This is a genomic window from Altererythrobacter chaiwopuensis, from assembly GCF_054957755.1.
Window position 1 is genome coordinate 949,843 of the sequence record NZ_JBTXJG010000001.1, and the last position, 53,795, is coordinate 1,003,637.

The window sequence follows — 53,795 nt, forward strand, 5'->3', positions numbered from 1 at the left end:
GCTAGGGAATGCGGTTGGTTTCGTATCGCGTCCCGTCCTTGCGGGCATAGCCATCCGGGTCGAACACCATGTCGATATCGGGATATTCGCCCGAATCGGCATCGGGGTCACCGCCGCTGATGGCGACGAATATGCAGTCTTCCGTTGAACGGTTCTGGAGATGATGGCCATTGGCTTCGCCCGCAGCCCAAGCCAGAATGTCGCCCGCGCGCACCGTGGTTTCGCCGTCGTCCTCGACCAGCACCGCCTCGCCCGTCAGTATGATCACCAGTTCGTCCTCACCGCGATGCCAATGGCGCTGCGACGACCAACCGCCCGGTTTGAGCACGACATGGCTGGCGCCGAGCAGGGTAAGCCCGGCGACAGGTGCGAGGCGGCGATACCATCGGCCTTGCACCGGCTCATCATAAGGTGACGGATAGCCGGTCACATTGGTTTGCGGGATGGCATCAATATCAAGCTTGGGCATTCGCGAAAACTCCTGCTAATCGCGGCATAATGAACTTCGCTGCTGAGCTCGCCAAGCGTTTGATCGCCGCCCCCAGTGTTACGCCTGCCACCGGCGAGGTGTTCGATGTGCTTGAAGGCATGCTTGCGCCGCTAGGCTTTGCGGTCCACCGCTTCACGCGCGGCGAGGGCGAAGAAGGCAGTGATGAGGCACCGGTAGAGAACCTGTTTGCCATTCGCAAGGGACCGGAGGGCTCACGGCACTTCGCATTCGCGGGCCATCTTGATGTCGTTCCTCCGGGCGAGGGCTGGGCCAGCGCGCCGTTTGAGCCAGAGGTGCGGCCAAGTCCGGGAGGCGAGCTGCTCTACGGGCGCGGCGCGGTGGACATGAAAGGCGCGATCGCGGCGATGGTCGACGCGGCATCACATGTGCCCGTTGATGCTGGCACGATCAGCTTTATCATCACCGGCGATGAGGAGGGGCCGGCCTTGCATGGCACGCGCGCGCTGATCGATTACATGCGCGAGCACTGCCACCAGCCAGATCTGTGCCTGGTGGGCGAGCCTACCAGCGTTCACCGGCTGGGCGACATGATGAAGATCGGGCGGCGCGGGTCGGTCAATGTCTGGCTGGAGGTCGAGGGGACGCAGGGCCATGTCGCCTATCCGCATCTGGCGGACAATCCGCTGCCGCGCATGGTGGCGATGCTGAGTGAACTCAACAATCTCCACCTTGATGACGGCACCGAATGGTTCCAGCCTTCGAACCTCGAGATCACCGAGATCGACATTGCCAACCGTGCACACAATGTGATTCCCGCCAAAGCCAAGGCGCGTATTTCGATTCGTTTCAACGATCGCCATTCGGGCGCCTCGCTTGCACGGCAGGTGATCGAAATTGCCGAGAGGCACGGCGGCAGCGCGCGCCCGGTGATTTCGGGTGAACCCTTCCTTACACCGCCCGGCAGGTTCTCGCAGATCATTGCCGATGCAGTGAAAGCGGAAACTGGGCTCGATCCCGAGGCATCGACAAGCGGCGGCACGTCCGATGCGCGCTTCCTGCGCGCGGTGTGTCCGGTGATCGAATTCGGCCTATGCAACGCGACGATGCATAAGCGCGATGAAGCGGTTGTGGTGGCCGATCTCGATACGTTGAGCCGCATTTATGCGCGCGTGGCCAAGGCTGCGCTCGCTGCATGAATTTATCTTGTCATTGCGAGGAGGCCCGAACTTGTTTCGGGGCGACGCGGCAATCCACAGCTGTTCTGCGTGACGCCCCTGGATTGCTTCGCTACGCTCGCAATGACGATAGAGTGTGAGGGGACGCTGACGTGAAGACATGGTTCAGAATTCCACTGTGGCAGCGCGTGATCGCCGCGCTGGTGCTGGGCGTTGCGCTCGGTCTGGTCTGGGGGCCCGAAGCGGAAAGCATCAAGTGGATCGGCGATTTCTTCATCAAGTCGATCAAGATGCTGGTTGTCCCGCTGATATTCTTCAGCCTGGTGGCCGGAGTGGCGGCGATCGGAGATCTCAGGAAACTGGGCGCCGTGGGCGGACGGGCAATGCTGTTATTCGTCGTGACCGGCCAGATCGCCGTGTGGCTTGGCCTTGGGCTTGGCACCGCTGCGGTCAATCTCGGCCTGTTCCCGAGCAAGGAAGAACTCGGCACACCCAATGTGCCCACGCCCGAACCCAACCCGACCACTGCAGTCGACATGATTCTCTCGATCGTGCCGGAAAGCCCGGTCCAGGTGATGGCCGACGTCGCGGTGCTGCCGCTGATCGTCTTCTCTCTGCTGATTGGGATCGGCATCCTGATGGCCAGGGAAGAGGGCGAACCGGTTCAGAAGATCTTCGATAGCGGCTCGGTCATCATGCAGAAGGTGACGATGATCGTGATGGAGCTGACCCCGTTCGGCGTATTCGCGCTGATGGCATGGGTGGCAGGTACGCTGGGGGTCGAAGCGCTCAAGGCGCTGAGCTGGCTGGTGGTGCTCAACTATACCGGCTGCCTGTTGATCATCCTTTTGATGTACAGTTCGATGATCAAATTTCTGGCGAAACTGCCGGTGGTCGATTTCTTCCGGGGCATAGTCGATGCGATTGCGGTCAGTTATTCGACTGCGTCTTCAAATGCGACGCTGCCGGTGACCCTTCGCTGCGCCGAGCGGAACCTCGGCATTCCCAATTCGATTGCGGCGTTTGTGATCTCGCTTGGGGCGACGATCAACATGAATGGCACGGCGATGTATCTGGGCCTCGCCACACTGTTCGGGGCGAGCATTTTCGGGGTCGATCTGACATGGGGCCAGTATTTCCTGATCTCGATCCTGGCGACGTTGGGGGCAGTGGGCGCTGCGGGCATTCCTGGCGCGGGGCTCATCATGATGGCGCTGGTGTTCGGCGCGGTGGGCGTGCCGCTGGAAACCATCGCTTTCGTTGCAGGGGTGGACCGCATCATGGACATGATGCGCACTACGACCAATGTCAGCGGTGACGCGGCCGTGGCGACGACCGTGGCGAGCATGCTGGGCGAAATCGACCGGGCCGAGATGATCAGCGCGGATGATGTTTAAATGAGGAAAGTGGTCGAGACAGCATGTTGACGAATTGACATGTTCTCTTTATGTTTCTCAAATAATGAAGAATCATTTTATGGGAAACTACAATGGCCGTGAAGCATACACCGACTAACGAAGTTCATAGTGGGGTGAAGGGTGGTATCACTGGTTGTGGCTTTGACACGACAGAGCATCCCGACCACTGGGTGAATTCGCACGAGAGAATAACTTGCGATAAGAACGGCTGTAAAAACTGACAGAAAACTCCCCATCTTTCGCGCCATGACGTCGAAGGCTTTACATCGACTGATGCGTTGCGTCTTGTCGATCGGTGGTTTTGATGGAGAATCAGCCCGTGAGGTTAAACTATCATCTGAGTGGAAGCACCCTCTTCAGCGTTGAGTCGGATTTTGTTCCGCCGGTCGGCAGTAGGGTGATGATTACGACCGAGGGCTACAAAAAGGGCCTTTTCTCCGGTTCCCTCATTGAATTTACGGTTGGAGAGATAGAACCAATCCACATTGACTACGATGAGAGTGGAACTGCTACGGTACACATCAGTGTTGACGCCTATGATGTGCTGAAAGAAGGGCCGCGAATAGACTAGCGAAATCCTTACCGCCCCTTTGGCTTCTCGAGCACCTTCTTCCCGTAACTGCACAAATCCGCCATGCAGCACCGCCAGCATTCGGGCGTTTGCGCCTTGCACAAATAGCGCCCGTGTGGTGCGCCAGGCGGAAGAGCAACGTCCGGGCCGAGATGATCAGCGCGGATGATGTTTAGAGCCCTGACGCTGGTGACAGGTTCCTGCGGGCCTTGATCCTAGCTGCCATCATCCTGATCGACATATTCGACTGGGATAAATTTCCCCAGCCCGCAGCCCGCCCCGCGGCGCAGGTCGCCGCCGAAATTCTCGAGCACATAGATGATATCGGTGCTGCATAACTGGGTCAGCGATGTCTCGTAAGTGAAGGCTTCTTCAAATCCCAGCCGCGGGCAGGTGTTCGGCAGGGTGTTGCGATAAACCCTGTTGCCGTTCATCTCGAAGTCGATCGTGCGATCGTCGTGCACTCGCGAATTGCGGATCTGGCTTAGCGGAATGCAGCTTTGTGCCTCGCCAACTACCCGCACTGGCGGCCCGTCGCTGACGAATTCTTCGTCGGTTTCAATCGGGGCGCAGCCAAGCGCCAGCAATGGCAGGCTTGCAGTCAAGATTGATCGAAGCATCTAAGGCACTCCTTTCCCAAGCGCGCCAAAGATTCAGGCGCGTTTGGCTTTGTTGGTTCCCCTGTCGGGTCTTTCTAACACTTTTTCGCGAAAACTGCACAAATCCGCCACCTTGCAGCGCCAGCACTCGGGCGTGCGCGCCTTGCAGACATAGCGGCCATGCAGGATCAGCCAGTGATGCGCGCCCAGCCGGAAGGGGGCGGGCACGCGCTTTTCCAGCTTGGCCTCGACCGCTTCGGGCGTCTTGCCCTTGGCGAGGCCGGTGCGGTTGCCGACGCGCAGGATGTGGGTGTCGACCGCGAAAGTTTCCTCGCCGAACCAGCAATTGAGCACGACATTGGCGGTCTTGCGGCCCACGCCGGGCAGCGCGGTCAGCGCCTCGCGGGTGCCGGGCACCTCGCCGCCGTGGCGCTCGACCAGCAACCTCGACAGTGCGATCACGTTCTTCGCCTTGGAGTTGAACAGGCCGATGGTCTTGATGTGGTCGCGAAGGCCTTCCTCGCCCAGATCGAGCATCGCTTGCGGCGTCTTGACACGCGCGAACAGCGCGCGCGTTGCCTTGTTCACCCCCACATCGGTTGCCTGCGCGGATAGCACCACCGCGACCAGCAGCTGATAGCAATTGCCATATTCAAGCTCGGTCTCGGGCGCGGGGTTATCCTCGGCCAGCCGCCGGAAAAATTCGAAAATCTGGTCGCGGGTCATGGCATTAGCCCGTCAATCCCGAACCCAGCATGGCTACCATAAAGCCCAGCACGGCGCCTATCGCCGGCAACCAATCGCCCGGCTCTTTTGCTTCAGGTGCGATATCTTCGAATACGAGGTAGAGGATGCCGCCGCCGAAGAAGGTCATGAGCGTGCCAAGCGCGGCATCGTCGATCGAGAATGCGAGATAGCCCAGATAGGCCGCTGCCGGGCCAACCAGGACACACAGCGACATCAACTGCAGGATATGCTTGCGGATGAATCCGGTGTGGCTCCGGCGCACTTCACGATAGGCATTGAAGCCCTCTGGCATGTTCTGCGCCGCCATCACCACGGTTAGAAATAGCGCCATCGGGAAATTCTGGGTGATCACTGCGCCAACTACAATGGCCTCTGGAATGAAGTCGAGGTTGAGAGCGACCAGCTGGCTTGCTGCCGTTCCGGAGCGTTGCAGCGCGCGGTCAACCAGCAGCGCTGTGGCTCCCCCTCCAAGAAAGGTCAGACATGCCAGCCATAGCGGCTGCGATTCGGTGCCGTGCGGAACCAGCAGCAAACCGACAGCCCCGATCAATGCGCCGCCGCCGAATGCGATGATGCCGTTCTTCCATCTTGTCGTGAGAACGCCGCCGGCCAATTCGTCAAAATGCGCGAGCACCGCACCGGCGAAGGCGCTCAGCCCCGCAAGCCCTGCAAGTATCAGCGCCCAAATGAGTGATTGATCCATGCGACCTATCCTATGCGTCGGAATGGACGGAATGCGCGGATCAAAGCCTCAACACGTCCTGCATGGTGTAACGCCCTGGCGCCTTGCCGATCAGCCATTCGGCAGCCCTGACCGCGCCGCGCGCGAAGATCATGCGGTTTTCGGCCGAGTGCGACAGCGTGATCCGCTCTTCATTGCCCGCCAGGATGACGCTGTGCTCACCCGCCACGGTGCCGCCGCGCAGGCTCGCAAAGCCGATCGCGCCCGGTCTGCGCGCGCCGGTCTTCCCGTCACGCCCGCTTTCGGTGTTCGCTCCAAGTTCGATCCCGCGCCCTTCGGCGGCGGCTTCGCCAAGCAACAGCGCGGTGCCAGACGGCGCATCCACCTTCATCCGGTGGTGCATCTCGACGATTTCGATGTCCCAATCGGGGCCCAGCTTGCTGGCCGCCTCGCGCACCAGATGCGCCAGCAGCGTCACGCCCAGCGATGTATTACCGGTCTGCAATATTGGTATAGCGTGCGCGGCATCGTCGATCATGCGGTGGTGTTCTTCGGCAAGCCCGGTTGTGCCGATCACAAGCGGCACGCCCGCCACGCGCGCCGCATCGAGATTGGCCTTGAGCGCACCAGGTGCGGAAAAATCCACCAGTACACGGCAGCGCGTTGCCAGCGGGCCGGGCTGCTCGCCCGCATCGACCCCGCCCGAAACCTCATGACCGGCTTCGGCAATCGCCTTCATCAGCGCCTGGCCCATCCGGCCTTTGTGTCCGATTATTCCGAATTGCGCCATATCTGTCCCCGTTCAGGCTGAACTTGTCGAAGCCCTGCACTTTCTTCAAGTAGAAGAACAGCCTTTCGACAGGCTCAAGGTGAACGGAAGCGAGGAAATGCCCCAGAACATCGTCATTCTCACCGGCGCGGGGATCAGCGCGGAAAGCGGAATCGATACTTTTCGTGACGCGGGCGGGCTGTGGGAGCGGCACCGGGTAGAGGACGTCGCCACGCCCGAAGGCTTCGCGCGCGATCCAGACCTTGTGCTGGGCTTTTACGACATGCGGCGCGAGGCATTGCGCAGCAAGCAACCCAATGCGGCGCACCAGGCACTGGCGCGGCTCAATGCCGCATGGGGCGGTGAGTTGCTGATCGTGACGCAGAATGTCGATGATTTGCACGAGCGTGCTGGCGCCAGCCGCGTGCTGCACATGCATGGCGAGCTGAAAAGCGCGCTGTGCACCTCATGCGAAATGCGTTCGCCGTGGGACGCGCCGCTAAGTGACTGCCCCCCTTGCCCGGTGTGCCAGGCGCGCACCCTGCGTCCCGATGTCGTATGGTTCGGCGAGATGCCTTACCAGATGGACCGGATCTATGGCGCGCTGCGCGACGCGGATCTGTTTGTCAGCATCGGCACCTCTGGCGCAGTCTATCCGGCAGCGGGCCTCGTGCGCGATGCGCGCGACCTTGGTGTGCACACACTTGAACTGAATCTTGAGCGCAGCGAAGGTTCGCACTGGTTCCACGAATCGCGCCAGGGCAAGGCGGGGGAACTGGTGCCACAGTGGGTGGATGAGATGCTAGGGGGTTAGCGGGCGCATCCCTTGCACGCCGGGTCTTTGGCGATGGTGAGTGCGCGCATGCCCGGCTGCATCCCGTCGAGCAGGTGCAGCCTGCCCCATTGCGGATCGCCAAAGGCGCTTACCCCGCTCAGCAGCAGGCGCACCGCCTGCATGGCGGCGAAGGTGCCCACCCATCCCGCCATCGCGCCCAGCATTCCGTCTTCGGCGCAGGTGTCGCAATCCTCGGCATCGAAAGCATCGCCCACGAAGCAGCGATAGCAGGGCTGATCGGGCAAATGCCCGGCAAAGGCCCCCACCTGCCCCTGGAACCGGCCAACTGCGGCTGACAGCAGCGGCACGCCTGACGCTACGCAGGCATCCGATACCGCCAGGCGGGTGGCGAAATTGTCCGTCCCGTCGAACACAAGATCGGCATCCTTGATCAAGGCGGGAGCATTTTCCACCGTGATCCGGGCGTCGCTGATTTCGACCTGCAATGCCTCGTCGAAATTGGCCAGCCAGCGCCGCGCAGAGGTCGCCTTGCCATGCCCCACGTCACGTTGGGTGAAAATTGTCTGACGCTGCAGATTGCTGGCGTCGACCACGTCGTTATCGACCAGCGTAAGGCGCCCGATGCCCGCAGCGGCGAGATATTGTAGCGCGGGCGAACCGATCCCGCCCAGGCCAATTACGGCAATATGCTTTTCGCTCAGTGCAACCTGCCCCGCGCCGCCGATTTCCGGCAGCACGATGTGGCGGGCAAAACGGTCAAGCCGGGCAGGGGATAATGTCATGGAACAGCTGTTTACAACCTGTGCACAGCCTGTCGACAGGGCTGTGCATAGCCCTGTCGATCACCGTGTTCATCGCTTGTGGAAATTATGTGTGAATTAACTTTCCAGCTGCCGCAGCAGGCTGCGCACATCGCCGTCCATATCGGCATCGCGTTTTCTGAGATCTTCGATCAGCCGCACGGCGTGGATAACTGTCGAGTGGTCCCGCCCGCCAAACTTGCGCCCGATTTCAGGGTAGCTGCGCGGGGTCAGCACCTTGGCCAGATACATCGCCACCTGACGCGGGCGCACCACGGCGCGCGCGCGGCGTTTTGACGACATTTCGCTGCGATCAATCCGGTAGAATTGGCACACGGTGCGCTGGATCTCGTCAATCGTGATCCGGCGGCGGTTGGCCGAGAGAATATCGGTCAGCTGCTCTTCAGCGAGCTGAAGCGAAACCTCTTGCCCGGTCAGCTGGGCATAAGCGATCAGCTTGTTGAGACCGCCCACCAGCTCGCGCACATTGCGGGTAATCGTGCGGGCAAGGAAATCGATCACATCATCGGGCACATCGAGCGGGGCAAAGCGAGTCAGCTTCGATTCGAGGATCGACCGACGCAGTTCGATGTCGGCGGGCTGGATGTCAGCCACCAGCCCCATCGACAACCGGCTGAGCAGGCGCGGCTCGACCCCGTCGAGCGCTTGCGGCGCGCGGTCGGCGGCGAACACCAGCCGCTTGCCTTCGGCCAGCAGCGCGTCAATCGTGTAAAGCAGCTCTTCCTGCGCGCTCGCCTTGCCAATGATGAACTGGATGTCATCGACCAGCAGCAAATCGAAACTGCGCAAACGGGCCTTGAATTCGATCATCTGGTTGGCTTTGAGCGCCTGGACGAATTCGACCATGAAACGTTCTGCGCTGCAGTAGAAGATGCGTGCACGCGGATGCGCCGAAAGATAGGTATGGCCGATCGCGTGGAGCAGGTGGGTCTTGCCCTGGCCGGTTGCCGCCTTGAGGTAGAGCGGCGAAAACTGTGGCTGTTCGGTGGCTGCCATGCGCTCTGCCGCGTTTTTGGCAAGCACATTGGCTTCGCCGGTTACAAAGGCGGCAAAGGTAAGCGAGGGGTCAAGCCCCACCGAACTGGTGAAGCCTGCATCCCCGATCGTGCCGGCGGCTACCGTTATCGCGCTGCCATCGCCGCCGTCATTGGCCGGGCGGCGACCACTGCCGAGCATCAGTTCAGGCAGTTGGCGGCGTCCCGGATGGACCGAGATGCGCACCTTGCGCACTTCGCTGCGCATGATCTTCCAGGCCAGCTGCAGCCGGTCATGGAACCGGTCGTTGACCCAATTGGCGGAAAATTCGGTTGGCAGATACAGATCCAGGGTGCCGGAATCCTTGCAGATACCGCCAAGCTGAATCGGTTTGATCCACTGGCTGTGGAGCTGGTGGCCCAGATCCTTGCGCAGGCCCTGGCTGATATCGGCCCAGTCGGCGGCGAGATTTACGGCTTCGGCGTCTTCCATCAGATCTTCGTCGATTGCCCGCTTTGCTGCTCGCGCCTTGTCATGATTCTGGACCATTCCCCAAAAAATCCTATCTCGACCCCGGTCACGCGCCGGAGTGATTTATTCGAACCAACGATAGGCAAAGCTTCGCCACCGCGCGAAATCGTGATTCCGCGCTTCCCCCCATCGCTTCAGCTTGTAAAAACCCGGACTGTCCCGCCCCAAGCACCAACGTTTTATCTACGCCTTTTTATTTCACGCAAGGGGGATGGGTGTAAAAAATCAGAAATATTTTGATTGACTCGCCTTAAACCCGCAGACTTGCGTTGAAGTGATTGAATTGGCTTCAAAATACCACTCAAGCCAATGCGAATCGCGGGAAAACCTAGGGTTTCGTGCCGAACCCTATGCTTCAGGGATAAAACAAAAGGGCCGCGCCCAAACAGGGCCGGCCCTTATGTGCTGGAGTGCGCCATGCGGCAGCGGCGCGAAGCCGCTGAAACGCGAATCAGAGCGAAGCGACTCGCTTCGTCAGGCGCGACATCTTGCGGGCAACGGTGTTCTTGTGGAGCACGCCGCGGGCCACGCCGCGAGCGAGTTCAGGCTGCGCAGCCTTGAGCGCGTCAGCAGCGGCGGCCTTGTCACCGGTTTCGCATGCGGCTTCGACCCTTTTCACGAAGCTGCGAATGCGGCTCATGCGTGCACCGTTGATTTCGGCGCGGCGGTTGTTGCGGCGGATGCGCTTTTTGGCTTGCGGCGTATTGGCCATGTCTGTCCTTGTCTCTCGACCGCCCTGTGCGGCCGGATAAATCACTATTTAGGTTGCACGAAAAACGGCGATTCCTCGCCGCAAAGCGCGCCACATAGTCGCGACTCGCCAAATCGTCAAGGAAAGGCTCACCTCTGGCACGTCGCGCAAAACCAGCTGCTGCGCCCGCCCTGCGCGAAGCGACGGATTACTCCCCCATCATCACGGTGGCAGGCTTCGCCTTCTCGGCCATAAACATCGAACGAGCAAGCGAAATAGCCCAGCGCGCCATCGGGCGCGGCATAGTCACGCAGGGTGGAACCGCCGTCGCGGATCGATTGCTCGAGCACTAGGCGGATCGCGGGCACCAGCCGTTCAAGCTGCGGACGCGTGACCTTGCCGCCTGCCTTGCGTGGGTGGATGCCCGCACGCCACAGCGCCTCGCAGACATAGATATTGCCGAGCCCGGCGACGATGCGTTGGTCGAGCAGGCACAGCTTGATTGCCTGCTTGCGCCCGATGAGCGCGGATTTGAGATAGGTCGCGCTGAATTCATCACCCAGCGGCTCCGGCCCCAGCGCGGCAAAGGGCGCCCAGCAGTCGAGTTCGCCAGTCTCGACCAGATCGACCGAGCCGAACCGGCGCGGATCGCATAGCGCAAAGCGGTTGTGCGCGGTTTCAAGCACCAGATGGTCATGCCGGTCCGCATCGGCGGGATCGATCCGCCACCTCCCACTCATACCCAGATGGAACACCATGGTCTGGTCGCGGTCGGTGTGGATCAGGCCATATTTGGCGCGGCGCCCCAGCCCCGTCACTTGCGCGCCGGTGAGCACCTGCACCAGATCGGGCGGGAAGGGGCGGCGCAAATCGGCCCGGTTTACGCGCACGCGGGTGATCCGTTCCCCGTCAAGGAACCGCGCGAGCCCGCGAACCGTTGTCTCAACTTCTGGAAGTTCTGGCATGGTTTCTTCTGATTGACGGAACCGGCTGGCGCTCAGCCCAACAAGGACGTTCCTTTAACACCCTTTGCCACGCCCGCAATTCATCCTAAGGCGCCTCGCGATGACGGATAAAGTTTCCTTTGGCTATGAAGATGTAGCCCCCGAAGAAAAGACCCGCCGCGTGGGCGCGGTGTTTTCCAATGTCGCGCGCAAATATGACGTGATGAACGATGCCATGTCGGGCGGGATGCACCGGCTGTGGAAGGATCGTTTCGTGCGCCGGGTAAAGCCGCAGCCGCATGAGGCGATCCTGGATATGGCCGGCGGCACGGGCGACATCGCCTTCCGCCTGGCAGCGCGTGGGGCCGAAGTGGTGGTGGCTGACATCAACCAGGACATGCTCGATGTAGGGATCGAGCGCGCCATGGAACGCGGGATAGATGGCCTGTCATGGTCATGCCAGAATGCTGAAACGCTCACATACCCGTCAAACACCTTTGATGCCTACACCATTGCTTTCGGGATCAGGAACGTCACCGATATTCCCAAGGCGCTGCGCGAGGCGCACCGGGTGCTGAGGCCCGGCGGGCGCTTTTTCTGCCTCGAATTCTCGACCACCGAATGGCCCGGCTTCAAGGAAATCTATGACGTTTATTCGCACAGGCTGGTGCCCGCGATCGGCAAGGCGATTGCCGATGACGAGGATTCCTATCGCTACCTGATAGAATCGATCCGCCGCTTTCCCGATATGCCGAGCTTTGAACGGATGATCCGCGAGGCAGGCTTTGTGAACACGCGGGTCGAACCGATCATGGGCGGGCTGGTCGCGATCCATTCGGGTTGGAAGATTTAGGTTGCCACGTCCGGCCACGCATATCTGGCGGCTGCTCAAATGGGGCCGTACGCTGGCGCGGCATGGTGCGCTGCGCGGGATCGAACGCGATCCCAACACCCCGCTACCGGTCAAGCGGCTGGCGCGTATCGCCCGACTGGGCACTTTCCAGCCAGCGGTTCCCGATTATGCCGGTGCGTTCACGGATATCGGCCCTGCCGCGATCAAGCTGGGCCAGACGCTGGCAACGCGGCCAGATCTGGTCGGGGTTGAGGCCGCGCACAATCTGCTGACCTTGCAGGATAGCCTGCCGCCGGTGCCCTTTGCCGAGATCGAGGCATCGATTACCGCGACTTTCGACAAGCCACTGAGCGAACTGTTCCAGCATATCGATCCGGTTCCGGTTGGTGCAGCCTCGATCGCGCAGGTCCACCGCGCGGTGACGAGCGACGGGCGCCAGGTGGCGGTGAAGGTGCTGCGGCCCGGCATCCGCGAACGCTTTGCGAGCGACATTGGCACCTATGAATGGGCCGCTGCGCATCTTGAGGCGCTGGGCAGCGACGAGGCACGCCGGCTCCGCCCGCGGCTGACCATCGCCAATTTCAAGCGCTGGACCAATCGCGAGCTGGACTTGCGGCGCGAGGCGGCATCGGCCTCTGAACTGGCAGATTCGATGAAGGGTTTTGCCGGCTACCGCATTCCGGAGGTCGACTGGGATCGAACCAATGGCCGGGTGATGACGATCGAATGGGTCGACGGAATCAAGATCAGCAAGGTCGACGAGCTCAGGGCCAAGGGACATGACCTGCCCGAACTGGCCAATCGGCTGGTGCTCGCTTTCCTGACGCAAGCGATCTCGGGCGGTTATTTCCACGCCGATATGCACCAGGGCAATCTGTTCGTGGAGGATGATGGCACGATCGCAGCGATCGATTTCGGCATTATGGGGCGGATCGATCGGCGTGCGCGGGTGTGGCTGGCAGAAATCCTCTATGGCCTCACCACCGGCAATTACCGCCGCGTGGCGGAAATCCATTTCGAGGCGCAATATGTGCCGAGCTATCACTCGGTCGATGAATTCGCGACCGCGCTGCGAGCCGTGGGCGAGCCGATGCGCGGCAAACCGGTGAGCGAACTCAGCGTGGGCCAGATGCTCGACGGCTTGTTTGCGATCACCCGCGATTTCGACATGCAGACCCAGCCGCATTTGCTGCTGTTACAGAAGACCATGGTGATGGTCGAAGGCATTGCGACCCAGCTCAACCCCCAGATCAACATGTGGGACACGTCTGCGCCCTATGTGCGCAGCTGGGTGCGTGACGAGTTGGGCCCCGAGGCGGCCTTGGCCGATGCGATTCGGGAGAATGTTTCGACCTTGCTGCACCTGCCTGGACTTGTCCGGCGGCTGGAAGAGAAATTCCCGCCCAGGGGCGGCGCGCCCGAACCGCCGCCATTGCCTGACGTCGAACTGATCGTTGGCCCTGGCACAGGAAAACAGCGCAGCTGGCCAGGCTATTTGCTTGCTGCGGCGCTGGGCGCAGCGGCGCTCTACGGCGCCCTGGCGCTGGGCTGGATCGGCTAGTCTTCGCCTTCGAAAGCATGGTGCGGCAACATGCGGCTGCCGATCAGCGCGATGACCACGATGACCGCTTCGATCAGCATCGGCTGCCAGAACCCCTGATAGGGGCCGTCGGTCATCAGCGTCACGATCCGCCCGATCAGCGCGATTGCCATCAGCGCGGCTGAAACCAGCAAGGGATCGCCCTTGCGCGACCAGCCGCCCCAGATCAGACATCCGCCAGCGACCACGAAAAACGCGGTCATATCGGCCCTGATCGTGGCCAGGCCCATTACGCCCTGCGGGGCAAGGCCGAAGCCGGCTGCCGAGCCGACCGGGGTCAGCAGGAAGCCAATTCCCATCGCTACGAAGAACAGACCGCCAACGAAAAGCAGCGCGCGTAACACCAAAATCATGGAAATATCCCCTCAGACCTCGCAGCGATGTTAGCTGCATGTTAGGAAAGCGCTAGGTAAAACTTAACCACTATGTCGCAGGGTTGGCCTTGCAGGGTTGGCTGGGGCTGGCTGTGCGGCTAAGCGTGACGCGGATCAACCAAGGGGGAGCTCAACGCAATTATGAGTGTGTCGCTGGGCGCTGACACGGGAATTCGCTCGTGAGCGGTGCTGGACCGAAAATTCTGCTCGTCGTGGGCGGCGGTATCGCTGCCTATAAATCGTGCGAGCTGGTCCGCCTCATCCGCAAGGGTGGGGGCGATGTCACTTGCGTGCTGACCGCAGGCGGCCAGCAGTTCGTCACACCCATGGCGCTGGCAGCGCTGAGCGAGAACCAGGTCCATACCACCTTGTGGGATCTCAAGAACGAAGCCGAGATGGGCCATATCCAGCTCAGCCGGGAGGCGGACCTGGTGGTGGTGTGCCCGGCAACGGCTGACCTGATGGCCAAGATGGCGGCGGGGATTGCCGATGATCTGGCCACCACGCTGATCCTGGCGACCGATAAACCGGTGATCGCGGTCCCGGCGATGAACGTGCGCATGTGGGAACATGACGCGACGCAGCGCAATCTTGCCTGGCTGCGGGAAGCGGGCGTGACAGTGCTAGATCCGGATCAGGGCGCGATGGCCTGCGGAGAATTCGGCTATGGCCGCCTGCCAGAGCCGGAAGTGATCTGGGCCGAAATTGCGGGCCGCTTCGGAATCGAAGTTGAAGTGCCTGTGCGGGCCGCGCCGGTCGCCGCTCCGGCAATTGGGCCGGACGAAGAAGCCGAATCAGAAGATGTCGTTGAAGCGATCGAGCCTGAGGTTGCGCCCAAGGGCGGCGGGCTGGGCGGATTGCTGGCTTCGATCATCCCGCGCTCGACTGCCAAGCGCACTGCCGAGGATATCGAGGCTGAATTCCTTGCCGAAGAGGAAGCCGCGATGCTGGCGGCCGAAGCCGAGAATGATGAGGCTTTGCCCGCAGGCGAAGAGGCGGGCGAAGGCGAGTTGCCGGTTGAAGGCGGCCCGATTCTGGCCAAGAAGGGCGGGGCAAGTTCCGCCCCGCCAACCGATCCCGAAGCGATGAACCATACCGTCAAGGAGGGGGCCGCAGAGCCTGAACCCTTGGAAGGCGAAATGCCCGCACCGGCACCTGAAGCCAGAGATGTCGAGGCCGCCGAGGAAGACGCGCTGGGCGGCGGTGAATTTAAGGTCGCAGCCGGGCATCGCCCGCTCAAAGGCAAGCATGTGCTGGTCACCGCCGGGCCGACATGGGAAGCGATCGATCCGGTCCGCTACATTGCCAACCGGTCCTCTGGCAAACAGGGCTTTACCATTGCCGCAGCCGCCGCTGCGCTGGGAGCCAAGGTCACACTGGTGTCCGGTCCGGTCTCGCTCAAGACGCCCGAAGGGGTTAAGCGGGTCGATGTCGAAAGCGCGATGCAGATGTCGGAGGCGGTCAAGCAGGCCATGCCGGCAGATGTCGCGGTGATGGTGGCTGCGGTCGCTGACTGGCGCCCCAAGGATTTCAAACCCGAAAAGATGAAAAAGCGGGGCTCTGCTCCGCCTGCGCTGGTGCTGACCGAGAACCCCGATATTCTCACCAACGTCGCAGCAGCAACTGACCGGCCCAAGCTGGTGATCGGCTTTGCCGCCGAGACCGAGGATGTGATCGACAACGCCAAGAAGAAGCGCAAGCGCAAGGCGGCTGACTGGATCATTGCCAATGATGTTTCTGGCCCCAAGGGCGAGAGCGTGATGGGCGGGGACACCAACCGGGTGCACATCATCAATGATGCGGGCGTCGAGAGCCTGGAAGAAATGCCCAAGCTCGAAGTGGCGTTGGCGCTGGTGCAGCGGATGGCAGAGGCGCTGGCAGAAAAGGAAGCCAATGGCTGATCAGGTTGCGGTGCAGGTCAAACGCCTGCCCAATGGCGTGGGTCTGGAATTGCCGCGTTACGCCACCGACGGGGCAGCCGGGATGGACGTGGTTTCCGCCGAAACCGTCACGCTTGCCCCTGGTGCGCGGTATGCCGTGGCGACCGGGCTGGCGCTGGCGATCCCTCAGGGTTACGAGATCCAGGTTCGTCCGCGCAGCGGCCTTGCGCTGAAACACGGCATCACCGTACCCAACACGCCGGGCACGATCGACAGCGATTATCGCGGCGAGCTCAAAATCATCCTGATCAACCATGGCCCCGAACCGTTCCCGATTGCACGCGGAGACCGCGTGGCGCAGCTGGTGCTGGCGCCGGTTATTCAGGCGGCCTGGGACGAAGTCGAGGAACTGAGCGAAACCGCGCGCGGCACCGGCGGCTTTGGCTCAACCGGTGGGCACGTGAAGCTGGTCTGATCGTCTACCGGCAGTTGATCAGTTATCGAGCCGGCGGACCTTGTTCTCTTCGGGCTTGATCGTAATCCGCAGTGTCTCGCCCGAATTTCCGGGGAAATCGACGAACATCGCCTCGACCAGATTGGGCACAAGATATTGCAGGCGGTTCGAGGAAGAGACCGCCTGCGCCTTGCCTTCGAACAGCCGTTCGCCAGTTCCCGTATCGTCGATCTTCAAGTCGATCCCGCTGGTATAGACGGTGTAGCTGCGTACATCCGGACCGCCGAACCACGGATCGTAGAAGCCATAACCCCAGGCGCCGTATGGGCGATGGAACCCGCTGCGGTAATAGCCGCGATACCACGGGCTCCAGAACGGATCATACGCACCCGCCCCGGTCGAGCGCACCTTTTCGCGGCCGTTGTCGACGCCATAGTCAAAGCGCACAAGCAGGCCGGCATTTTCTGGATTGGACTGGGTATAGCCCAGCCGTTCCATCTGGGCTTCGACCATATCGGCATAGAGCGCGAATTCGAGCCCACCGGCAAGCGCCGGATCGTCTGCCACTACGGCAAAAGTCTCGCCTGCGGGTGCGGGCAATGTTGCCTGGAAGCGCGACACATCGGCTTTGAAGCCGGGTGAAGCGCAGGCCGCCAGCCCTGCCAGCAAGATGGGCACGGACGCAATCCTGAGCGCGCGGGCGCTGAAACGGCTTGTCTTGGTCATATCGCCACCTTCAATCTGGTTTGCGCCGAAAGGACGCTCATATTGCTGCGCCTCGACGACGCAAGCTGTCATTTAAGTGCTGCGAAGTAAACCAAAAGGGGTGAACGGGAATTGAATGCATTTGCCCCGTGCAATTCTACCCTCCCCCTCAGCCGCGTGCGCGCACCAGCCCCAGCGCCTTGTAGGCGGCATCGAGAGTGGGGGTGCCCAGCTCGCGGGCGCACGCCGCGCCGCGTGCCAGAATCGCGTCGAGCGTTTCGCGGTCATCCTTGAGCTCTCGAAATCGTGCGCCGATCGGCGCCAGAGTTTCGACCAGCAATTCGCCCAGGGCGGGCTTGAACACGCCGAATCCCTGCCCGCCGAATTCACTCAGCACGGCATCCGTGCCTTGGCCTGAAAGCGCGCCATAGATCCCGACCAGGTTCAATGCTTCGGGCCGCCCTTCCAGCCCCTTGACCTCGCTCGGCAGCGGTTCAGGATCGGTTTTGGCCTTCTTGACCTTCTTCATGATCTCGTCGGCATCGTCAGCCAGATTGATGCGGCTCATGTCGCTGGGATCGGATTTGCTCATCTTGGCGCTGCCATCGCGCAGGCTCATGATCCGTGCCGCTTCAGGCGGGATGATCGGATCGGGCAGGGTGAACACGGGCGCCTCATCGGAAGCGAAATCATTGTTGAATTTCTGCGCGATGTCGCGTGCCAGCTCCAGGTGCTGCTTCTGGTCCTCACCTACCGGCACATGCGTCGCCTGGTACAGCAGCACGTCCGCGGCTTGCAGCACCGGATAGGCGAAGAGTGCAACCGAGGCTCCTTCACGGTTCTTGCCCGCCTTGTCCTTCCACTGCGTCATCCGGTTCAGCCAGCCCATCCGCGCCGTGCCGCCTAGCAACCATTGCAGTTCGGCATGCGCGGGCACCTGCGCCTGGTTGAACAGGATCGCCTTGTCGGTATCGAGACCGCAGGCGACCAGCGTGGCAACCAGCTCAAGGGTGGAGGAATGCAGTTCCCGCGGATCATGCTGCATCGAAATGGCGTGCAGATCGGCAATGAAGATCAGGCACTCGCCGCCTGCTGCCACGGCATCGTCCTGCAGCTTCACGTAATTGCGGATCGCACCGAGGTAATTGCCGAGGTGGGGCTTGCCGGTGGGCTGGATGCCGGAAACAACGCGCATGGAATATTCTCTGAAATGGTATTTAGGCCTGGCGGCGCATTAGGCGCTGGACCGCCGCCTTGTCGAGCACCCCAAGCAACACGGCGAAAATCGCATAAGTGGCGATGCCGATAAGCATCAGCGCCATGATCGACAGCCCGCGTTCGATTGTCGAGCCGCTGAAATAGGGGTCGCCATAGATCATCGCCAGCCACAGCGCCGCACCCATCGGCAGGGCGGCAAGAGTGATGCGCGCCAGCCGGCCCGTGACGCGTGCGGTCAAACGGAAAAACCCGCGCCGCACCAATATGCCATAAAGCAGTGCGGTATTGACCCAGGCCCCCGCTGCGCCCGCCACGGCGAGCGAAAGTACGCCGATGCGCGGCACGAAATAGAGATTGAGCGCCACCGCAACCGTCAGGCTGATCGCGGCGGTGATGACCGGGGTGCGGGTATCCTTGCGGGCGAAGAAATTGGGCGTCAGCACCTTGACCAGCACATAGGCCGGCAGGCCAATGACCAGGCCGGAAACCAGCATCCCCGTGATCGCGGCATCTTCAGGCGTGAATGCTCCGGCCTGCATGAACACCCGCACGAAGGCGCTCCCGGTCACGAACAGCGCCACGGCGGCAGGCACGGTGAGCAGCATCGACAGTTCGATCGCGTTGGATTGCAGGCGCTGCGCTTCCTCGCCCTCCTCACGCGCGATGAAGCGGCTCAGCGCGGGCAGTATAGCGGTGCCCAGCGCAATCCCGATGATTCCCAGCGGCAACTGGTTCCAGCGGTCGGCCATGGCCATATAGGTCAGGCTGCCATCGGGCAGCACGCGGATGAAGGCCAGATCGATGAAGCGGCTGATCTGGTAAACGCCGGCGCCGAACACGGCGGGCACGATCAGGACGAACATTTCCTTCACCTGCCGGGTGAGGCGCGGGCGGCGCAGCGGGATCGAAAAGCCCGCCCGGCGCATCCAGTAGCCGAGCCAGGCGAGCTGGAGCAGCCCGCTAACCGAGACTGCAACCGCCAGGAAAAGGCCTACCTGCTGGCGTGTCGCCTCACCGCCCGGCTGGGCCGCCCCCCAGAACAGTGCCACCAGCAGGCAGATATTGAGCAGGATCGGAGCTGCTGCCGCTGCGGCAAAGCGCGACAGCGAGTTGAGAACCGCCGCAGTCAGCGTGGCGAGGCTCATGAACAGCAGATAGGGGAAGGCAATCTGCGCCATCATGACCGCCTGCGCGTAGGTTCCAGGGTCTGCACGCAGCTGGGCATTCGCGAACAGCCACAGCACCCACGGCATGGCCACCATCATCAGTGCACCGAACAGCACCAGTATCGGAAGCAGGATTGCCAGCACTTCGCTGGCAAAGCGGCGCGCCTCGCTTTCGCCTTCGGCCATGTGACGGTTGAATAGCGGCACGAAGGCACTGGCAAAGGCACCTTCGGCGAAAAGTCTGCGGAACAGGTTGGGTAGCTGGAAGGCAAGCTGCCAGGCGTCGGCCACGCCGCCCGCGCCCATTACGCGAGCCAGCATGATGTCGCGGACAAAGCCGAACACGCGGCTGACGGCCGTCAGCCCGCCGATCGTTCCCACGTTCTTGACCAGGCTCATGTCAGAACTGCCCGATCAAGCCAAGGCTCGCTCAGGCCTCGCTGGCGGGCGATTCGGCAGCCGCCGCTTCCTGCTCGCGCTTGGCTTGCAGCTGCTGGATGTAGAGCCCGTTGAAATCGATCGGGTCGATCATCAATGGCTGGAACCCGGCATCACGTACTGCGTCGGCCACAACTGCGCGGGCGAAAGGGAACAGCAGGCGCGGCGCTTCGGCAAAAAGGAAGGCATGCGCCTGGTCCTCGGGCACATTACGGATGCCGATAAGTCCGCAATAAGCCAGCTCGACCAGGTAGGCGTTGCCCTGCGATGACTTGGCGGTGACATTCACCTTGAGCTCGACCTCGGTCACTTCATCGCTGATCTTGTTTGCGCCGATGTTGAACTGCAAGTCGATCTGCGGTTGTTCCTTCCACTGGAACACCTCGGGCGCATTGGGATTCTCAACCGAAAGATCTTTGACATATTGCGTGATAATTCCGGCGGACGGCAGTGTATCTGCGCCATTGCCCTGCGGTGGGGTTGGATTGAGATCGGTCAGGATATCGCCTTCGTCGGCCATTGTTCGGTGCTCTTTCACGTGTTTGTTTGTGAGGAATATACGATCGGGATGCCACCTGCGTGGTGGTTTGGCGCGCCGCCTAGCATCCAAGCGCGGTTCCCGCAACCGATGCGACTATACCATGGCATCAGAAAAAAGGGACCGAATCTCCCGATCCGGCGTTGTCGAGGGGCCTCTAAAGTCCTATCTGTCGTCAAAGGGGCAAAAGAAGGCGCGGCTGTTCCGCGCTTGCCAACCGCTGGATAGATCAAGTGATTGTTGAAATTGTCATTCTCGCCATGATTGCGGCCTTCCTTGGCCTCAGGCTCTATTCCGTGCTTGGCCAGCGTGCCGAACATGAAGAAGAGTCGATCCCGCATCGCTTCGGGGCAGGTGATGAGGATCGTGCCCAGGCCGCCGCCCCGAAACCTGCCGCACAGACGGTTGTCCAGATTGCTCCACAAAACCGGCTTGATGGCCTGGTGCCTGCGGTTGAGCGGGGCGTGCGCGAGATTGCCGCGGCTGACCCGCGATTTGATATCACCGCCTTTCTCGCGGGTGCAAGGGGCGCTTATGAGATGGTGCTGGAAGCCTTCTGGAACGGTGATCGCGAGACGCTGAAGGAACTGTGCGATGACGATGTCTACGCCGGTTTCAGCGGCGCGATCGACGCGCGGGAAGCGGCCGGGCAGACGCTCGACAACAAGTTGATCCGGATAGAGGACACCCGCATACATTCGGCTGTGCTTGACGGGCGAATGGCGCGTGTTGCGGTGCTGTTCGTGTCGGATATCGCTGCGGTCACGCGCGACAAGGAAGGCAATGTCATCGCCGGATCGCTCGACGATGCGGTGGAAAGCCGCGATGTCTGGACCTTCTCGCGCGATGTCACGTCGGCGGCACCTGACTGGTTGCTTGACGAGACCGACGAGGGCTGAGCGCCTCGCCGCATTCCTATTGAGGAGAACCGCCATGAACCGGCGCAGATCGAGATCCGCGTCGGTTGTTGTGGCTGTGCTGGCGCTGGCGGCTTGCGCCCGCGTGAGCTCGCCCCCGCCGCCAACCAGCGCGCTGATGGCCGGGGTGACCGCCGGGGCTGAGCTGGCCGCACTGGGTATGGAAGAGGTCGATGCCGCAGCTGCGCTGGCTAGCTTTGCCGAATCCTGCCCCAAACTGCTCGCGCGTGATGACCAGAGCGGTTTGACCCGGGCGAGCGACTGGCAGGCCGCTTGTGACGCCGCGCCTGGCTGGACCTATGGCAATGCGCGCGGTTTTTTCGAAAGCTTCTTCAGTGCGGTTCGCGTGGCTGACGGCGCGGCCTTTGCGACCGGTTATTTCGAGCCCGAGATTGCCGGATGCCGCATCCGCCAGCCGGGCTGCGAAGTGCCAGTTTATTCCATGCCGCCCGAGCTTGTTCGGGCATGGCCAGCAGATGTCCCCGAGGCTGAGCGCAGCGGCCGCCCGCCGCTTGGCCGATATGACGCCAGCGGCGCCTTCATCCCCTATTACACCCGCGGCGAAATCGACGATGGTGCGCTGGCCGGGCGCGGGCTCGAACTTGCATGGGCAGCCGATCAGGTTGAATTCTTTTTCCTCCAGATCCAGGGTTCGGGCCGGCTGAGGACGCCCGATGGCCATGTCATTCGCATCGGCTATGCCGGGCAGAACGGCCACGAATATGTCGCGATCGGGCGAGTGCTGCGCGAGCGCGGCTATCTGGGCGAGGGACCGGGGCAATATCCGCTGTCAATGCAGGGGATTGTGGCCTGGCTGCGCGACAACCCGGCAGAAGGGCAAGAGGTCATGCGGATGAACCCCAGCTGGGTGTTCTTCCGCGAACTTGAAGGAGACGGGCCGCTGGGCGCGCTCGAAGTGCCGGTGCGGCGCGAAAGCTCGGTCGCAGCGGACCCGCGCTTCGTGCCGCTGGGGGCGCCGGTTTGGCTCGACATGGAGCGCGACGAGGCCGACGGGTTGTGGATCGCGCAGGACACCGGCGGCGCGATCAAGGGCGCCAACCGCTTCGATACATTCTGGGGCGCGGGCGATGATGCCCGCGAAATTGCAGGCGGGATGAGCGCATCGGGCAGTGCGCTGGTGCTGCTGCCCAAACCTTCCGCCGAACGGCTCGTGGGCGAACCATGACTGTCCCGCGCGGCCTTTCTGCCGAAGAACAAGCAGCCTGGGCGAAACTGGCCGCCAGCGTGACCCCGCTGGAGGGGCGCAAGCGGCCCAAGGTGCCAAACAATGCAGCACCGCATGGCGACACGCTGCTGCGCCCCACCCCCAAACCCGTGATGCCTGCGGCAAAGCCAGCGATTGCGGTGCGCCACGCGCCACCTGCGTCGCCCGGGCTCGACTCGCATTGGGATCGCCGGTTCAAGGTCGGCATGGTCCAGCCCGATTTCACGCTCGACCTGCACGGTCACACGCTCGAAACTGCCTATGACAGGCTGATGGCGGGGCTCGACCAGGCGCGCACGATGGACGCGCGCGTGGTGCTGCTGATCGCGGGCCGCGAGCGGCCGGTCGATCCTGCAGACCGCCAGCATCGCCGCGGCGCGATCCGGGCGAAGCTGCTCGACTGGCTGGCCGCCAGCCGCCATTCCGGTGCGATCTCTGCGGTGCGCAAGGCGCATATCCGCCATGGCGGCGAAGGCGCAATCTACCTGGTGCTCAAACGCGCGCGCTAGGCAACAGTCGCCTCAGGCCCAGCAGGATTGCGCCCATCGCCACAAAGAACAGCGCCAACCCTGTGATGTTGAACAGCAATTGCAGCCATCCGACACTTGGCAAATCGAGGAAGAAATAGGGATAGAAGCCGCTTGCCGCGCCATAGAGCAGCGCGAAAATGGTGTAGGCGACCGGTGCCGGCGTCACCAATGGCAGCGAGCGCCAGGTCAGCTGCGCCCGGTCGGACCAGGCGATCCACCAGAAGATAGTGGCTGCCGGGACCACAGTATGGAAGGCGAGATTGGTCCACCAGTCGAGCCCGACCGGATCATGATCGGCTGCGAGGAGTGCGTGATAGACCAGGGCCACCACGCCAAGCGCGGTCGCCAGTACGAACGGCACCCGCTCGCTGATGCCCTTTCCGGCTGCGACCCACAGCAGGATCAGTCCGGCCGCAAGATTGCTCCAGATGGTGAAGAACCTTAGCAGCAGCGCGAAAGACACCAGCGGCGAACCATCACTCTCGAGATTGATGGTGGTCTGCAGTGCAAGGCTGGCCAATGCGAGCATCCCGGTGGCTGCGGCAATAAGGCGGGCAGTGCGTGAGAGAGACTGGTTCATTTCCTGCGCTCTAGTCGCAAGCGCCACCTGTGCCTAGCTGCCAACGCAAAACCCCCGGCCGGATGGCCGGGGGCTCTTTTGCGGCCCCTTGAGGGCGTCGGGCCACGAGGGTCAGATGCCGCTCAGCTATGGTACTTGGCGTGGGTGATGTCGAAGCGGTCAGCATCCATCACCTTGGTCCAGGCCCTGGCGAAATCGCGCACCAGGCGTTCCTCGCCGCCGGCTTCGGCATAGGTTTCCGCCACTGCACGCAGCTGCGAGTTCGAACCGAACACCAGGTCGGTGCGGGTGGCGCGCCATTTTTCCGCGCCGCTCTTGCGATCGCGGCCGATGAATTCCTCATCGCCCGAGCCTTCCGCCGCTTGCCACTTGGTGCCCATGTCGAGCAGGTTGACGAAGAAGTCGTTCGACAAGGTGCCAACCCGATTGGTCAGGACGCCGTGGCCGGTATTGCCGCTGATGGCGCCCAGCGCCCGCATGCCGCCCACCAGCGCCGTCATTTCCGGGATCGACAGGCCCAGCAGGTGCGCCCTGTCGACCAGCATGTCCTCGGTCTTCACGCTTGCCTTGGTGCGCAGGTAATTGCGGAAGCCATCGGCGAAAGGTTCAAGCGGCTCGAAGCTTTCGGCATCGGTCTGCTCCTGGCTGGTATCGCCGCGCCCGGTGGTCACATCGACGCTGATCGAATGGCCGCCATCCTTCGCCGCCTTTTCGACAGCAGCCGCGCCCGCCAGCACGATCGCATCGGCCATCGAGATATCGCCGCGCAACTCGTCGAGCTTGGCCAGCACCTTGGCCAGCTCGTCCGGATCGTTGGCCTTCCAGTCCTTCTGCGGGGCAAGGCGGACACGGGCGCCATTGGCACCGCCGCGATGGTCCGAATTGCGATAGGTCGAGGCTGAAGCCCAGGCTGCCTTGACCAGTTCGCTGACGGTGAGCCCGCTTGCCAGAACTGCCGATTTGAATTGCGCGACAGCGCTGTCCGAAGGCTTGCTGCCAGCCGGGACCGGATCCTGCCAGATCAGGTCTTCCGTCGGCACTTCGGGGCCGAGGTAACGGACCTTGGGGCCCATGTCGCGGTGGCACAGCTTGAACCAGGCGCGGGCAAAGGCATCGTCAAGCGCGGCCTGATCATCGCGGAAGCGTTCGGAAATCTTGCGGTATTCCGGATCGCGCTTCAGCGCCATATCCGCCGTGGTCATCATGGTCGGGACCTTCTTCGAAGGATCACGCGCATCGGGCGCCATGTCCTCTTCCGACTGCCCGATCGGCTGCCACTGAAACGCGCCCGCGGGCGATTTCACCAGCTCGTATTCATATTTGAACAGCAGGCGGAAGTAATCGCCACCCCACTGGGTGGGGTTGTTCGACCATGCCCCTTCGATGCCCGAAGTGGTGATGTTGCCCTTGGCGATTTCCTCGGGATCGTTGAGCCAGCCAAAGCCCTGCAATTCCAGCGCTTCGCTTTCCGGAGCGCCGCCGAACGTATCTGCCGGGTGGGCGCCGTGGGCCTTACCAAACGCGTGGCCCCCGGCGGTAAGCGCAACCGTCTCCTCGTCGTTCATCGCCATGCGGGCAAAGGTTTCGCGGATGTCGCGCGCCATGCCCTCGGGATCGTGCGGGTTGCCGCCCGGCCCTTCGGGATTGACGTATATCAGGCCCATCTGGATCGCCGCCAACGGGTTTTCCAGCGCCTTGCCTTCATCGGGCAGGATGCGGGTGGCAACGCCTTCGTTGACCCATTGTTCTTCGGTGCCCCAATACACCGTCTCCGGCTCGAACACGTCCTTGCGGCCGCCGCCGAAACCGAACACCGGGCCGCCCATCGATTCGATGGCGACATTGCCGGTGAGGATGAACAGATCGGCCCAGCTGATGTGCTTGCCGTATTTCTGCTTGATCGGCCACAGCAGGCGCCGTGCCTTGTCGAGATTGCCATTGTCGGGCCAGCTGTTGAGCGGAGCAAACCGCTGCTGCCCGCTGCCCGCGCCGCCGCGCCCGTCACCAGTGCGATAGGTGCCTGCCGCGTGCCACGCCATGCGGATGAAGAAGGGGCCGTAATGGCCATAGTCCGCTGGCCACCAGTCCTGGCTGTCGGTCATCAGCGCGGTCAGGTCAGCCTTCAGCGCCTTGTAGTCGAGCGCGTTGAAGGCTTCGCAATAATCGAAGTCATCGCCCATCGGGTCAGGGTTCTTGCCCGATTGGGTCAGGATTTCGAGTTGCAGCTGGTCGGGCCACCAATCCTTGTTGGTGCGGCCCAGCAGCGATCGAACCACGCCATCACCACTGAAGGGACAGCCGCCGCTCATTTCTCCGGTCTTCGCGTCCATCTGGAATTTCTCCTCTTGCTAGGGGACTCGGACGATAGCCGAGCTTTATAACCGCAGGATGCGCTTCTGGGCGTGAACTGTCCAATCGATTAAAATGCGCTGATTGATCGAATGAAGCGATTTCAGCCAGGCGCAATTGCAAAGGCCAGAGCGCGCTTCTGCCGCGCTGTCGCTACCCTGTCTGCGCCCGGTGCAGCAGCTTGTGGTCCGCCAGCACCAGCGCCATCATCGCCGCGACCACCGGGGTGCCGCGAATGCCCACGCACGGATCATGCCGTCCCTTGGTGCGGATTTCGGTAGCTTCACCGTCTGACGTGATCGTTTCAACCGGGGTGAGGATCGAACTGGTGGGCTTGAATGCCACCCGGCACACCACAGGCTGACCGGTCGAGATCCCGCCCGCCGTGCCGCCGGCATGATTGGCGGTGAAGCGCGGCTTGCCGTCGTTGCTGCCCGGTTCAGGGGGTCGCATCGGATCGGCATTTTCCTCGCCCGTCAATCGCGCAGCGGCGAAGCCGTCACCGATCTCGACTCCCTTGACCGCATTGATGCTCATCATCGCGGCAGCCAGATCGCTGTCGAGCTTGGCATAGACCGGCGCGCCCCAGCCCGCGGGAACGCCCTCGGCCACACATTCGACCACCGCGCCAAGCGACGAGCCAGCCTTGCGCGCGGCGTCGACTTTCTCCTCCCAGCGCCGCGCTGCTGCCGGATCGGGGCAGAAGAAGGCATTGTTGCCGATTTCATCGAAGTCGATCGCTTTGCGGTCGATCGCATCGCCGCCCAGCTCGCAGACATAGGCCATGATGGACACTTCGGGCACGATCAGCCGCGCCACCGCGCCCGCCGCCACCCTAGCAGCGGTTTCACGAGCCGAGGAACGGCCGCCGCCGCGATAGTCGCGGATGCCGTATTTCGCGTCATACGCGTAATCCGCATGGCCGGGGCGATAGGCCTTGGCGATCTCCGAATAATCCTTGCTGCGTTGATCGGTGTTCTCGATCATCAGCGAAATCGGGGTGCCGGTGGTCTGCCCTTCGAACACACCGGACAGGATGCGCACCAGGTCAGCCTCTTGCCGCTGCGTGGTGAAGCGGCTCTGCCCCGGCCTGCGCGCATCGAGGAATGGCTGGATGTCGCTTTCGGACAGCGCAATGCGCGGCGGGCAACCATCCAGCACCGCGCCCAGCGCCGGGCCGTGGCTTTCGCCCCAGGTTGTAAAGCGCAGCACGCGTCCGAATGTGTTCCAGCTCATGGCGCCGTTTCATAGCGATTACTCCGTTCGTGTCGAGCGGGGGATGAATTTCCTACTTCGAACCGGTGTGGCAGGATTGCGCAATGCCCCACATCTCGCGCCCGGCCTGCCCCGTGTTCCCACGGCGGATGCGCCTGCCTGTTTTTTATCTATTGGACCGTGTTCCATGTGTTCCATCCCGCGGGATTTGCTCTCGTGGATTTGGCTCTCACCCCTCGTCATTGCGAGCAGCCGCAAGGCTGCGCGGCAATCCATCGTCCGGCCCTGGATTGCTTCACTTCATTCGCAATGACGATAACTCTACCGATCCACTGGAAATTCGTCGGTCGTTACGCCAAGAACAGAACATGATCGCAAAGCGCGCCATATGATTGCGAAACTTCGGGGCCTGCTCGATGAAACCGGCACCGACTGGGCGGTGATCGACGTGCAGGGCGTGGGTTACCTCGTCCATTGTTCGGCCAGGACGCTCTGCGCGCTTGGCGAGCAGGGAGAGGCCTGCACGGTCTATACCGATCTTCAGGTTTCCGAGAACGACATGCGCCTGCTGGGTTTTGCAGATAGCGCAGAGCGTGACTGGTTTCGCTTGCTCACCAGCGTGCAGGGAGTGGGGAGCAAGATGGCGCTCAGCGTTCTTTCGGCGCTGTCGACGGGCGAACTGCGCGATGCCTGTGCGGGCGGCGATGCGGCAATGGTCGCGCGTGCGCAAGGCGTGGGGCCGAAACTCGCTGCGCGCATCGTCAACGAATTGAAGGATCGGGCGGGCGTGCTGCCGGGCGGCGGCGGAGCGGTAGGCGCAGTCGCGGCGCCGGTTGGCGGCGCTAGCGCCGATGCGGTTTCCGCGCTGGAAAACCTGGGCTTCAAGCCGGGCGTGGCGGCGCAGGCAGTCGCGCGCGCACAGGGCGAACTGGGCGAGGATGCCAGCGAAGCCGACCTCATCCGCGTGGCATTGAAGAAGGCGGCAGGGTGATGGGAGTTGCCTCCTTCCGTCACCCTGAACTTGTTTCAGGGTCCATTCCGCCTTCAGCGTGGATCGAGCGGCGGCAGGCCAAGCCCCACCGCAAGGTCGTGCCAATCGGGGTTCTCGCTCTCGATGAGATTGATCTTCCACTGCCGGTGCCAGCGTTTGAGCTGCTTTTCGCGTGCGATGGCGCTTTCCATGTCGCCAAACATTTCGAAGCGGGTGAGACGGTGGACGCCGTGACGGCTTGTGAAGCCCTCGATTTCGCCATTCCGGTGCTGCCACAGTCGCGTGATCAGACCGCTGGTGACGCCGATATAGAGGGTGCCATAGGGTTTGCTGGCGAGGATATAGACGCAGGGATTACGCTCGAATGTCATGGCTCAGAGCCTGCGGGAAAATGGACCCTGAAACAAGTTCAGGGCGACGAGAAGACTATGAAATCCAGCTCTAATCGTCATGCTGAACTCGTTTCAGCATCTATCGGTCAGCACCGTGCTGAGCGGGAGAATGTTACATGAAGCGTGCAATCACTGTGCTTGCCGTGTTTGTGGCTGGAATGTTCGCCGGTTCATGGCTTGATGATTGGCTCGACATCGATACATGCCTCGACGCTGGCGGTGCGTGGGACTACCAGCGCGAAAACTGCAGATACCAATGACCGATCCCGTTCCCCTCCATGCGGCTGACCGCCAACCCGACGATCCCGATGCGGCGCTGCGGCCCAAGTCGCTCGGCGAATTCATCGGGCAGGAGGCGGCGCGCGACAACCTGCGCGTGTTCATCGAGAGCGCCCGTTCGCGGGCAGAGGCGATGGACCACACGCTGTTCTTCGGCCCGCCGGGCCTGGGCAAGACCACGCTGGCGCAGATCGTGGCGAAGGAACTGGGCGTAGGCTTTCGCGCCACCAGCGGCCCGGTGATCGCCAAGGCGGGCGACCTTGCGGCCCTCCTCACCAATCTCGAACCGCATGACGTGCTGTTCATCGACGAGATCCACCGCCTCAATCCGGTGGTGGAGGAAATTCTCTATCCTGCAATGGAGGACCGTGCGCTCGACCTTATCATCGGCGAGGGGCCATCGGCGCGCAGCGTGCGGATCGACCTGCCGCCGTTCACGCTGATCGGTGCCACCACGCGGCAGGGGCTGCTGACCACGCCTTTGCGCGACCGCTTCGGCATTCCGGTGCGGCTCAATTTCTACACCCATGCCGAGCTTGAGCTGGTGGTATCGCGCGGGGCGCGCCTCTTGGGCCTCGACATCGATGCGCAGGGCGCGCGCGAGATTGCGCGGCGCAGCCGCGGCACCCCGCGCGTTGCAGGGCGTCTGCTGCGCCGGGTGCGCGATTTCGCGCACGTCGCGGGCGTCGGTGGTTCTCAGGGGGGCACGGTCACCCGCGCGATCGCCGATGATGCGCTGATCCGGCTGGAGATCGACCGGCTGGGCCTAGATGCGATGGACCGGCGCTATCTCGCGATGATCGCCACGACCTACAAAGGCGGCCCGGTGGGGGTAGAGACGCTGGCGGCGGGGCTCGCTGAACCGCGCGACACCGTTGAAGACGTGATCGAACCTTACCTGATCCAGCTTGGCCTGCTTGCCCGCACGGCGCGCGGGCGGGTTCTCAACGATGCCGGGTGGGAACATCTCGAAATGCAGCCGCCAAGGGCCGCGCCCCAAGGCGGCCTGTTCGAGGACGAGGGTTGATGCGAATCGGTTAATCCCTGCGGTCCTGCCGGTCCCGCGGTGGGACAGGGCGTGCAGACTTGGCGCATTTATGCAGGTTTCAGGGGCCGATCGGGTTCCAGACATGGTTAATTGCATTGCCGCGACTCGGGCCGCCATGGTCCAACAGGATCAACCGGTTGGCCTGGTCCAATCGCAGGGCGGCTGCGGCTCTATTTTGGGGGGCGCCGCAGCCGCCCGGTACCCTCTTGTGACTGGCCCGCTCCACTGCGACCCGTGGAGCAGGTTAAGGCAAGCCCTGTGAGGAAGCGCTTAGTCTCCTGCTTCCGACATGGGGATTAAACCTGGTCAAAGGGCGGCTCGCGCATTGCGGTGCCGCCCATTCTTTTGCCGCTTTCCTACTCGCTCAGGGCCGGGTTATGGGAAGCGCCGCGGCTTCCCATGCGTCAATTCCGCCTTCAAGATGTCTGACCTTTTTGCCGATGCGGTTTGAAAGCTGCTGTGCCGCCCGCGCGGAGCGGCGGCCGGAATGGCAATAGAATACGACTTCGCGCCCGTCCGAAAGATCAAGCATAGCCGGATCGAACTCACCGATGGGGATATGCTCGGCCCCCGCGATCATGCCCTCGGCCACTTCGTCGGCGCGGCGCACGTCGATCAGGCGAACCTTGCCCGCATCGATCGCGTCCGCAAGCTGGGCCGCCTCCACCGCCTGAACCTTGGACGGATCGACCGGCGCGGCGCAGGCGGCAAGCGCCAGCGCCGCCAGCGCCGTCAGCAGCAGCCTTGCGGCCCTAGGCAGCAAGCTTCCTGAGCACATAATGGAGGATGCCGCCATTGCGGTAATACTCCATCTCGTTGGCGGTATCGATCCGGGATTGCGCGGTGAAGGTGAAGCTGGTGTCATCGGCGCGGGTCACCTCCACTTCGACGTCCTGTTGCGGCGTCATGCTGGCAAGGCCCTTGATGGTGAAGCTGTCATCGCCGGTCAGGCCCAGCGTCTCGCGCGTGTCGCCATTCTTGAACTGCAGCGGGAGCACGCCCATGCCAACCAGGTTCGATCGGTGGATCCGCTCGAAGCTTTCGACGATCACCGCGCGAACGCCCAGCAGGATAGTGCCCTTGGCGGCCCAGTCACGGCTGGAACCGGTGCCGTACTCCTTGCCGCCGATCACCACCAGCGGGGTGCCGTCGGCCTTGTGCTTCATCGCCGCGTCGTAAATGGCCATCTGCTCGCCATTGTAGCTGGTGAAGCCGCCTTCGACGCCCGGTACCATTTCATTCTTGATACGGATATTGGCAAAGGTGCCGCGCATCATCACTTCGTGGTTGCCGCGGCGCGATCCGTAGGAGTTGAAATCCGCCTTCGAAACCTGGTTTTCCATCAGATAGCTGCCGGCCGGGCTGTCTTCCTTGATCGAACCAGCGGGGCTGATGTGATCGGTGGTTACGCTGTCACCCAGGATCGCCAGCGGCCTGGCATCGCGGATATCGGTCACCGGGGCGGGGGTCATTTCCATGCCCTCGAAATAGGGCGGGTTGGCGACATAGGTCGAACCAGGGCGCCATTGGTAAGTGTCACTGGCTTCGACCTTGATCGCCTGCCAGTGCTCGTCGCCCAAGTAGACGTCGGCATAGCGTTTCTCGAACATTTCGCGGTCGATCGAGCTGGCGCGCAGGTCGGCCACCTCCAGGTTCGACGGCCAGATGTCTGCCAGCATTACGTCATTGCCGTGCTGGTCCTGCCCGATCGGGGAGGTGGTGATGTCTTCGGTCACCGTGCCCAGAAGCGCATAGGCCACCACCAGCGGCGGTGAAGCGAGGAAGTTGGCGCGCACGTCGGGCGACACGCGGCCTTCGAAGTTGCGGTTGCCCGACAGCACCGAGGCGGCGACAATGTCATTGCCATTGATTGCCTTGCTGATGGGCGGTGCGAGCGGGCCGGAATTGCCGATGCAGGTGGTGCAGCCATAGCCGACCAGATCGAATCCGATCGCATCGAGATGGTTCTGCAGGCCGGACTTCACGAGATAGTCGGTCACTACCTGCGATCCGGGTGCGAGCGAGGTCTTGACCCAGGGCTTGGGCTTGAGGCCGCGCTCATTGGCCTTCTTGGCAACCAGGCCGGCGGCAATCATCACATCGGGATTCGAGGTGTTGGTGCAGCTGGTGATCGCGGCGATGACAACGTCGCCATCGCCGATGTCGTGATCCTTGCCTTCGACCGGCACGCGTGCGGGCGCGGACTTGCCGTAGAGTTTGGAAAGGTCAGAATTGAACAGCTCGTCCACTTCGGGAAGGATGACCTTGTCCTGCGGGCGCTTGGGCCCGGCGAGCGAGGGCACAACTGCCGACATGTCGAGCGACAGCGTGCTGGAGAAGACCGGCTCGTTGGCCGGATCGAACCACATGCCCTGCTCCTTCGAATAGGCTTCGACCAGCGCGATCTGCTCTTCGCTCCGGCCAGTGAGGCGCAGGTAATCAAGCGTCTTATCGTCCACGCCGAAGAAGCCGCAGGTTGCGCCATATTCGGGCGCCATATTGGCGATGGTCGCGCGGTCGGCCAGGCTGAGGTTGGACACGCCCGGGCCGTAGAATTCGACGAAGCGGCCGACTACGCCATGCGCACGCAGCATCTGCACGCAGGTGAGCACGAGGTCGGTCGCGGTCACGCCTTCGCCCAGCGCGCCATCCAGCCGGAAGCCAGCGACTTCGGGGATCAGCATCGATACCGGCTGGCCCAGCATCGCGGCTTCGGCTTCGATGCCGCCCACACCCCAGCCCAGCACACCCAGGCCGTTGATCATGGTGGTGTGGCTGTCAGTGCCCACGCAAGTGTCGGGATAGGCAACGAGCTCGCCATTTTCGTCTTCGCTCGACCACACGCCCTTGCCGATGTGCTCAAGGTTCACCTGGTGGCAGATGCCGGTACCAGGGGGGACAGCGGAGAAGTTCTGGAAGCTCTTCGAGCCCCATTTGAGGAAGTCGTAACGCTCGGCATTGCGGGCATATTCCAGCTCGACGTTCTTTGCGAAGGCCTTGGGGTGTCCGAATTCGTCGACCATCACCGAATGGTCGATAACCAGGTTGACTGGCACCAGCGGATTGATCTTGGCGGTATCGCCACCCAGTTTGGCGATCGCATCGCGCATCGCGGCCAGGTCAACCACGCAAGGCACGCCGGTGAAATCCTGCAACAGCACGCGCGCCGGGCGGTACTGGATCTCGCTGCCGGTGACGGGGTTCTTCTGCCAGTCGGCGATGGCCTGGACATCGTCTGTACCCACGGTAAAGCCGCCATCCTCGAACCGCAGCATGTTTTCCAGCAGCACCTTCATCGAGATCGGCAGGCGCGAAATGTCGCCGATCGTCTCAGAAGCCTTGGCAAATGAGTAATAGGCGTATTCCTTCCCGCCTACCTTCAGGGTTGAGCGGGTTGCGAGCGTGTCCTTGCCGATCTGGGTCATGCGATCGTCCTTTCTTAGAGATTTTGATCAGCCTCGCCTGGAGAGCCGGCGGGCCGGATATTTCTGCCGCGCACCTGCTCTACACGGCGCGTTTGGTCAAGGGGGCGCCGGGAGGTAAAATCCGCTTAGACAGCGCTTTGTTCCAGGCGGGCGCGGGTCGCGATCCAGCAGCCAATCACGATCAGCAGCGCTCCAGCGACTGTGCTGGCGGTCACCCGTTCGGCGAAGAACAGCCATCCAAACAGCGCCGCCCACAGGAAGCCGGTGTATTCGATCGGCACCAGGGCCTGGGCCTCGGCGCGGCGGTATGCCCAGGTAAGGAACAGCGCTGCGCCAACCGCCAGGACTGCGCTTGCGGAAATCTCCAGCCATACGCGCTGGCTGCCCGGCCATTGCAGCAACACGGGGCTGCCGCCAAGGAGTACCAGCCCGGCGATGCCGTTCTGGAAGGTGCTTGCCTCGCTGGGGCTTGCCAGCAAGGCTTGCTGGCGTTGCAGAACCAGGCTCCAAGCATAGAGTACAGCCGAAAGCAGCAGCGCGACAAGCCCCGTCATTGCCTCGTCGCTCATCCGCTCGCGACCAATGCGCCCGCCAATGATCACGATAACTCCGGCGAGCCCCAGCAACGCGGCAATGATAGCCTTGCGCTTGATCCTTTCGCCCAGCAGAACAGTGGCAAGATAAAGCGCCAGCAGCGGGGCGATAAATGACAGCGCGATCGCTTCGGCAAGCGGTAGTCTGGTAAGAGCGAAGAAGAAGGTCCAGCCCATGAAGGCGACCACTACTCCGCGCTTGAGATGCACCTTCAGCGCGTCGCGCCGGGGCCATCGGCGTGCCTGCCACCACCAGACCGGTGCGATCATGGAAAAGCCGATCGCGCAGCGCAGGAAATAGGCGCTGTAAGCCCCAATCGCCAGCGAGGCGCTTTTCATCACCGCGTCCATCGCCGAAAACAACGCGATTCCGGCCAGACAGGCGAGAAATGGCAGGATTGAATGGCGCGGCGAGCTCACCCTTGCGCTATAGGCACCAAGCTGCATTGCATTCAAATCCTTCCTTAACTGACGAGCCAATTCAGGCGAGTGAAAGGCGCGGTGATTGATAGACGCTCGCACGTACAGTATTGTGCCCAGCACACCGGAATCGCGCCGTTAGCGGCGCTTAGGAGCTTGAATCGAAATGACATGTCGAGTGCGCGATTGGTTGATGGCATCGGCCGTACTAGTGCTGGCGGGCGGGGCTGCTTTCGCGCAAGAAAGCACGCCTGAGGCTTTGCTGGCGCAGGCTGCGCAGGATGAAGCGGACGAGCGCGCGCCCCAAAGCATGGAAGAAGCTTTTCCGCGCATGGTCTCCGATCCGATGGTGCAGGGCGAATACGGGGCCGAGGTGGTCCCGCTGGTCCAGCCATGGACGCCGCAACAGGCATCGGCCCTGGCCATGGTCATGCGCGGGATCGAAGCGGAAGGATTGAACCGTTCCGATTATGAACTCGAAGGCCTGTTGGCGGAGATCGGCCGCGGAGCCTCGGATGCATTGAATGAAATTGCCAGCCGCAATTTTGTGTGGCTGGTGGAGGACTTGCGCGACGGGCGCACGCCAATGCCGGCCCGCAAGCAGTGGTTCGTGATCGATCCCGACCGTGACCTCTACCGCAGCGGTGAATTGATGCGCGCGGCGCTGGAGAGCGGTGACATCGCGGGCACGCTGATGCAGCTCAATCCGAGCCATCCCGATTATGCCCGTCTGCGGCAGGCTTTGGCGGATACGCCGCAGGATGAAGTCGAGAAGCGCAAGCTGATCCGCGCCAATATGGACCGCTGGCGCTGGCTCGCGCGCGACCTGGGCAGCCAGTATCTGATCACCAATGTGCCCGAATACCAGCTGCGCCTGACCGTGAATGACAAGATTATCAGCACCTATCGCACCATCGTGGGCAAGCCGGGCCGCACCGCGACCCCTCAGCTGGCCGAAATGGTCGAAGGGGTGGTGTTCAACCCCACGTGGACCGTGCCGCAGTCGATCGTCGTCGGTGAAGGGCTGGGCCAGAAAGTGCTCAGCAACCCGGCCTGGGCGCGCGCCAATGGCTATAAGGCAACAAAGGGCGAAGGCGGCTGGATCACTGTGGTGCAGCAGCCTGGCCCGGGCAATTCGCTCGGCCGGATGAAGCTCGAAATGCCCAATGAGCACGCGATCTTTCTGCATGACACGCCTTCGCGGCATCTCTTCGCTACCGACGACCGCGCGCTCAGCCATGGCTGCATCCGCACCGAGCGCGCGCTGGAACTGGCGATCACCATGGCGATACTGGGCAAGGGGGCGAGCAAGGAGGAGGCGGTCGAGATCGCAACCTCGGGCGAATACACGCTGGTGCCGATCGAGAAGCGCTTGCCCGTCTATATCACCTATTTCACCATGGCGAGCGACATCGATGGCGAACTGGCGACCTTCAAGGATATATATGAGCGCGATGCGCCGTTGCTTGCCAGCCTCGACCAGCCGCGGGTCCAGAATCGCGCACGCACCAGCGACGAGGAAGTGATCGTGATCGAAAACGACCCTCGCGCTGCGGGCTGACCCTGGGCGTTATTCCTCAGCGAAAATCGCGACTTCATTGATGCCGCTGCTGGATGCGCGGCCGCGATACATGCCCGATGTGTTGAAGCTGAACAGCGCGTCGCCTTCGGGCGTGACCAGGATGACACCGCCATCGCCGCCCAGTTCAGCCACTTCACTCATCACCGCATCGGCAATTGCCTGCGCATGTTGGGCTTCTCGCGCGCGGCGTGCTTCGCGGTCGCGCTGGCCTGTCAGTGAACGCAGCACACCGCGCACGCTGCGGCTCTCGCTTTCCTTGCCAATCCTAATCCGGGTGCAGATTTCGTGAGCTACCCCAACGCGGATAAAGAATTCGCCCCAGCCGGTGGCGGAAATGGCGCAGCTGCGATTGTCGGCATAGGTCCCCGCCCCGATCACTGGCGCGTCGCCGATCCGGCCCCAACGCTTGCCCGTCATGCCGCCGGTCGAGGTGCCTGCGGCAAGGTTGCCCGACTGGTCGAGCGCCACCGCACCGACGGTTCCGAATTTCAGGTCGACATCGAGGGCAGAGAGATTGTTCGCCTTCATCCTGTCGAGCGCGTTGCGGCGTGCTTCGGTCGCAAACCATTCGGGCGGGGCGGTTTCGATGCCTCGCTGTGCCGCGAATTCCTCTGCCCCCGCGCCGCTCAGGAACACATGGCGCCCGTCGTGCCGCACGGCGTCGGCCAGCAGGATCGGATTCTTGATGGTCTTGACGCCGGTCACGGCCCCCGCGCTACGGTCACGCCCGTCCATGATCGCTGCATCGAGCTCGTTTTCGCCTTCCCAGGTAAACACCGCCCCGCGCCCCGCGTTGAAGCGAGGTTCATTTTCAAGCACCACAATAGCCGACCGAACCGCTTCGACGGCGCTGCCGCCGTTGCGCAGGATCGTTTCGCCGGCATCGAGCGCACGCTGCAAGGCTGCCCGGTATTCGGCCTCCATCTCTGGTGTCATCTTGTCGCGGTCGAGCGTTCCCGCCCCGCCATGAATGGCGATTGACCAGTCCTGCGCCACGGATGGTGAAGCGAACAGGATTGCGAAGGCGGCGAGCAGCGGTCTGAAAATCGTCATGCTGCCTATCTATCATAGGCTTGGCTAGGCGCCAGCGCTTAACAACCGGGCTGAGGCAGGATAAGAGCCGCGCAATGATCCTTCGGTCTGCCACCCTTGAGGACGTTCCTGAACTCGCAAGGCTCGGGCGTGAGAGTTTCTGCGCCAGTTTCGCGCATCTCTATCGGCCACAGGATCTCTCCGCCTTTCTCGAGCAGGTCTATTCGCAGCATTCTGTCGCGGAGGAAGTGACCGGCGCGGAATGCCGCCACGCGCTGGCGGAGGAGGGCGGGGAACTGGTGGGCTATTGCAAGCTGCGCTATCCCAGCTGTTTTACCGCCCGTTCCGACGCGCAGAACCCGATCGAGCTGGGGCAGCTCTATACCGCGCCCGGCCAGACCGGGCGAGGCATTGGCGCGGCGTTGATGGATTGGGCGCTCGATCACGCCCGCTCGCTGGTCTGCGACGCGATCCAGCTTTCCGTCTATGCTGAAAACTTTGGCGCACAGCGGTTCTATCAGCGCTATGGTTTCGCCAAGATCGCGGATATCACCTTCACCGTCGGTGATCATGTCGACCCGGAATTCCTCTACGAATTACGCCTCGAAAGGAGCACAAGAGCATGAGCCAGTTCAATGCACAATCGACCGCCGACGAGGTGCTGGCTGGGCAGGATCTTTCCGGCAATATCGTGTTCATCACGGGCGGGGCTTCCGGCCTGGGCCTGGAAACCGCGCGGGCAATGGCCGCGAAAGGCGCGCATGTCATCCTGGCGGCGCGCGACCAGGACAAGCTCGATCAGGCCAGAGAAGAGATCGAGCGCGAAGTGGAGGGGGCAATTGTCGAGACGATCGTGGTGGATCTCGCTGCGCTCGCCAGCGTGCGGAATTGCGGCAAGGAAGCGAACCAGCGTTTCGACAGGATCGACCTGTTGATCAACAATGCCGGGGTCATGGCGTGTCCGTTCAGCCATACCGCCGATGGGTTCGAGATGCAGTTCGGCACCAATCATCTGGGGCACTTCTTGCTCACAAAATACCTTCTGCCATTGGTCGAGAAAGGCGCTGGCAAGCGGATCGTCAACCTTTCGAGCCGGGGGCACCACATGGACAAGGTGCATCTCGACGATCCCAATTTCGAGCATCGCGAATACGAAAAATGGGCCAGCTACGGCCAGTCGAAAACCGCCAATGTGCTGTTCACCGTGGCGCTGGACAAACGCCTCAAGGGCAAGGGGATCGATGTTTTTGCGGTGCATCCGGGCGGGATCGTGACCAATCTTGGCCGCCATCTGACTGAGCAGGATCGCGCCGCACTGCTCGCTAGAGTGACAGAGGCGGACCAGAACTTCGCCTGGAAAACGGTAGAGCAGGGCGCGGCGACAACTTGCTGGGCGGCAAGTGCGCCCGAGCTTGCGGGCAAGGGCGGGGTTTATTGCGAGGACTGCCATGTCGCCGAAGTCGATGACACTTCCAGCGAACGCGGGGTACGCAGCTATGCACTCGATCCCGCCACGGCCGAACGGTTGTGGAGCCTGAGCGAGCGATTGGTGGGCGAAAGCTTCGAAATCTAGCGCCTCGTTGCAAACCCTGGCCCGCCGTGAAGTCGCCCTCCGGCGCGGCAAAATCACAGACCGGTCATCACGCCTTCAGGTTCTGAGCGCAGCAATCAGGCCTTCGTTGAGCCAGCGCCCGAGCAATGCGCCTGCGCGCATCGCTGCCTGCTGCGCCTCATCGGCCGTCGCCTCCTCGCCTGCCAGCATCATGCACATCTCGCCATAGGGCATGCCGCCCTGGAGCGCGGCAAAGGCACGTGCTTCCTCAACGCTTCCCATCATGAATGTCGCGCGTTCGCCTTCGCGCCAGACCAGCACCGATTGCGGTGTGTCAAGCGCAGTTGCCACATGCACCAGCTCGTCTTCGCCAAGCGCGTTCCAGATCGCCCGCATATTGTGCGAGACTTGGCGCGATGCGGCCCCCGGCAGGAATTCGAGCCGTAGATTGGTCCATTCCTCTTCCCCGAAGCCGCTCGTCTGCCAGGTAAAACCGTCAGCATCGAGCGATGCGACATCGGCCGAAGTGAATGCCTGAAACATGGCCCATTCCAGCCAGGCAAGCTCTGCCACTTCGGGGTCGTTGCGGAACAGCTCGGCGCAGGTTGCGTCAAACCCTGCGCCCGCATCGTCAAGCGTCCAGCTGGTTGGCGGATTGGTGATCACATGATGCGCGGCGGCGCGGCGAAAGGCATCTTCACCAACCCAGCGCTCGGTCTTTTCATAAGTGCTTTTGAGCGCCTCGATGAGCGAAGATCGATAGTTGCCGCGATAAACCTCGATCCCCGCTGCGTGGCGATCATTCCAGCCCTGCGGCAGCGGGGCCTCATCAAACAGCACTTGTGCCATGAAGGCGGCCTGCCGCTCGGCAAGGGATGGTGTATCGTTCATGCCGCAACACCCGGCCGGGCCGAGGCGGCAAGCTTGCGCGCCTGATCCAGCTCGTCAAGCAGCTCACCCAGCGGCGGGATCTTGTCGTCGCGCTCGATCATGGTGGCGACCGGCTGCTCGATCTTCACCATCGCACGGGCATAGAGCGCCCAGACCTCGTCACACACTTCGCGGTCATGTGTGTCGATGATGATCTGGCCAGGGGTATGCCCGGCAAGGTGAATTTGGCGCACGCGCTCCATCGGCAGCCCGGCAATATAATCACCCGCGCTGAACCCGTGGTTGCGCGCGCTGACATAGATATTGTTGACGTCCAGCAGCAGGTAGCAACCTGTGCGGCGTGCCATCTCGCTGATGAATTCCCATTCGGTGAACTCGTCTTCGGGAAATGTCAGGTAACTCGAGGGATTTTCGAACAGCATCGCGCGCCCGAGATGATCCTGCGCGCGCTCGATATTGGCGCAGACCACGCCCAGCGCTTCCTCGGTCAGCGGGAGCGGCAATAAATCGTGGCTGTTATGTGCGCTGGTGCGGGTCCAGCACAAATGGTCCGATACCCACAGCGGATTGATGCGGCGTTCGAGCCGCTTGAGCTTGTCGAGATATTGGCGATCGAGCCCGCTGGCAGAACCGATTGACATCGACACGCCGTGAATGATCACGGGATGTTTTTCGCGCACCTGTTCGAGAATTCGCAGCGGACGGCCGCCATCAAGCATGTAATTCTCGCTGATGACCTCGACGAAATCGACTGCGACGTCGTTATCAAGGAAATCGGCGTAATGCGTGCGGCGCAGGCCAAGCCCGAATCCGCCGAATGGTTCGATCTGATTCATATCCATTCGAGATACATCAAAAAGCGATGGCCCGGCACCCTACAGGGATTCAGGGGTTGGGATTGCGGGCGCCGGGCCATCTAGCCGGAGAGGCTAGCCGATCAGCCTAGATCGCCGATCGTGCCGCCCTTCGTCAGGCATTCGCCTGCCTTCATCTCCGTGAAGCCGTGGCCCTTGCATTCGTTCTGGCCCTTGCAGGCATTTTCGCTGGTAGCGCAGTCAGCCTGGCCCTTGCACGCATGCACACCATAACAATGCACCGCATCATCGGCGTTTAGCGCGCCGCCGCTGCTGCCAGCGGGGGGCTCTGCAGCGAAAGCGGCGACCGAGGAAAGCGCCATCGCGCCGGCAAGGGCTGCAAATGCGGTTTTGCGGGTTTCAATCTTCATCAAGCACTCCATTTCCCACCATGACCGGAACGGGGGCGTCCGTGTGTGGATACAGTTGAGTTCGTCTATTGAAGGCGGGAGGTTACTTGGGGGTTGGATTTTTTTGCTGTAACCAGATGCGAATAATCGCCGAACCAGCCGATAGTTGCGACCTAAACAGCAGGTTCGCTTGCAACACTCGCATATCTGGAGAAGAATTATGACGACCAAATCAATCACCAATTTCGTAGGGTTCGCGATTGCCGCCGGCGTTGCTGCAGGCCTTGCCGCTACTCCGGCAGTGGCCCAGAAGCAGCCGATGGAAAAATGCTATGGCGTTGCCAAGGCTGGCAAGAATGATTGCGCGGCCGGGCCGGGCACGAGCTGCGCCGGAACTTCGACCCGCGATTACCAGGGCAATGCCTGGAAGATGGTGCCCAAGGGCAGCTGCACCGGCATTGAGACTCCCAAGGGCAACGGTTCCTTGGCGCCTGTCGAACGTTGATTAAGACGGTATCCGAACAGGAGAAGTGAAGTATGAGCAGCCTGGTCTCAATCTACGAACGCCTTGTGAAAATCGCTTCCGGTACGTTTGTCGAGGGGCTGGCGCTGCTCTTCACTCGTGTTGCGCTCGCCGGGATTTTCTGGCGATCCTACCAGACCAAGGTGGAAGAAGGCACCTGGCTCCAGATCAAAGATGTACAATACATGATCTTTGAGATGGAGTTTTCGGGCCTTCCTCTGCCGACCGATCTGGCCGTGCCAATGGCAACCTATGCGGAATTTGCTTTCCCCATATTGCTGGTTGCCGGCCTCGCCACGCGTTTTTCGGCGCTGGCGCTGATGATTATGGCGCTGGTCATCCAGGTGTTCGTTTTCCCCACCTCGGAGCACTTTTTTGGTTGGGCCATCGGCGTAATAGCCTTGGCAGCTATCCTGATCGTGCGGGGCGGCGGGGTGCTCTCTGCTGACGCCCTGATCGCCAAAGCGCGCGGAAAATGATAGCTGACGAAGCCACACTCGCCCGCCTCATGGCGGCGGCACAAAAAGGCGACAAGCCTGCCTATAATGTGCTGCTGTCAGAGGCGGGAATGTGGCTGGAGCGTTATTTCCGCCGGCGCGTTCCTCCCCACCAGCTCGACGATCTGGTGCAGGACGTGCTGATGGCGCTGCACGCAAAGCGCAACACTTATGATAGGTCGCGTCCCTTTCTTCCGTGGCTGGCCGCGATCGCCCGCTATCGCTGGGTCGATCATCTGCGCAAGGTCTACAAGCATGAAAGCGATCTGCTGGAAGACAATGACGCCTATGTCGACAGCGACGAGGACGTGATCGAAGCGCGGGTCAGCCTGGAGCGGCTGTTCGTGCACTTGCCTTCCAGCCAGGCCGAGGCAATCGAGCTGGTCAAGATCGAAGGACTTTCGATCCACGAAGCCTCCCAAAAGACTGGCCAGAGCGAAAGCCTGGTCAAAGTCAATATCCATCGCGGACTCAAGAAATTGTCCGCACTCGTTGAGAAAGCATAAGAGCGATGAACAAGTATCGCGATAATCTGATTTCCGGACTGACCAAGGAATTGGCACCGGTTCGCACATTTGCGATGCGTGACGGGGCCGCACTGGTAGCAGCGGCTTCGGTTGTTACGCTGGCCGCAGTCATGCTGGTCGAAGGCCTGGGCGCGCGAGTGTTCCAGGGCCAGGCTGCGCCTTTCTTCTGGATCACCAATGGATTGCTCCTGCTGCTGGGGCTTGCAAGCGCCGGTGCCGCCATCGCGCTGGCTTCGCCAGGCGTGGGCAGTCGTCACGATGCGCCCAAATGGGCGGCTGCGATGCTTGGCGTGTTGCCGCTCGCGGCACTGATCAGTGTGTTTTCGCGCGTCGGCACAGGCGAGATAGTGTTCGATCTTTCGGCGCTGCACTGCTTTGTCGCATCGCTGGCATCGGCACTGTTTACCGGCGGCGCACTGATCCTTTGGCTCAGGCGCGGGGCACCAGTATCGCTGGAGTCGGCAGGCTGGTTTACCGGGATCGCCGCAGGGGCATTGGGCACGTTGATCTATGGCATGTCCTGCCCGATCGACAACCTGACCCATATGGGCATCTGGCACGTCGCGCCGGTTGCCGTGGCGGCGCTGATCGGGCGTCTGGCCGTGCCCAGCCTCATCCGCTGGTAGATATCAGCCGGGGCTGCTCCGTAAAAGGGAGCAGCCCGTCATTGCTCCTTCATCGGCGCATGGCTATATCCCCGCCATGTCCTCAGTCAGACCTTGGCGCGACATCATGCGTCGCAAAAGCCGCCAGATCATGGTCGGCAATGTTCCTGTAGGCGGCGATGCGCCGATTACGGTGCAGACCATGACCAATACCCCCACCGAAGATGCCGTGGCGACGATCGACCAGATCCGCCGGTGCGAGGAGGCGGGCGCGGACATAATTCGCGTTTCCTGCCCCACCGAAGAGGCAACCGCAGCTTTCAGCAAGATCACCAGGGCGGCGCGGGTACCGATCGTCGCGGACATCCATTTCCACTACAAGCGCGCGCTTGAGGCAGCAGACGCAGGCGCGGCATGCCTCAGGATCAACCCGGGCAACATAGGTTCGTCGCAGCGCGTTGCCGAAGTCGTCCGCGCGGCCAAGGCCAATGGCTGCGCCATCCGCATCGGCGTCAATGCCGGCAGTCTCGAAAAGGATTTGCTGGAGAAATATGGCGAGCCCTGCCCCGAAGCGCTGATCGAAAGCGCGCTCGACCATATCAAGCTGCTGCAGGACCATGACTTCCACGAATATAAGGTGGCGGTGAAGGCCAGTGACGTTTTCCTGGCCGTGGCGGCCTATCATGGCCTGGCTGAGACGGTCGATTGCCCGCTGCACCTGGGGATCACCGAGGCCGGAGGGTTGATCGGCGGCACGGTGAAAAGCTCGATCGGGATCGGATCGCTGCTTTGGGCCGGGATCGGAGATACGATCCGGGTCAGCCTTTCGGCGGAGCCGGAGCAGGAAGTGAAGGTCGGTTTCGAAATTCTCAAATCGCTGGGCCTGCGGACCCGCGGCGTTCGGGTGGTCTCGTGCCCCAGCTGTTCGCGCCAGGGCTTCGATGTGATCCGCACAGTGGAAGCGCTCGAAAAACGGCTCGAACACATCAAGACGCCGATGAGCCTTTCGGTGCTCGGCTGCGTGGTCAACGGCCCCGGAGAAGCGCGCGAAACCGATATCGGCCTTACCGGCGGCGGCAAGGGCAAGCACATGGTCTATCTGCGCGGAGTTACCGACCACCATGTTGCGAGCGAGGACATGCTCGACCATATCGTGTCGCTGGTGGAAGCCAAGGCGGCAGAGATCGAAGCGGGAGAAGCGGCGGCATTCGATCCTCATGCCGCGCATGCAGTCGCCGCCGAATAGCCAGGCAAGAAGGCAGCAATGATCGCCGCCCTGATCCTGGCGCTTGCGCTGGCCATGGATGCTTTCGCTGTGGCCCTGACACAAGGCGCACGATTTCGCCCCCATGCACTTGGCGCGGTGCAAATCGCACTTGCATTCGGCGTAGCGCAGGGCGTGATGCCGCTGATCGGCTGGAGCATCGGCGCCTATGCCTTGCAGTTTGTTGCGGCATGGGATCACTGGATCGCCTTCGCCCTGCTCGCCTTTCTCGGCCTGCGCATGATCTTTGCAGGCGAGCATCAGGACGAAGCCTTGAAGCTTTCCGGCGCGGCGTTGTTCATGGCCTCCATTGCGACCAGCGTGGACGCGCTGGCGGCGGGCATTACCTTGCCCACGCTGGATATTGCGCCGCTGCCCGCAGCCGCGCTGATCGCAGGTGTGACCTTCGCGCTTTCGCTGGTCGGCGTCGTCCTGGGTCGCCGCGCCGGCGACCGCTTCGGGCGTACTGCCGAGATTGCGGGCGGCGTGATCCTGATTGCGCTGGGCTGCAAGATTTTGATCGAACACACCGTAATCGCGTGAAAATGCGTGCTCTCACCCGCGCAAAAAATTGTCTGTTCACCAGATAGCCAGAATTGCGCTATAGTGTGATGCGATGAACAGGCGCGATCTCGTCAAGTCTGGACTTGCTGCGGGTGCGGCACTTGCCGTCCCTGCGCGCGCTTTTGCCATGCCGCAAAAGGGATCAGCCCGCGATCGTGAACTGTTCGAATTGGCCAAGCGCGAGCTTGACCGCGCCGGCGATGCGATCTGGAAACGCGACATTGTGGGTATTGCCGATTTCGGCCTCCATTCGGCCGAGCGCCGGTTCCACTTCGTCAATCTCGAGCGCGAGGAAGTGCAAAGCTACCATGTCAGCCACGGCACCGGATCCGACCCCGAGCATGACGGTTTCCTGAAGCGTTATTCCAATACTGAAGGTTCGAACGCGACCAGCCGCGGCGCCTATGTCACCTGGGAATGGTATGTCGGGCGCTATGGCACTTCAGTCCGGCTGGGCGGGATCGATCCGACCAATGAAGCAGCCTTTCGCCGTGCGATCGTGATGCACCGCGCCAATTATGCTGAGCCGGAACATATTGATCGCTGGGGACGGTTGGGCCGCTCCAACGGCTGCTTCGCCATGGGCGAGGAACAGTTCCGCATCGCGCTCATGAATCTTTCGGGCGGGCGGTTGCTGTTCGCTGACAGCCTGGGCCTTGCCAATGAAGGCGAAAGGCTTGCTGTCAATGAAATAGAATTGCTGCAACCCGTCCGTCCACTTGCAAGCCAGCGCTACAATCCGGCGATCTATTGAGCCGCTGGCTACTGAGCGCGGGATAGGGCAAATTCGGCCAGCACACCGCCGACCTGTGCCAGCACTGCCTCAGCAGCAGGGTCCATCTCGTTATGTGTTCGTGCTGCACGGTAGTACGTAGCAAAAGTGTAGCGCGCGCCGTCTGGCGCATGGGCAAAGCCGATGTCGACGTAGATCGCGTCCGCGCCGGGCCAAATCGACGTACCGGTCTTGTCGCCGCTTTGCCAATCCTGCGGCAAGCCTGCCCGCACGCGCCGCGCTCCGGTGCGGGTTTCGCTCATCCACTGCATCAACAAGGCGGCGTTTGCGGGGTTCAACACGTCGCCATGCAGGATTTGTTCCAGCGTACGCGCCATCGCCAGCGGGCTGGTGGTGTCGCGCACTTCACCGGGGGGGACTTGGTTCAGATCAGGCTCGTAGCGGTCAAGCCGGCTGACCGGATCGCCCAGCGTGCGCCAGAATTCGGTCAAGTCCTGGGGTCCGCCCAGCCGCTTGAGCAGGATATTGGCCGCGGCGTTGTCGCCCAAGGTCTGGGTCGCCCTGGCAAGCTCGAGCAGCGTGGCCCCTTCTTCCAGCCTGCGTTTGGTGAAGGGCGAAACGGACATCAGGTCCTGCGCGGACCAGCGCACATGTTCGCCCGCGTCGATCTTGCCAGCTTCGTCGTGATGGAGCAGCATGGCCGCGAGCGATAGCTTGAATGATGAGCAGTGTGCGAACAGCTCATCTCCGCGATGGGCCAGCGTTCGCCCGCTGCCGCTCTCATACAGCGCCACACCCAGCGTGCCACCAGCCGCTGCCTCGATGATCCGTAGGCGGGCCGCCAGTCTGCCGCTCGGCGAGGTATCGATCGGCACGCAGGCCGCCGCACCGAGCGAGGCAAGCCCAGCCAGCGCACTACGCCGGGAAATCGGGAAAGGCCGGGTCATGAGTATTTATCCCTTTTGCGTTTGCCAAAGCGCATATCGCCTTCCAGCTTGGCCCTGAGTTGGGCGTAGAATGCCGTAAGGAAAGCGCGTTCGTCACCCGACCCTGGCTCCCAGCCGATTTTGCGGCAAATCGCGGCATGGACTGCAGCGAGAGCATTTTCCTCGCCACCGCGCAAGACGCGCTCGAGCGTCTGCAATTCCTCCTCGCCGTAGACCGAAAGCTCGGCCTCGCCGAAACTGTAGCGTGCGCCGGTCACCTGGCTGGTGCCATCCGCAGCACTCTGGGTCGAAAGCGTTTGCGCGAGATTCGCACGCGGGGTTTCCACTACCCAGGTTCCCGCAATAATATCGCCCGCGCGCATGGCGTCACGGTTGAAGAAGGGGAAACCCATGAAGATAAGGAACCAGATCATGCCCGCGATCCCCGCGCTGCCCATGGCGCCAGTGGGGGCGACCTGCAGGAACACCAGCGGCAGGAACAGCTCGATGTCGCGCAGCAGGTTGCGCGCGATCACCGCTTCTGCTCTCAGCTGCCCGCCATCGCGTGCGGCAACCCTGATCCCTACGATCCGCTTGCCCGGCGTCGCCCCGCGCGGACCCAGTTCAAAGCCGAGGAAATAGCCATAGCGCGCCAGGAAGCTGAACAGGATCAGGATCACGCCGATCAGTTCCGCCGCGCCGCCGATCTCATCTTCGATACCAGCCATGAGCTGTTCGATCAGGTCGCCCAGTGTCCAGAACAGCACCAGGGTCACGGCCAGCATACCGGCTGCGATAATCACGAAATCGAGCACCAGCGCACCCACCCGCGCTCCGCGCGAAGCAATCGTGAGCGGCAAGGCAATGCCTTCGGGCGTCAGCATGTAACGCTGCCGCTTGGCCAGCGTGGCCGGTACAAAGCCGGTGCGATGACTGTTCATGCTTCGCTCTGTCCCGTGCCGCGCGGGCGATAAGCGAAGAAATAGGCCAGCCACAGTGCCAGCATTGTGGCGCCGATCAGCAAGCGGTCCGTGCTCGCTGCGAGGAGCTGCCGCGGAAAGGCTTCGAGGAAGGCAGCGACAACCATCATCAGCACCACGCCGACCATCACCACTGCGGCGCGGCGCCCGCTTTCCTGCGCGGCAACAAGCACTGAACGCTCACCCGGAAAGGCCATAGACCGACCGATGTGCAGGCCGGCGGCTCCCGCCAGCAGGATCGCGAACAGCTCGGTCGTGCCGTGCACGCTCAGCCAGGCGAGGAAGTTGAAAGTCAGGTCCTGGCTCGCGAATACCCACATCATTGCGCCCATCAGGGCCATGTTGTGCAGCAGCAGCATCAGAGAGGGGATACCAAAGGCAAAACCCAATGCGAAGGCCAGGATCGCCACGCCCGCATTGTTGCTGAATAGCGAGGCGGCAAAGATCGAAAGCCCGTCGGCGCCGTTTTCGGTGGCCAAAGTATCGAGCAATTGCTCGCGGCTGGCCCCTGGCACGCGCCCGCCCGCCATTGCGCCCGGTACCAGCGCGTAGAACCACTCGCTATCGCGCGCGACCAGCAGCCAACCGACCACGCCGCCCGCTACCATCACCGCCAGCGCAATACACAGGTCGAGCCAGATTTCGCGCACCGCGCGGCTCCACCCGCCCTTCAGGAACCCGCGCAGCCAGCCCCACAACCCGGTTTGCGGGCCATAGACCTGGAACCAGGCGCGTTGCACCAGCGCCTCGAGATAACCCAGAGTTGCCGCGTCGAGAGAAGTCTCGCGCGCCACGGCCAGGCTTGAGGCGGCGGTGCGATAGAGCGTCGGCAGAGCCAGCAAGTCGGCATCGTTCACCCGCCGGATCGAGCCCTTCTCCATCCGCGCAACGATTTCTTCGAGTCGCCGCCAATCGGTTTCGCGCTCGAGCCGGAAGCGGTCCGAACGCAGCGCTGCGCTGGCCGCGTCGGGCGGTGCCTCGATTTCGCCTGGAGCGAACCATTTGGCGATACCTGGCGGCTTCATCCGATCGCCTCGTGCCGTTTCACTTCGAAATAACGATCGATCAGTTGCGGCCCGATCTTGCGCCACGGCGCTTCGATTACATCAATGCCGAGCTGCCGCAAGCGTTCGAGCACCAGCGCGCGCTGGCGCGCCAGCGTGTCGGCGGTAACGCTGCGAGCCAACGTGGTGAGATCGGTAGGCGCAGCCTCGACGAATGCCTCGATCTCGCTATCGGCGATGGTCACGAACAGCACCAGATGGTGACGCACCAGTCGCCCCAGGCTCTCCACCATCAGCTCGGCAGCGGTGGGATCGGTGAAGTCGGAAAAGAGCACGATCATCGAACGGCGTTTGAGCTTGCCGGTCAGATGCGCCATGGCCAGCGTGAAATTGGGCTCTGCGGAATGGTAATCTAGACTGGCAGCGGCGCGCTGCAAGCGCGGGAACGCGCGGGTCTCCGCGATGAAAGGGGTCATCGGACCCGGCCGCTGGGCAAAGCCGAACAGCGCCACCCGGTCACCGCCCTTGAGCGCGACATAAGCGCAGGTGAGCGCGGCTGAAACCGCCCGATCTATGCGCGGTAGGCCGTCAACCGGCTCGCACATTGCCTGGCCGCAATCGAAGGCGAAGACGATCTGGTTGTTGCGTTCAGCTTCGTTTTCGCGGGCATAGAGCCTGGTGTGCCGGGCGCTCGCCTTCCAGTCGATCCAGCGCCGATCCATGCCGGGTTGGTATTCGCTCAGCGCTTCGAACTGGCTGCCTTCGCCGCGCAGGCGGCGGGCGATCAGGCCATGCTGGGCATTGCGCAGGAAAGTTTGCAGGTCGCGGCTGCGCACCGGGCTGAGATCGGGCCAGATGCGCACTTCCTGGTCGAGCTCGCGCTGCGTCTGGCGTGCGCCAAGGCCGAGCGGCCCGACCCAGCGCATCCAGCCCCGGAACAGCCTGCCGGTGCCGCGCCGCACCGGCACCGCGGAATGGGTTCCGGCAAAACTCCCCACGCCATCTCCGGCGCCAAGGCGCACCTCGGCGCGTCCGCCGCCCCCGAGCCGGGGATCGAACGCCAGCGCGGCCTCGATCCGCTGCGGCATGGCGGCGCTGGCAAAACTTCCCGAGATAATCATCTCGAGCGGCTCGCCCACTTCGGTATCGGCGGGCACTGTAATGTCCCAATCCACAAGGCGGCCCGCCATCCAGCCGTCGAGCAATACCAGGACCAGCAATGCCCCTGCCGCAATCGGCGCAACCACCCAGGCACCGGGCGTGCTTGCTGCTATCACCAGTGCCACAGGCGCCAGCGCGGCGGCCAGCCAGGCCGCGCGCTCGGTGGGCACAAAGGGGAGCACCAGCGGCATCGGATCAGCGCGGAGCCTCGGTCGCCTCGACCAGTTCGGCCACCAGCGCTTCGACTTCGCGGCCTTCGATCTCTGCCGCAGGGCTAAGGCTCAACCGGTGGCGCAGCGTCGCCACGGCCAGCGCCTTTACGTCATCGGGGATGACATAGTCGCGCCCTTCCAGCGCAGCCCGCGCCCGTGCTGCATTGGCCAGCAACACCGCCGCGCGCGGGCTTGCACCCACTGCCAGTTCGGCATGCTCGCGCGTCGCGCGCACCAGCCGCACGACATAATCGATCACCTCCTGCGCCGCGGTTACTCCCTTGATCACCCCGGCAACCCGGGCGAGCTGTCTGGCATCGGCTACCGCGCTCACCCCCAGATCGGCAGGGCGCGGCGGCCCCTGATGCTGGCCAAAGCGCGCCACGATCGCGGCTTCCTCTTCCGCTTCGGGATAGGGCACCAGCAATTTGAACAGGAACCGGTCTAGCTGGGCTTCGGGCAAGGGATAGACACCCTGGTTCTCGATCGGGTTCTGCGTTGCGATCACCATGAAGTGATCGGTCAGCGCATGGGTTTCGCCGTCCAGCGTCACGCGCCGTTCCTGCATCGCTTCGAGCAAGGCAGCCTGGGTTTTGGGCGGGGTGCGGTTGATCTCGTCAGCTAGCAACAGGTCACAGAAGATCGGCCCGCGGGTAAGGGTGAACTGGCTGGTCTGGAAGTTGAACAGGTTGGAGCCCAGAATATCGCCCGGCAGCAGGTCAGGGGTGAACTGGATGCGCCCGAAATCGAGCCCCAATGTCGCGGCAAAGCTTTGTGCCAGCAGCGTTTTGGCAGTGCCCGGTGGCCCCTCAAGCAGTACGTGTCCCTGGCTGACCATGGCGATCTGCAAGTGATCGATCAGACCACTCTGGCCGATAATCACCTTGCTCACTTCGCGCCTGATCGCATTCGCAAGATCGCGCAGTTCCTCAGGCTGCATCGGGCCAAGCCGCATCCGGGATGCATCGCTCATCTGGTCAATTTCCTTTCAAGCTCGTGCAAATGCTCGGCCGCGCCGAGAATTTCAGATGGTTTGCGCGCGTGCCGCAGGGCCTCAGCACGCGATGAAAACGGTTCCTCTTCCGGCAGGGTGCGCTTCAGCGCCACATCGATTGCCTCAGGGGTTGCATGCGCCAATCCCAAGCGGCGTGCCAGCCGCCTCGCTGTCAGGTCGGCATAGGGCGCGGTCAGCAGCCTCAGGCGCCGCGCGCGCAGCACCAGCCGCGCGCCACTGGTGACCAGGCGGCTCTTGCCGAAAGCATCGGCCCGCGCTTCGGCCCGCGCCGGTCCGAAGCGCTGAAAAGCGCGCCAGCCAACTACGAACAAAGCCATGATCAGGCACAGTGTCGCGGCCAGGAAAGGCGGGCGGAAAGCGAGCGTCAGCAGGTTTTGCGCCGATCCCAGCCCGTTGAGCGTGAGATCGAAGGTGACAGACATATCATCATCATATCCGGCCTCGCGCACCAGCGCGAGCGCCAGCGCCGCGCGCCGGGGATCGGCCAGCCCGTAATTGTTCATCAAATCGGGCTCGGTCACGAAGACGACCCATTGCGCCTCGGCGTAATAGTCGCTGTCCTGTTCGCCCAGCACAAGATGCGCAAGCGAATGGCCGGCATCATCAGCTACCCAGGCCTCGTGTAGTTTGCTGGGTTGGGCATAGATCACCGCGCTTGCAGGCAGGCTGCCGGTGAGGTCGAAACCGCTCCAACCTGCTCGCTTGCCGCCATCGAGTTGTTCCTCCTTCAATTCCACCGCGAAGGGCGCGGGCAAATCTCCGACCCATTCTGGCGCGCTGGAAAACACCAGCCGCACCCAGCCATCCCTGATCTTGCCTTCTAGCTGCTCGCGCAGCCTGCCCCTGAAACCTGTCACGCCCCATTTGGGCAGGATCACAATCGTTGGTCCCAGATCGCGCCGCTGATCCAGGATCTGGCCGATTTCCTCGGCATCGGCGTTCATCGGCGGCGTCAGCACGAGCAAGTCATAGGTTTCGAAGGCAGCCGGGCTGCGCGACTGCGTTACTGCATAGCCTTGCGCCTCGAGCAGGTGCACCAGCCCGGCATAGCCGTTGAGTCCCTTGGACGCGGCGTGTGCGCCGCCAGCGCCATTCCGGTTGCCTGTATCGCCCGCGCCGATGAAATAGACCAGAGCGAGGAACGACAGTGCACCGGTAAGCACGATAGCCAGCACCGCGCGCGGCGAAAAGGGTGAGGTGCCCGGCTGGCTCATGCGGTGATGCCTTCAAGCCGGACAAGCGCGAACTCGGCATAGGCTTCTCGGGCGGCGTCCCAGTCTTCCTGTTCGAGCGAGCGCAGCGCAAACAGGCTGCGCTCGACCCGTTCCGAAATGGTCTGGAAAGCGTGCCGCGCGGCATCGGGCAGCGTCGGCAGGTGCGCCAGTTCGCGCGCGGTCGAGGATGGTGGAACCCAGTCGGGCCGAGCAGTGGCGATCTGGTTCACGCTGCGCAGCAGCAACAAGTGGGTCGCCTCGTCATAGCGGCCTTCCGATGCCAACCGATCGGCATCTTCCAGCAAGGCGATAGCCGCACTCTGGTCAGGGCGCCATTCTGATTCTGCCGCATCCTGAGAGGAGACACGTTTGCGGCGGGCAAGCGGATCGAAAATACGCCAGAGGACAAACAACAGTGCCGCGATCATGATCGCCAGCAGAGCCCAGCGCAGCATTGGCCAGGCGTTGCCCAGCGCGCCGCCCAGCGAATCCCCGATCAGATTGCCCAGCCATTCGAAAAAACGCTGCAACATGCCGGGTTCGCGCGGTGCCTGTTCGGGCAGGTTGACCGGTTCGAACTGGATCGCAGGGTCGGCGCGCAATTCTTCCCAGCCTGCGGGCGCTGCGCCACCCGTTGAAACCTGATTTGCTGCAACCGCCATGAACTCCATTGGTGGCACGCAGGCGGGCGCGGCGCAAGCGGCTCCCTGAAAAGCTGTTTAAGTGTTATCAGGCATGGGCTTAACCCCGCTTGCGCGCCTGACGGTAAGTCCCCAGTATGGTCAGCTCCTTGCTGTGGAAAGCGAGCTCTTCCATGGCGCGATCCACGGCTGGATCGCCAGGGGCACCGATGATGTCAGCATAGAACATGGTGGCTGAGAAACTGGTGCCGGTCTGATAGCTTTCCAGCTTGGTCATGTTGACGCCATTGGTAGCGAAACCGCCCATCGCCTTATACAGCGCGGCAGGGATGTTCTTCACCTCGAACACGAAGGTGGTGATCGTATCTTCGCCGCTAAGCGTGGCGGGATCGAGCGCCTCGCGCGCGCAGATCACGAAGCGCGTCATATTGTCTGGCGAATCCTGCACATGCTGTTCGGCGATTTCCAGCCCGTAAAGCTCGGCAGCTATTGGTGGCGAAATCGCTGCCAGCGTAGGATCTCCCTTTTCGGCCACAAAGGCTGCGGCGCCAGCGGTATCGGCATAGCTCATCGGCACGATCCCGCGCTCACGCAGGAACTTGCGCGATTGGCCCAGCGCCTGCGGGTGACTGTAGGCGGCGGTGAATGGCCCTTTGCCCAAGCCCATCAGCGCGTGATCGATCGGCATGAAATATTCACCCACGATCTTCAGCCCGCTTTCGGGCAGCAGGAAGTGGATATCAGCCACGCGCCCATGCTGCGAATTCTCAATCGGGATGATCGCGCAGCCCGCTTTGCCCGCTTTCACTGTGTCGAGCGCATCCTCGAAACTGAAACAGGGTAGCGGCAGATATTCCGGACAAGCCTCTTTCGCGGCGCGGTGCGAATTGGCCCCGGGCGAGCCCTGGAACGCGATTGCGCGCTCTGGCGCGGCCTGCGCCGATTCGCGCATCGTCTGGACCATCGCAAGGGCCGGGGCAGGAAAACTGTGCATGGCCAAGGCGACTATCGCCCGTAAACCCCTGCTGCAAGCCAATTGCGCGGCTTGCAACAGATAGTGCCTTGATCGGTCTTGCTAAGCCGTGCGCTGCCGACTAGAGCGGCGGGCGAATTCACCAGGGATATTTCGCGGATCTGTTTTCATCATGGACGATCGTTTCAACACTGCCGCCGGCTGGGTGCTTTTCGCCGGTATCATCGCGCTGGGCCTGTCGGTCCTCAGTGGCAAGTATTTCCACGCGGACAAGCCTGAGCGGCCTGAAAAAATTGGCTACCAGATCGAAGGCGTTGAGGCAGAAGGCGCGGGCG

The 53,795-nt window shown here is 62.4% G+C and carries 59 protein-coding genes (2 of these 59 only partly in view); 25 read left to right on the forward strand and 34 right to left on the reverse strand.

What is annotated here, in order from left to right; all coding sequences use genetic code 11:
- Window positions 1-5: the 3' portion of a S1/P1 nuclease gene (locus ACX2DJ_RS04660; RefSeq protein ID WP_462571260.1), read on the forward strand. It extends 877 nt beyond the left edge of the window; 5 of the gene's 882 nt are visible here — the last part of the coding sequence; its start codon lies off the left edge, out of view; the stop codon is at window positions 3-5.
- Here the strand turns inward: ACX2DJ_RS04660 and ACX2DJ_RS04665 are convergent.
- Entirely contained in the window at window positions 2-469 is a 468-nt protein-coding gene (locus ACX2DJ_RS04665; protein ID WP_462571262.1) for a cupin domain-containing protein, read from the reverse strand. The two genes, ACX2DJ_RS04660 and ACX2DJ_RS04665, sit on opposite strands and share 4 nt — an antisense overlap.
- 29 nt (window positions 470-498) lie before the next feature.
- Between ACX2DJ_RS04665 and dapE the strand changes: the two genes are divergently transcribed.
- Together dapE and ACX2DJ_RS04675 are read left to right on the forward strand one after the other, a co-directional pair.
- Window positions 499-1,647: a succinyl-diaminopimelate desuccinylase gene (gene dapE, locus ACX2DJ_RS04670; protein ID WP_462571263.1), complete on the forward strand. Its 1,149-nt coding sequence runs from the start codon at window positions 499-501 to the stop codon at window positions 1,645-1,647.
- Window positions 1,648-1,778: 131 nt separating this feature from the next.
- On the forward strand, window positions 1,779-3,023 hold the full coding sequence (locus ACX2DJ_RS04675; RefSeq protein ID WP_462571264.1) for a dicarboxylate/amino acid:cation symporter: 1,245 nt from the start codon (window positions 1,779-1,781) through the stop codon (window positions 3,021-3,023).
- A 346-nt stretch (window positions 3,024-3,369) separates the two neighbouring features.
- On the opposite strand, the gene ACX2DJ_RS04680 is transcribed toward ACX2DJ_RS04675, so the two are convergent.
- From ACX2DJ_RS04680 to dapB, 5 genes are all read right to left on the reverse strand, one after another.
- Complete coding sequence (locus ACX2DJ_RS04680; RefSeq protein WP_462571265.1) at window positions 3,370-3,696, reverse strand: hypothetical protein; 327 nt, start codon at window positions 3,694-3,696, stop codon at window positions 3,370-3,372.
- A gap of 134 nt (window positions 3,697-3,830) precedes the next feature.
- Entirely contained in the window at window positions 3,831-4,235 is a 405-nt protein-coding gene (locus ACX2DJ_RS04685; protein ID WP_462571266.1) for a hypothetical protein, read from the reverse strand.
- Window positions 4,236-4,268: 33 nt separating this feature from the next.
- Window positions 4,269-4,940: an endonuclease III gene (nth, locus tag ACX2DJ_RS04690; RefSeq protein ID WP_462571267.1), complete on the reverse strand. Its 672-nt coding sequence runs from the start codon at window positions 4,938-4,940 to the stop codon at window positions 4,269-4,271.
- A 4-nt stretch (window positions 4,941-4,944) separates the two neighbouring features.
- Entirely contained in the window at window positions 4,945-5,664 is a 720-nt protein-coding gene (locus ACX2DJ_RS04695; RefSeq protein ID WP_462571268.1) for a ZIP family metal transporter, read from the reverse strand.
- 40 nt (window positions 5,665-5,704) lie between these two features.
- Window positions 5,705-6,433 (reverse strand): 4-hydroxy-tetrahydrodipicolinate reductase, encoded by a 729-nt coding sequence (gene dapB / locus ACX2DJ_RS04700; RefSeq protein WP_462571270.1) that lies wholly within the window; start codon window positions 6,431-6,433, stop codon window positions 5,705-5,707.
- Between the two features lie 97 nt (window positions 6,434-6,530).
- Here dapB and ACX2DJ_RS04705 point away from each other — a divergent pair, with 97 nt between their 5' ends.
- The gene (locus ACX2DJ_RS04705; protein ID WP_462571271.1) at window positions 6,531-7,226 is read left to right on the forward strand and encodes an NAD-dependent deacylase; all 696 of its coding nucleotides are present in this window, start codon (window positions 6,531-6,533) and stop codon (window positions 7,224-7,226) included.
- Here ACX2DJ_RS04705 and ACX2DJ_RS04710 read toward each other — a convergent pair.
- The 4 genes from ACX2DJ_RS04710 to mutM all read right to left on the reverse strand — a co-directional run bounded on the left by ACX2DJ_RS04710 (window position 7,223) and on the right by mutM (window position 11,191).
- Complete coding sequence (locus tag ACX2DJ_RS04710; RefSeq protein WP_462571272.1) at window positions 7,223-7,990, reverse strand: HesA/MoeB/ThiF family protein; 768 nt, start codon at window positions 7,988-7,990, stop codon at window positions 7,223-7,225. The two genes, ACX2DJ_RS04705 and ACX2DJ_RS04710, sit on opposite strands and share 4 nt — an antisense overlap.
- Window positions 7,991-8,086: 96 nt before the next feature.
- Window positions 8,087-9,553 carry a chromosomal replication initiator protein DnaA gene (dnaA, locus tag ACX2DJ_RS04715; protein ID WP_462571273.1) on the reverse strand — a complete coding sequence of 489 codons (1,467 nt, stop codon included), beginning with the start codon at window positions 9,551-9,553 and terminating at the stop codon, window positions 8,087-8,089.
- A gap of 433 nt (window positions 9,554-9,986) precedes the next feature.
- Window positions 9,987-10,247 (reverse strand): 30S ribosomal protein S20, encoded by a 261-nt coding sequence (gene rpsT, locus ACX2DJ_RS04720; protein WP_462572552.1) that lies wholly within the window; start codon window positions 10,245-10,247, stop codon window positions 9,987-9,989.
- A gap of 128 nt (window positions 10,248-10,375) precedes the next feature.
- On the reverse strand, window positions 10,376-11,191 hold the full coding sequence (gene mutM, locus ACX2DJ_RS04725; protein ID WP_462571274.1) for a bifunctional DNA-formamidopyrimidine glycosylase/DNA-(apurinic or apyrimidinic site) lyase: 816 nt from the start codon (window positions 11,189-11,191) through the stop codon (window positions 10,376-10,378).
- A gap of 100 nt (window positions 11,192-11,291) precedes the next feature.
- Here mutM and ACX2DJ_RS04730 point away from each other — a divergent pair, with 100 nt between their 5' ends.
- On the forward strand, window positions 11,292-12,023 hold the full coding sequence (locus ACX2DJ_RS04730; RefSeq protein WP_462571275.1) for a class I SAM-dependent methyltransferase: 732 nt from the start codon (window positions 11,292-11,294) through the stop codon (window positions 12,021-12,023).
- A gap of 1 nt (window position 12,024) precedes the next feature.
- Window positions 12,025-13,584, forward strand: a complete 1,560-nt coding sequence (ubiB, locus tag ACX2DJ_RS04735; RefSeq protein WP_462571277.1) for a 2-polyprenylphenol 6-hydroxylase — start codon at window positions 12,025-12,027, stop codon at window positions 13,582-13,584.
- Here the strand turns inward: ubiB and ACX2DJ_RS04740 are convergent.
- Window positions 13,581-13,976: a DUF4345 family protein gene (locus ACX2DJ_RS04740; RefSeq protein ID WP_462571278.1), complete on the reverse strand. Its 396-nt coding sequence runs from the start codon at window positions 13,974-13,976 to the stop codon at window positions 13,581-13,583. The genes ubiB and ACX2DJ_RS04740 overlap by 4 nt on opposite strands.
- Window positions 13,977-14,176: 200 nt before the next feature.
- On the opposite strand from ACX2DJ_RS04740, the gene ACX2DJ_RS04745 reads away from it, so the two are divergent.
- Together ACX2DJ_RS04745 and dut are read left to right on the forward strand one after the other, a co-directional pair.
- The gene (locus ACX2DJ_RS04745) at window positions 14,177-15,898 is read left to right on the forward strand and encodes a bifunctional phosphopantothenoylcysteine decarboxylase/phosphopantothenate synthase (RefSeq protein ID WP_462571279.1); all 1,722 of its coding nucleotides are present in this window, start codon (window positions 14,177-14,179) and stop codon (window positions 15,896-15,898) included.
- The gene (gene dut, locus ACX2DJ_RS04750; RefSeq protein WP_462571280.1) at window positions 15,891-16,352 is read left to right on the forward strand and encodes a dUTP diphosphatase; all 462 of its coding nucleotides are present in this window, start codon (window positions 15,891-15,893) and stop codon (window positions 16,350-16,352) included. Before ACX2DJ_RS04745 ends, dut begins: the two co-directional genes overlap by 8 nt.
- An 18-nt stretch (window positions 16,353-16,370) precedes the next feature.
- Here the strand turns inward: dut and ACX2DJ_RS04755 are convergent, their stop codons facing one another.
- From ACX2DJ_RS04755 to secB, 4 genes are all read right to left on the reverse strand, one after another.
- Window positions 16,371-17,057: a DUF4136 domain-containing protein gene (locus tag ACX2DJ_RS04755; protein WP_462572553.1), complete on the reverse strand. Its 687-nt coding sequence runs from the start codon at window positions 17,055-17,057 to the stop codon at window positions 16,371-16,373.
- 148 nt (window positions 17,058-17,205) lie between these two features.
- On the reverse strand, window positions 17,206-18,231 hold the full coding sequence (gene trpS / locus ACX2DJ_RS04760) for a tryptophan--tRNA ligase (protein WP_462571281.1): 1,026 nt from the start codon (window positions 18,229-18,231) through the stop codon (window positions 17,206-17,208).
- A 22-nt stretch (window positions 18,232-18,253) separates the two neighbouring features.
- Window positions 18,254-19,819 (reverse strand): murein biosynthesis integral membrane protein MurJ, encoded by a 1,566-nt coding sequence (gene murJ, locus ACX2DJ_RS04765; RefSeq protein WP_462571282.1) that lies wholly within the window; start codon window positions 19,817-19,819, stop codon window positions 18,254-18,256.
- A 31-nt stretch (window positions 19,820-19,850) separates the two neighbouring features.
- Window positions 19,851-20,378 (reverse strand): protein-export chaperone SecB, encoded by a 528-nt coding sequence (secB, locus tag ACX2DJ_RS04770; protein WP_462571283.1) that lies wholly within the window; start codon window positions 20,376-20,378, stop codon window positions 19,851-19,853.
- Window positions 20,379-20,629: 251 nt separating this feature from the next.
- On the opposite strand from secB, the gene ACX2DJ_RS04775 reads away from it, so the two are divergent.
- From ACX2DJ_RS04775 to ACX2DJ_RS04785, 3 genes are read left to right on the forward strand one after another with little or no spacing between them, the layout of a single operon-like run.
- The gene (locus ACX2DJ_RS04775) at window positions 20,630-21,295 is read left to right on the forward strand and encodes a Tim44/TimA family putative adaptor protein (protein ID WP_462571284.1); all 666 of its coding nucleotides are present in this window, start codon (window positions 20,630-20,632) and stop codon (window positions 21,293-21,295) included.
- Between the two features lie 34 nt (window positions 21,296-21,329).
- The gene (gene mltA / locus ACX2DJ_RS04780) at window positions 21,330-22,499 is read left to right on the forward strand and encodes a murein transglycosylase A (RefSeq protein WP_462571285.1); all 1,170 of its coding nucleotides are present in this window, start codon (window positions 21,330-21,332) and stop codon (window positions 22,497-22,499) included.
- Window positions 22,496-23,047 (forward strand): Smr/MutS family protein, encoded by a 552-nt coding sequence (locus ACX2DJ_RS04785; protein ID WP_462571286.1) that lies wholly within the window; start codon window positions 22,496-22,498, stop codon window positions 23,045-23,047. Before mltA ends, ACX2DJ_RS04785 begins: the two co-directional genes overlap by 4 nt.
- On the opposite strand, the gene ACX2DJ_RS04790 is transcribed toward ACX2DJ_RS04785, so the two are convergent.
- From ACX2DJ_RS04790 to aroC, 3 genes are all read right to left on the reverse strand, one after another.
- Window positions 23,031-23,648 (reverse strand): Pr6Pr family membrane protein, encoded by a 618-nt coding sequence (locus ACX2DJ_RS04790; RefSeq protein WP_462571288.1) that lies wholly within the window; start codon window positions 23,646-23,648, stop codon window positions 23,031-23,033. The two genes, ACX2DJ_RS04785 and ACX2DJ_RS04790, sit on opposite strands and share 17 nt — an antisense overlap.
- 122 nt (window positions 23,649-23,770) lie before the next feature.
- Window positions 23,771-25,978 (reverse strand): catalase/peroxidase HPI, encoded by a 2,208-nt coding sequence (gene katG, locus ACX2DJ_RS04795; RefSeq protein ID WP_462571289.1) that lies wholly within the window; start codon window positions 25,976-25,978, stop codon window positions 23,771-23,773.
- Window positions 25,979-26,150: 172 nt separating this feature from the next.
- Entirely contained in the window at window positions 26,151-27,233 is a 1,083-nt protein-coding gene (aroC, locus tag ACX2DJ_RS04800) for a chorismate synthase (RefSeq protein WP_462571290.1), read from the reverse strand.
- Window positions 27,234-27,600: 367 nt separating this feature from the next.
- Here aroC and ruvA point away from each other — a divergent pair, with 367 nt between their 5' ends.
- Window positions 27,601-28,203 carry a Holliday junction branch migration protein RuvA gene (gene ruvA / locus ACX2DJ_RS04805; RefSeq protein ID WP_462571291.1) on the forward strand — a complete coding sequence of 201 codons (603 nt, stop codon included), beginning with the start codon at window positions 27,601-27,603 and terminating at the stop codon, window positions 28,201-28,203.
- Window positions 28,204-28,256: 53 nt separating this feature from the next.
- Here ruvA and ACX2DJ_RS04810 read toward each other — a convergent pair whose 3' ends face one another.
- On the reverse strand, window positions 28,257-28,574 hold the full coding sequence (locus tag ACX2DJ_RS04810) for a GIY-YIG nuclease family protein (RefSeq protein ID WP_462571293.1): 318 nt from the start codon (window positions 28,572-28,574) through the stop codon (window positions 28,257-28,259).
- A gap of 137 nt (window positions 28,575-28,711) precedes the next feature.
- On the opposite strand from ACX2DJ_RS04810, the gene ACX2DJ_RS04815 reads away from it, so the two are divergent.
- Entirely contained in the window at window positions 28,712-28,855 is a 144-nt protein-coding gene (locus ACX2DJ_RS04815) for a hypothetical protein (protein WP_462571294.1), read from the forward strand.
- Entirely contained in the window at window positions 28,852-29,901 is a 1,050-nt protein-coding gene (gene ruvB, locus ACX2DJ_RS04820; protein WP_462571295.1) for a Holliday junction branch migration DNA helicase RuvB, read from the forward strand. Before ACX2DJ_RS04815 ends, ruvB begins: the two co-directional genes overlap by 4 nt.
- A 385-nt stretch (window positions 29,902-30,286) precedes the next feature.
- Here ruvB and ACX2DJ_RS04825 read toward each other — a convergent pair whose 3' ends face one another.
- The 3 genes from ACX2DJ_RS04825 to ACX2DJ_RS04835 all read right to left on the reverse strand — a co-directional run bounded on the left by ACX2DJ_RS04825 (window position 30,287) and on the right by ACX2DJ_RS04835 (window position 34,387).
- Window positions 30,287-30,685 (reverse strand): rhodanese-like domain-containing protein, encoded by a 399-nt coding sequence (locus tag ACX2DJ_RS04825; RefSeq protein WP_462571296.1) that lies wholly within the window; start codon window positions 30,683-30,685, stop codon window positions 30,287-30,289.
- On the reverse strand, window positions 30,675-33,347 hold the full coding sequence (acnA, locus tag ACX2DJ_RS04830) for an aconitate hydratase AcnA (RefSeq protein ID WP_462571297.1): 2,673 nt from the start codon (window positions 33,345-33,347) through the stop codon (window positions 30,675-30,677). The genes ACX2DJ_RS04825 and acnA overlap by 11 nt, the downstream gene beginning before the upstream one ends.
- A gap of 125 nt (window positions 33,348-33,472) precedes the next feature.
- Entirely contained in the window at window positions 33,473-34,387 is a 915-nt protein-coding gene (locus ACX2DJ_RS04835) for a DMT family transporter (RefSeq protein ID WP_462571298.1), read from the reverse strand.
- A 166-nt stretch (window positions 34,388-34,553) separates the two neighbouring features.
- Between ACX2DJ_RS04835 and ACX2DJ_RS04840 the strand changes: the two genes are divergently transcribed.
- Entirely contained in the window at window positions 34,554-35,921 is a 1,368-nt protein-coding gene (locus ACX2DJ_RS04840) for a L,D-transpeptidase family protein (protein WP_462571299.1), read from the forward strand.
- Window positions 35,922-35,930: 9 nt separating this feature from the next.
- On the opposite strand, the gene ACX2DJ_RS04845 is transcribed toward ACX2DJ_RS04840, so the two are convergent.
- Window positions 35,931-36,995, reverse strand: coding sequence for an isoaspartyl peptidase/L-asparaginase family protein (locus ACX2DJ_RS04845; RefSeq protein WP_462571300.1), 1,065 nt, complete (start codon window positions 36,993-36,995; stop codon window positions 35,931-35,933).
- Between the two features lie 74 nt (window positions 36,996-37,069).
- Here ACX2DJ_RS04845 and ACX2DJ_RS04850 point away from each other — a divergent pair, with 74 nt between their 5' ends.
- A complete protein-coding gene (locus ACX2DJ_RS04850; protein WP_462571302.1) occupies window positions 37,070-37,600 on the forward strand; it encodes a GNAT family N-acetyltransferase in 531 nt (176 codons plus the stop codon).
- Entirely contained in the window at window positions 37,597-38,547 is a 951-nt protein-coding gene (locus tag ACX2DJ_RS04855) for an SDR family NAD(P)-dependent oxidoreductase (RefSeq protein ID WP_462571303.1), read from the forward strand. Before ACX2DJ_RS04850 ends, ACX2DJ_RS04855 begins: the two co-directional genes overlap by 4 nt.
- Before the next feature lie 75 nt (window positions 38,548-38,622).
- Here ACX2DJ_RS04855 and ACX2DJ_RS04860 read toward each other — a convergent pair whose 3' ends face one another.
- The 3 genes from ACX2DJ_RS04860 to bufA2 form a co-directional block, all read right to left on the reverse strand.
- Window positions 38,623-39,417, reverse strand: a complete 795-nt coding sequence (locus ACX2DJ_RS04860) for an HvfC/BufC N-terminal domain-containing protein (RefSeq protein ID WP_462571304.1) — start codon at window positions 39,415-39,417, stop codon at window positions 38,623-38,625.
- Window positions 39,414-40,253 carry an MNIO family bufferin maturase gene (gene bufB, locus ACX2DJ_RS04865; RefSeq protein WP_462571305.1) on the reverse strand — a complete coding sequence of 280 codons (840 nt, stop codon included), beginning with the start codon at window positions 40,251-40,253 and terminating at the stop codon, window positions 39,414-39,416. Before bufB ends, ACX2DJ_RS04860 begins: the two co-directional genes overlap by 4 nt.
- A gap of 101 nt (window positions 40,254-40,354) precedes the next feature.
- Window positions 40,355-40,642 carry a BufA2 family periplasmic bufferin-type metallophore gene (bufA2, locus tag ACX2DJ_RS04870; protein ID WP_462571306.1) on the reverse strand — a complete coding sequence of 96 codons (288 nt, stop codon included), beginning with the start codon at window positions 40,640-40,642 and terminating at the stop codon, window positions 40,355-40,357.
- A gap of 199 nt (window positions 40,643-40,841) precedes the next feature.
- On the opposite strand from bufA2, the gene ACX2DJ_RS04875 reads away from it, so the two are divergent.
- The 7 genes from ACX2DJ_RS04875 (at window position 40,842) to ACX2DJ_RS04905 (ending at window position 45,355) form a co-directional block, all read left to right on the forward strand.
- A complete protein-coding gene (locus tag ACX2DJ_RS04875; RefSeq protein WP_462571307.1) occupies window positions 40,842-41,126 on the forward strand; it encodes a BufA1 family periplasmic bufferin-type metallophore in 285 nt (94 codons plus the stop codon).
- A 32-nt stretch (window positions 41,127-41,158) separates the two neighbouring features.
- Window positions 41,159-41,623, forward strand: a complete 465-nt coding sequence (locus ACX2DJ_RS04880; protein WP_462571308.1) for a DoxX family protein — start codon at window positions 41,159-41,161, stop codon at window positions 41,621-41,623.
- Window positions 41,620-42,147, forward strand: a complete 528-nt coding sequence (locus ACX2DJ_RS04885; RefSeq protein WP_462571310.1) for a sigma-70 family RNA polymerase sigma factor — start codon at window positions 41,620-41,622, stop codon at window positions 42,145-42,147. Before ACX2DJ_RS04880 ends, ACX2DJ_RS04885 begins: the two co-directional genes overlap by 4 nt.
- A gap of 5 nt (window positions 42,148-42,152) precedes the next feature.
- Window positions 42,153-42,794: an NrsF family protein gene (locus ACX2DJ_RS04890; protein ID WP_462571311.1), complete on the forward strand. Its 642-nt coding sequence runs from the start codon at window positions 42,153-42,155 to the stop codon at window positions 42,792-42,794.
- A gap of 76 nt (window positions 42,795-42,870) precedes the next feature.
- On the forward strand, window positions 42,871-44,019 hold the full coding sequence (ispG, locus tag ACX2DJ_RS04895) for a flavodoxin-dependent (E)-4-hydroxy-3-methylbut-2-enyl-diphosphate synthase (protein ID WP_462571312.1): 1,149 nt from the start codon (window positions 42,871-42,873) through the stop codon (window positions 44,017-44,019).
- A gap of 18 nt (window positions 44,020-44,037) precedes the next feature.
- Window positions 44,038-44,580: a manganese efflux pump MntP gene (locus ACX2DJ_RS04900; RefSeq protein ID WP_462571313.1), complete on the forward strand. Its 543-nt coding sequence runs from the start codon at window positions 44,038-44,040 to the stop codon at window positions 44,578-44,580.
- Between the two features lie 73 nt (window positions 44,581-44,653).
- Window positions 44,654-45,355: a murein L,D-transpeptidase catalytic domain-containing protein gene (locus ACX2DJ_RS04905; protein ID WP_462571314.1), complete on the forward strand. Its 702-nt coding sequence runs from the start codon at window positions 44,654-44,656 to the stop codon at window positions 45,353-45,355.
- 8 nt (window positions 45,356-45,363) lie between these two features.
- Here the strand turns inward: ACX2DJ_RS04905 and bla are convergent, their stop codons facing one another.
- The 8 genes from bla to ACX2DJ_RS04945 all read right to left on the reverse strand — a co-directional run bounded on the left by bla (window position 45,364) and on the right by ACX2DJ_RS04945 (window position 53,481).
- Window positions 45,364-46,281 (reverse strand): class A beta-lactamase, encoded by a 918-nt coding sequence (gene bla, locus ACX2DJ_RS04910; protein ID WP_462571315.1) that lies wholly within the window; start codon window positions 46,279-46,281, stop codon window positions 45,364-45,366.
- Entirely contained in the window at window positions 46,278-47,201 is a 924-nt protein-coding gene (locus ACX2DJ_RS04915) for an RDD family protein (RefSeq protein WP_462571316.1), read from the reverse strand. Before ACX2DJ_RS04915 ends, bla begins: the two co-directional genes overlap by 4 nt.
- Complete coding sequence (locus ACX2DJ_RS04920; RefSeq protein ID WP_462571317.1) at window positions 47,198-48,265, reverse strand: stage II sporulation protein M; 1,068 nt, start codon at window positions 48,263-48,265, stop codon at window positions 47,198-47,200. The genes ACX2DJ_RS04915 and ACX2DJ_RS04920 overlap by 4 nt, the downstream gene beginning before the upstream one ends.
- Window positions 48,262-49,596, reverse strand: coding sequence for a DUF58 domain-containing protein (locus tag ACX2DJ_RS04925; RefSeq protein WP_462571318.1), 1,335 nt, complete (start codon window positions 49,594-49,596; stop codon window positions 48,262-48,264). The genes ACX2DJ_RS04920 and ACX2DJ_RS04925 overlap by 4 nt, the downstream gene beginning before the upstream one ends.
- A 4-nt stretch (window positions 49,597-49,600) precedes the next feature.
- Window positions 49,601-50,557, reverse strand: a complete 957-nt coding sequence (locus ACX2DJ_RS04930) for an AAA family ATPase (protein ID WP_462572554.1) — start codon at window positions 50,555-50,557, stop codon at window positions 49,601-49,603.
- Between the two features lie 29 nt (window positions 50,558-50,586).
- Window positions 50,587-51,846, reverse strand: coding sequence for a DUF4350 domain-containing protein (locus ACX2DJ_RS04935; RefSeq protein ID WP_462571319.1), 1,260 nt, complete (start codon window positions 51,844-51,846; stop codon window positions 50,587-50,589).
- Complete coding sequence (locus ACX2DJ_RS04940; protein WP_462571320.1) at window positions 51,843-52,508, reverse strand: hypothetical protein; 666 nt, start codon at window positions 52,506-52,508, stop codon at window positions 51,843-51,845. Before ACX2DJ_RS04940 ends, ACX2DJ_RS04935 begins: the two co-directional genes overlap by 4 nt.
- A 79-nt stretch (window positions 52,509-52,587) precedes the next feature.
- Window positions 52,588-53,481, reverse strand: a complete 894-nt coding sequence (locus ACX2DJ_RS04945; RefSeq protein ID WP_462571321.1) for a prephenate dehydratase — start codon at window positions 53,479-53,481, stop codon at window positions 52,588-52,590.
- 151 nt (window positions 53,482-53,632) lie between these two features.
- Here ACX2DJ_RS04945 and ACX2DJ_RS04950 point away from each other — a divergent pair, with 151 nt between their 5' ends.
- On the forward strand, window positions 53,633-53,795 hold the beginning of the coding sequence (locus ACX2DJ_RS04950; RefSeq protein WP_462571322.1) for a c-type cytochrome. Its footprint extends 470 nt past the window's final position; 163 of the gene's 633 nt are visible here — the first part of the coding sequence; its start codon is at window positions 53,633-53,635; its stop codon lies off the right edge, out of view.

Bases quoted from the DNA above. Each gene is read 5' to 3' on its own strand.
- ACX2DJ_RS04665 (WP_462571262.1), bottom strand. From the start codon at position 469: ATGCCCAAGCTTGATATTGATGCCATCCCGCAAACCAATGTGACCGGC.
- dapE (WP_462571263.1), top strand. From the start codon at position 499: ATGAACTTCGCTGCTGAGCTCGCCAAGCGTTTGATCGCCGCCCCCAGT.
- ACX2DJ_RS04680 (WP_462571265.1), bottom strand. From the start codon at position 3,696: ATGCTGGCGGTGCTGCATGGCGGATTTGTGCAGTTACGGGAAGAAGGT.
- ACX2DJ_RS04685 (WP_462571266.1), bottom strand. From the start codon at position 4,235: ATGCTTCGATCAATCTTGACTGCAAGCCTGCCATTGCTGGCGCTTGGC.
- nth (WP_462571267.1), bottom strand. From the start codon at position 4,940: ATGACCCGCGACCAGATTTTCGAATTTTTCCGGCGGCTGGCCGAGGAT.
- ACX2DJ_RS04695 (WP_462571268.1), bottom strand. From the start codon at position 5,664: ATGGATCAATCACTCATTTGGGCGCTGATACTTGCAGGGCTTGCGGGG.
- dapB (WP_462571270.1), bottom strand. From the start codon at position 6,433: ATGGCGCAATTCGGAATAATCGGACACAAAGGCCGGATGGGCCAGGCG.
- ACX2DJ_RS04705 (WP_462571271.1), top strand. From the start codon at position 6,531: ATGCCCCAGAACATCGTCATTCTCACCGGCGCGGGGATCAGCGCGGAA.
- ACX2DJ_RS04710 (WP_462571272.1), bottom strand. From the start codon at position 7,990: ATGACATTATCCCCTGCCCGGCTTGACCGTTTTGCCCGCCACATCGTG.
- dnaA (WP_462571273.1), bottom strand. From the start codon at position 9,553: ATGGTCCAGAATCATGACAAGGCGCGAGCAGCAAAGCGGGCAATCGAC.
- rpsT (WP_462572552.1), bottom strand. From the start codon at position 10,247: ATGGCCAATACGCCGCAAGCCAAAAAGCGCATCCGCCGCAACAACCGC.
- mutM (WP_462571274.1), bottom strand. From the start codon at position 11,191: ATGCCAGAACTTCCAGAAGTTGAGACAACGGTTCGCGGGCTCGCGCGG.
- ACX2DJ_RS04730 (WP_462571275.1), top strand. From the start codon at position 11,292: ATGACGGATAAAGTTTCCTTTGGCTATGAAGATGTAGCCCCCGAAGAA.
- ACX2DJ_RS04740 (WP_462571278.1), bottom strand. From the start codon at position 13,976: ATGATTTTGGTGTTACGCGCGCTGCTTTTCGTTGGCGGTCTGTTCTTC.
- dut (WP_462571280.1), top strand. From the start codon at position 15,891: ATGGCTGATCAGGTTGCGGTGCAGGTCAAACGCCTGCCCAATGGCGTG.
- ACX2DJ_RS04755 (WP_462572553.1), bottom strand. From the start codon at position 17,057: ATGACCAAGACAAGCCGTTTCAGCGCCCGCGCGCTCAGGATTGCGTCC.
- trpS (WP_462571281.1), bottom strand. From the start codon at position 18,231: ATGCGCGTTGTTTCCGGCATCCAGCCCACCGGCAAGCCCCACCTCGGC.
- murJ (WP_462571282.1), bottom strand. From the start codon at position 19,819: ATGAGCCTGGTCAAGAACGTGGGAACGATCGGCGGGCTGACGGCCGTC.
- secB (WP_462571283.1), bottom strand. From the start codon at position 20,378: ATGGCCGACGAAGGCGATATCCTGACCGATCTCAATCCAACCCCACCG.
- mltA (WP_462571285.1), top strand. From the start codon at position 21,330: ATGAACCGGCGCAGATCGAGATCCGCGTCGGTTGTTGTGGCTGTGCTG.
- ACX2DJ_RS04785 (WP_462571286.1), top strand. From the start codon at position 22,496: ATGACTGTCCCGCGCGGCCTTTCTGCCGAAGAACAAGCAGCCTGGGCG.
- ACX2DJ_RS04790 (WP_462571288.1), bottom strand. From the start codon at position 23,648: ATGAACCAGTCTCTCTCACGCACTGCCCGCCTTATTGCCGCAGCCACC.
- katG (WP_462571289.1), bottom strand. From the start codon at position 25,978: ATGGACGCGAAGACCGGAGAAATGAGCGGCGGCTGTCCCTTCAGTGGT.
- aroC (WP_462571290.1), bottom strand. From the start codon at position 27,233: ATGAGCTGGAACACATTCGGACGCGTGCTGCGCTTTACAACCTGGGGC.
- ruvA (WP_462571291.1), top strand. From the start codon at position 27,601: ATGATTGCGAAACTTCGGGGCCTGCTCGATGAAACCGGCACCGACTGG.
- ACX2DJ_RS04810 (WP_462571293.1), bottom strand. From the start codon at position 28,574: ATGACATTCGAGCGTAATCCCTGCGTCTATATCCTCGCCAGCAAACCC.
- ACX2DJ_RS04815 (WP_462571294.1), top strand. From the start codon at position 28,712: ATGAAGCGTGCAATCACTGTGCTTGCCGTGTTTGTGGCTGGAATGTTC.
- ruvB (WP_462571295.1), top strand. From the start codon at position 28,852: ATGACCGATCCCGTTCCCCTCCATGCGGCTGACCGCCAACCCGACGAT.
- acnA (WP_462571297.1), bottom strand. From the start codon at position 33,347: ATGACCCAGATCGGCAAGGACACGCTCGCAACCCGCTCAACCCTGAAG.
- ACX2DJ_RS04835 (WP_462571298.1), bottom strand. From the start codon at position 34,387: ATGCAGCTTGGTGCCTATAGCGCAAGGGTGAGCTCGCCGCGCCATTCA.
- ACX2DJ_RS04840 (WP_462571299.1), top strand. From the start codon at position 34,554: ATGGCATCGGCCGTACTAGTGCTGGCGGGCGGGGCTGCTTTCGCGCAA.
- ACX2DJ_RS04845 (WP_462571300.1), bottom strand. From the start codon at position 36,995: ATGACGATTTTCAGACCGCTGCTCGCCGCCTTCGCAATCCTGTTCGCT.
- ACX2DJ_RS04850 (WP_462571302.1), top strand. From the start codon at position 37,070: ATGATCCTTCGGTCTGCCACCCTTGAGGACGTTCCTGAACTCGCAAGG.
- ACX2DJ_RS04855 (WP_462571303.1), top strand. From the start codon at position 37,597: ATGAGCCAGTTCAATGCACAATCGACCGCCGACGAGGTGCTGGCTGGG.
- ACX2DJ_RS04860 (WP_462571304.1), bottom strand. From the start codon at position 39,417: ATGAACGATACACCATCCCTTGCCGAGCGGCAGGCCGCCTTCATGGCA.
- bufB (WP_462571305.1), bottom strand. From the start codon at position 40,253: ATGAATCAGATCGAACCATTCGGCGGATTCGGGCTTGGCCTGCGCCGC.
- bufA2 (WP_462571306.1), bottom strand. From the start codon at position 40,642: ATGAAGATTGAAACCCGCAAAACCGCATTTGCAGCCCTTGCCGGCGCG.
- ACX2DJ_RS04875 (WP_462571307.1), top strand. From the start codon at position 40,842: ATGACGACCAAATCAATCACCAATTTCGTAGGGTTCGCGATTGCCGCC.
- ACX2DJ_RS04880 (WP_462571308.1), top strand. From the start codon at position 41,159: ATGAGCAGCCTGGTCTCAATCTACGAACGCCTTGTGAAAATCGCTTCC.
- ACX2DJ_RS04885 (WP_462571310.1), top strand. From the start codon at position 41,620: ATGATAGCTGACGAAGCCACACTCGCCCGCCTCATGGCGGCGGCACAA.
- ACX2DJ_RS04890 (WP_462571311.1), top strand. From the start codon at position 42,153: ATGAACAAGTATCGCGATAATCTGATTTCCGGACTGACCAAGGAATTG.
- ispG (WP_462571312.1), top strand. From the start codon at position 42,871: ATGTCCTCAGTCAGACCTTGGCGCGACATCATGCGTCGCAAAAGCCGC.
- ACX2DJ_RS04900 (WP_462571313.1), top strand. From the start codon at position 44,038: ATGATCGCCGCCCTGATCCTGGCGCTTGCGCTGGCCATGGATGCTTTC.
- ACX2DJ_RS04905 (WP_462571314.1), top strand. From the start codon at position 44,654: ATGAACAGGCGCGATCTCGTCAAGTCTGGACTTGCTGCGGGTGCGGCA.
- bla (WP_462571315.1), bottom strand. From the start codon at position 46,281: ATGACCCGGCCTTTCCCGATTTCCCGGCGTAGTGCGCTGGCTGGGCTT.
- ACX2DJ_RS04915 (WP_462571316.1), bottom strand. From the start codon at position 47,201: ATGAACAGTCATCGCACCGGCTTTGTACCGGCCACGCTGGCCAAGCGG.
- ACX2DJ_RS04920 (WP_462571317.1), bottom strand. From the start codon at position 48,265: ATGAAGCCGCCAGGTATCGCCAAATGGTTCGCTCCAGGCGAAATCGAG.
- ACX2DJ_RS04925 (WP_462571318.1), bottom strand. From the start codon at position 49,596: ATGCCGCTGGTGCTCCCCTTTGTGCCCACCGAGCGCGCGGCCTGGCTG.
- ACX2DJ_RS04930 (WP_462572554.1), bottom strand. From the start codon at position 50,557: ATGCAGCCTGAGGAACTGCGCGATCTTGCGAATGCGATCAGGCGCGAA.
- ACX2DJ_RS04935 (WP_462571319.1), bottom strand. From the start codon at position 51,846: ATGAGCCAGCCGGGCACCTCACCCTTTTCGCCGCGCGCGGTGCTGGCT.
- ACX2DJ_RS04940 (WP_462571320.1), bottom strand. From the start codon at position 52,508: ATGGCGGTTGCAGCAAATCAGGTTTCAACGGGTGGCGCAGCGCCCGCA.
- ACX2DJ_RS04945 (WP_462571321.1), bottom strand. From the start codon at position 53,481: ATGCACAGTTTTCCTGCCCCGGCCCTTGCGATGGTCCAGACGATGCGC.